A 57,671-nucleotide genomic window follows, 5' to 3' on the forward strand; every position below is an offset into this window, starting at 1 on the left:
CCCGGAAAGACAACAGCGTCTGAGGGCCGATCCAGCACCTCGCCAGGCTGCTGCAGGCGCCAGGCGGTGATCCGCTGCAGGCAGCCCCATAGGGCCGAGGCGGCATCTCCTCACCGTTCGACGGGTTGCGACAGAGCATGTTTGACCTGCCGAGTCCGCTCGTCGGTAAGGACTTCGACCCGGTCGTTCGCCAGTGCCTCCATGGTCTGCTCCGCAACATCATCCGCACTGATCTTCGGTGCGTCCGTGAAGGAACTGAGATCCGTTTCCACGAAACCGGCGTGGACACCGATCACGAGAGTTCCCTGCTCGCGCAGGCCTTCCCGCAGCGCGCCCGTCAAGGACCACTGGGCTGCCTTGGAGGCCGCATACCCGGGATAGTCCGGCCGGGACACCCAGGAGGCGGTCGACAGCATGTTGATCAGTGCGCCGCCGCCATTACGCGCCAGGACCGGCGCGAAGGCACGGGACACGGCCCAGGTGCCGAAGTAGTTGACCTCCATCGCCTCGCGCGCGCCGGCGAAGGAGCCAGTCCACAGCTTAGTGTCGAAACCTCCGACGCCCGCGTTGTTGATCACGATGGTGACGTCATCGGCGGCCGCGGCCGCCGCGGCGATCTCTTCCATCACGGTGACGTCCAAACGCAGCGGAGTCAGATCCTTGTCGCCCACGCTCGCCGGATCGCGGACACCGGCGTAGACCGTCACTGATCCCCGCGCGATGAGCGCGCGGGCGAACGCGTAGCCGATGCCACGATTGGCCCCGGTAACCAGGGCAGTCGATCCTCTGATCTCCATCGCCCTTCCTTCCCACTGCCGCCTGCCGATCAGCGAGGGACGCCCCTGCGATGGGAGGCTCTGTCGTCGCGCACGCAGGTTGCCCACGCGAGAAGTCCTCACCACCACCAGCGTGCATCGGGCGCCGCAGCGACGCACGCGAGACGGCTCCCGGTTGCAGGACCCTTATCCACTGTCAGCGACCGGCCCTCACAGAGCGACCTCCGCCGAGATGACGTACGAGGGCTTCCTGGAACACCGGCACGAGGCGCTGACCTGGTCGAACGGTGGGGGCTTCATGCGGCAGCCCTGGCACGCAGTGGCCGCACCGCCGACGCACCGGCGGGCCGCTTCCTACCCATGGCCTTGGTCCCGGCCGTCTTCGAAGACGAACAGTGGCTTGGTGCCGTGTGCGGGTGCCTCGGCGAGCGCAACGGCTTCTTTGAAGGCTTCGAGCGCGGTGACGACAAGGACGTGGCCCCGCACATCGGAGCCGCCACGAAGGTGGTGGACGCGCTCGGCCGACGGATGATCCCGGGGCTCAACGACGCCCATCTGCACGTCATTCGGGGCGGGCTCAACTACGTGCTGGAACTGCGCTGGGACGGTGTTCGCACGCTGCGCCGGGGCCTGGCCATGCTGCGGGAACAGGCCGCGCGCACCCCCAAGGGCCAGTGGGTGCGGGTGGTGGGAGGCTGGTCGGCCGAGCAGTTCGCCGAGCGAAGACTGCCGAGCGTCGCGGAGCTGAATGCCGCCGCTCCCGACACCCCGGTTTTCGTCCTGCACCTGTACCAGTCCGCCGTCCTCAACCGGGCTGCGGTGAAGGCGGCCGGATTCGGCAAGGACACGCCCGATCCGCAAGGCGGACAGATCGTCCGCGGCCGGGACGGGGAGCCGACGGGCCTGCTGCTCGCGGCGCCCAGCGCCCTCGTCCTCTACTCGACCCTGGCCAAGGCGCCGGTGCTGGAGGGCCAGGAAACGCCCCTGTACTCGCTCGACGGTATGAGCTCAGCCGAGCGCGGGCCGCATGCCTCGATCGGGAGGGCCCGGTCCAAATCATCCTCACCGCGGCGGAAGCGTCGTACCTGCCACCGTCTGCGGTCGGATCTCGGTGCAGGGCCTCCTTGAATACTTCGTTCGCCGCCGGTGGACTGACTTCGCGGGGCGAAGCCGCGAGGCCCGTCAGTACGCGGCCGGACGTCTCGAACCAGCCAACGACGGGCTCGCAGGCGCCCAGGATCGCGGCGCGGGCGGCGGATCGGTCACCCCTGGGCTGGTAACCCGCGCGCGACCACAGGTCGACTATGGCGTCTCCGGTGAGCCGCAGGGCGGAGGCCGTGTTGGCCAAGCGGCTCACCTCGGGCAGCACGAGCCGCTTGGTACCGCGCTCGGCCACGTATCCCCGGAACTGTTCGTCGACGGCGGCACCACCCAGTTCTAGCTGCAGGACTGGATCGAATCCCTCACCGACCCCAGCACGATCAAGGCTCACGCCGAGCTGCTGTGCGACACCGCGGTCGCCGCCGACGAGGACCTGGTCGGTACCTTGGCGGCGGGGCCACGACGGCCGTGCGGCAGGCGGCGGTTGTGGGCCCACCGGGTCTCCTCCGGCCGGCGGCAGAGCCCGAGACGGCCGCCGTCGCGCGCGGCCCTGGAGAGGCGAGCGGACCTCGACAGTCGTGACGGCAGGCCCGGGCCAGCGGAGCACGACAGCCAGCCGGACTGGCGCCGAGGTCGGACGGCCGTCAGGCGCCCCACGACCAGCTAAGTCGTCAGCGGCAAACTGGCACAGAACGTGTCGACTTTCCGGCTCTCGCGTGCATGCGGGTGTCTGTCGCCCGCCGAACGGTCGAACCGATGCTCCGCACGGCTCGACGGGGCGCACGGTGGGCTCGCGATGGCTGCGCGGTTCCTACTCGCCCCCTGCTGGCAGAGCTCCGACGGCTGCGGTGTAGCCGGGTGGTGCCCCGCCGCCGTGCACGGCGGCGGGGCACCACCCTCACGGGGCGGGGCAAGGCTTACACGGAGGGGTCTCCGGGTGTCCCGGGTCCTCCGGGCGGGTCGGCCGCCGGGCCGGCGGGGTCCGGGTGGAGGTAGAAGACCTCGCCGGGGAACGGCGGGGCACTGGGCTGGTTGTGGCGCTGAACGAGGGTGGCGCCGTCCGATTTCGAGTTGTGGTCGACACTGGCGTACAGGCGGGTGGAGTTGTTGCGCAGCTCGGTCTCGTTCGGCCGGAACGGGTTGGGGTGCACCAGGGTCCAGTTCTGGGTGTCCGCCTGCCGGCCGCCGGGGGCGGGGAGCCGTCCGGGCCGTGGCAGGTCCAGATGTTGAGGGCGTCGCCGGCCCGGGACTTCTGGCCCTCGTCGACGTCCAGGCACTTCTGGCTGCTGTAGCTGATCAGGCGGTACAGCGGGCCCCTGCCGATTCCGACGCTGTTCCGCTCCAGGCCCACAGTCGGTTGGTGGCGCCGGTGGTGTGGTACTGGATGACGTGCGTCCCGTCGCCCAGGCTCTCGTGGAAGACGTCCAGGTTCAGGCCGCTGAGGCCCGAGGTCACGGTGAGGTCCCGCGGCCCGGCTCCGGCCTGCAGCGAGCCGAAGTAGGGCCAGTGGTCGCTGCCGCGGTTGGCCTCGACGGTGGCCTGCCATGTCTGCGTGTCGACGTTGGAGAACATGTAGTCCAGTTCGCCCTCGCTTCGCTGGGTGGCCTGCTCGCTGTTGTAGATGCGGGTTCCGGCCGGGAGCCTGCCGTTCTGCTCGCCGGGATCACGGTTGAAGTCCCCCAGCGCCACCCAGCGGGCGATGCGGCGTGTGGCCGCCGCGGCGGCGAACCTGCGCACCAGGGGCGGCCCGTCGGCGTCCCGTCCCCCGCCATTGCGATTGCCGGCCGAGGCGTGCACGCTGGCGAACAGGACGTGGTCGGCGCTGCGGACCACGCCGAGCCGTCGCGGTTGGTGCCGCCGATCTGCACCACCTGGTCGGCGCGGAAGGTGGTGACCATTCCGACGTTCCGCGATGCCTGGGGAACGATGTAGAGGTAGCGGTTTTCGTCGCGGCCGATTCGCCACGAATAGACCTCGACGATGCCGATCGAGCGCAGCTGCCGGACTCCCCGGGGCGGCACGCTGGGAACTTCCTGGAGTGCTACCACGCTGCTGGTCCGGGCGATCGCGGCCACACCGGCCCAGCGGTCGCGCCCGTTCTCCATGTTCCAGGTGACCAGTCGGTGGCTGTCCGGGCTCGCCGTCTGTGCTGTGCCGCCTCCTTTCCACCACCAGCAGGCCGCCGAGCGTCAGCGCGGTGGCGACGACGGCTGCAGCACGGTGCAGCCGCCTGCCGCGCGCCCGGGCCGTAGGCGCTTCAGGTGGTCGCTTGGCCGGCCATCGGCGCAGTGACGTAAGGAACCGCATGATTGGGCGTGTCCGACGGGTCCCGTGACGGGTCTGGAGGTGGATCCGCTAGTGAGAACGAGGAGGGAGAACAAGCTCAGCGCGTGAGCACGACCCCCACCGCGACGCCGAGGAAGATCATGCTTCCGGCGAACAGGCCGACGATCCGAGACAGGCGGTGCTTCCGGGTGAATACCCTTGCGCATGCCGGCCTTTCGGGAAGGTAGACGACCGGCACATGGGCTCCGAGGGCCAGCCCCAGCCCCAGCCCCGTCGCGACGGGCCGGAACCTGACGGCCCGGCCCTGGCGGTCGGTGAACTCGATGACGGGCGTCGAACAATCGTCCGCCGGCTCATGCTCCTGGTCCACCACCACCCCCTCGGCATGCAGCCCGTAGCAGCTCAGCCGCATCTGCAGCCGCGCCTCCCGCGCACCGGCCCACAGACTCACCAGGCCCGCCAATACGGCCAGCCCGATAGCGATCGTTTCACCCGTCATCCGTGCCCTGCTCTCCCTCGCGCAGCGCCCGCCCGGCACGGGCCGCGCATCAGGAGGACGCGGCACGCAGCCCGATGGTTCACGAAGGTGCGCGGGCACACCGGCTCCTCGGGCTTCCGTGGCCGTGGCGGGGGGGCGACGAAGGGCCGCCCCGCTCCCTGAAGCCGAGGTCATCACCGGAGCCACTCTCTGCGGACGCTGGGGCGGTCGTGTGTCTTCTTGCCGTTGGGGCGGTGGGTGGCGCGGTACTGGGCCAAGGACATGCAGTGGTGTCCGGTGACCTCGCCGAGCTCGCCGACCCCCTGGGTGGTCAGCCAGTTGAGCCACCGGACCAGTTGCAGCAGTTCGTCGTAGAGGCTGTTGACGACGCGGACCGTCCGGTTGGCGTACGGCAGCGTTCGAACGGCTTGCTGCCCGGGGGCCATCTGGGCGGCGATGTACTCCTTGGCCACCGTCTTCCACCGCTCATTGATGATCCCCGAGAAGTCCAGGCGCCGTGCGCACTTCGCCACGTAGGCGGGGATCCCGATGACCTGGGTGAAGACCCAGACGTCGTCCTCGAATACCGAGCGGGCCGCCCAGATGGGGAGAATGAAGCCGGCCAGACGGCAAATGTCGGCCCCGGCGAAGGGCGAGGTGCGGTTTTGGACGGCGGGACCTCGGTCAAGGGTGTGGTATTCACAGGGTGCTCTCCTCGGGCAGGAGCAGTATCTCGGCGTCGGTGTCGGTGACCTGGGCGGCAGCCGCAGCGAGCTGCGTGGGGTCGTACTTGGTCAGGACTTCCTCGATGCGCTGGGCGTAGTGACCGAAGACGGGCATGAACTGCGCGGCGGGCATCTGCTGCCACTACCGGGCGAAGAACGCCTTCATGCGCAGGAGGTTCGCCGCGTGCCGCGGCGTGAAGAGGGCGAGTGGACACAGCAGGCACACCCAGGGGCGGGCCGGTTCACGGCTTTCTCTTCGGGCCGTGCAATCCCGCGGTCGGATCGGCGCAGGACGCCACGAACACATCGCGCTGGCCACCCACGAGTTCAGTGATCGCCCGATCGTCCAACTCCAGTTCGCTGACCGGCCGCGGGAACTGACGGGCCAGGTCGGCGACCTGCTCGTCCGACACAGCATGGGCGATTGCCCCCTCCGGAGCAGATCACCCTGGGCCTGCTCGACGATGTCTTCCAGCGCGCTCTGCTGGGCCTCGGTCATCGAGGACAGGTAGTGGTCGCCTTCCACTCCCGGGGTGTGGTTGGGGTCGATCGTCGAGCGCCGGTTGCCGATCCAGGCAGAGCGGTCCCGGCGGGACTCGAACGTCGTGCGGATCCGGTGACGGTGCACCATGACCGGCGCCCCGTTGGCGTCGACCACCCCCGAGTCTCGGGACCAGTCGACGGCAGTGGACTTGTAGGGGCGCCGTACCTCCACGGCCCGAGGCCCTCGTCGCCCGCGCGACGCGAGGTGTGGGCGAGCCACAGCCACGTTGCGCAGCCGCGGTGGGCAGTGCGACCTCGCCAGTTCGGCATATTCAAGCCACCGTTCCAACAGCCGCACAGCCTTGCTCGGCAGCGTGATGCTCTCCTCGGGCGTACGGCCCTTGATATAGCGGACCAGCACCGCACTGTCGTCCGCCCAGTCAAGGCCGTCGATGCCCAGATCGGCGATGCCGTCCGGCACGATGTCGCTGTACACGCCGAACAGCACCCGGTAGGCGATCACGACGCGAGGGCTGGGGAAGAGCGCTTCGCGTGCTTCCACGAAGAAGCGCTGATGGCCACGGCCGGTCCGATAGCGCATCTGCTCGTACGACAAACCGGCGCGCTCGCCCAGCTTTCGTGTCGTCGCGGGCCCGTGGTGAACCATCAGCCAGAAGATGTTCTCTCGCGTCCAGCCGTGTACGTACGGGTCCTGGCCGGCCTCTGCCGTTTCTCTGGCCGCCCGGTACGCAGCCCATGACGCCTTGGCGATCGTTCGGGCTGCACGGGTCAGCCCGGACCAGGCGATTTCGTCGTACGGCGGCAGTGGCTCACTGTTCGGGTGCCGGTTGTAAAGACGCAGCACCGTGCGCACGCACGCGTGCACGAACTCGGCGTGGTCGTGAATGGAATTCCCCGGCCGCCACTGCGCCGGGTAGGAACGGCAGTGCCAGGGAAGATCGGGCGCGCTCGCGCGATATCCGCGTGCAGCGAGCAACGGCAGAAGGTGCCGGTAGATCCGAGAGCCTGTGGCCCCCGGGTGAATGCACACGATCGGGACGCCTTCGCCGGCCTCGTCGAAGTAGGTGCGTGCACCGTTGACCGCGGACATAGCGGCCCGTGATCGGTTCGAAGATCGTCATCACTCAGCTCCTTGCCGGTCACATGCAGGGATTTTTCGTCCGCATGGCAGGGGCTCACTGTTAGCATTAAGGCAACTGAGATCTGGGTAAAGCAAACTGGGATCTTAGCGCGCTGCCCGCGGGCGGCGACGGGCCGGTATCCGGCTGACAGCGCCGCTGAGTCCGAGGCCAATACGGGGTTGGGTGAGGGATTCTGGCTGGTGAGGCCGATGGTCTTCGATACTCTGCACTGGAGTGAGGACGGGGCGGAGTGCAGGGACTGCTTCGTCGAATCCGACGGGGTTGTCCGTTTGCCTTACGGCCTTGCCAGTGTTGAGACCGTGACTCACTGGGCTGAGCTGCCCACCCTTCCAGGCGGGATGACGCACCTGGTTCTCGGGGAAGGCGCGCAGTCAGTTCTCCAGAATGCGTGGGGCGCTCGTTCCCTCACCTGACCGACGGCGCGCTCCGACGGCTGGCGCGAGTTCCTCGTTCTCTCGATGGGCCCGGGCCGTGGGCATCAGGCCGTCCAACGCGGCCCGGATCCGCACGAGTTCGTCGATGTGCTCGGAGAGTAGGTCGGGCTCCTGCGTCATCCGCTGCACACAGTCGCATGTGTCAAAGTCCCGACATGGAATCGTCGGCGCGTGTGTCACCGAGGAGGCTGTGCCGTCACCAAGTCGAGCATCCTACGCGGGACGGATCAGGCGGTTCCTTGGAATGCCTTTGCGGAGGATGGGCAACTACAATGCACATATGTGCCCATCAGGGGCTTGAACGAGGGCGGAGGCACTGCTGGCCGCCTCGCAGTCCGAGCGTAGCGCGACGGTCTTCAGCGCCCCGCGCAGGACACCGTGCTCTTCTCGGATTTCCCAGGGAGCGTTCCCATGGCTGGTCAAACCGCGTCAATCGTCCTTGAGCCCGAGGCACAACAACTCGCCGACGCGACGTCGCATCATCCGTTCCTGTATGAGCTGGATCCGACCGCAGCACGCAAGGTGCTCGACGACCTCCAGGCCGCGCCAGTCGACAAACTGCCGGTCGACGAGGAGTGGGTTTCGGTTCCGGCAGCGGTGGGCGATGTACGGGTACGCATCGTCAAGCCGCAGGGTGCCACTGGAACGCTGCCCGTCGTGTTGTACATGCACGGCGGTGGCTGGGTGCTGGGCAATGCCGGTACTCACGACCGCCTGGTACGCGAGTTGGCGGTCGGCGCCCGTGCGGCAGTGGCCTTCGTGGAGTACACGCCGTCGCCCGAAGCGCACTACCCCGTGGCCATCGAGCAGGGCTACGCCACCGAGCAGTGGATCGTCCGCGAGGGGGCGTCCAGGGGGCTTGATGCGCAGCGCATGGCAGTGGCCGGGGAATCGGTTGGCGGGAACATGACCGCCGCGCTCGCCCTCATGGCCAAGGAGCGCGGTGACGTCAAGTTCGTACAGCAGTCAATGTATTACCCGGTGACGGATGCAGCCATGGACACCGGTTCCTACGACCAATTCGCCACCGGCTACTACCTGAGCCGCAAGCTGATGGAATGGTTCTGGGACGCCTACACGAACGACCCGAAGCAACGCGCGGAGATCACCGCGTCTCCCAACCACGCCACCATCGAGCAGCTCTCCGGCCTGCCGCCCGCCCTGCTGCTCGTCGACGAGGCCGACGTCCTGCGTGATGAGGGCGAGGCGTATGCCGCCAAGCTCAGAGCAGCCGACGTTCCGGTGACCACGGTGCGCTACGACGGCACGGTGCACGACTTCATGATGCTCAACTCGCTGAGTCAGTCCAAAGCCGCCCGCGGAGCCATCGACCAGGCAACGGCGTTCCTGCGCAACGCCCTCGGAACCGCCCAGGTCTAGAGGGCATGCGAAAGGCAAGGCAGCCATGAGTCGCGTGCGTAAGTGACAGGCCGGGATCTACGTGTTGGGGACGGGGACGGGGACGGGGCGGGCGGTGAGGCGGTTTGCGGTACGGGCTGCACACGCTGTTGGAGGTCTGGAAGGTCTGGGCAAGTGAGCCGGTGGTGGCCCTGGCGGATGGCGGGGCTTCCGGGCAGTTGGACTCATTGCTGCCCATGAGTGAGCCTCCGCCAACTTGAAGGCACAGGTCAAAGGGCTGGCGTGACGGTCTCCCGAGGTTCTCACGCTGGTCGGAGGCGGCAGTCTCCGGAGTAGATCGTCTGTCAGCGGTTGACTTCAAGATTCGTCAGGACCAGCAGGACGAGCAGGGCGCGCAGGAGGTGGGTGGCGCGGGTGGTCTCCGTGCTCACTCGCAAGTCCAGTGCGTCGCGCAGTAGTTCCGGTCAGGAACCCGAGCTGCCGCAGCATCGTCATCCTTCCGCCATCCCGACGGCGGCATCTGCCTCGGCGGCGCTCTCCCAGCCCTTCTGCTTGAGTACAAACGCGGCGACGAGGGCGGCGACCACCAAGGAAGGCGGCGGAGATGTGGAACGCCGTCTGGACCGCGCGGTCACCGGGCCCGACGGCGGCTACCGTCTCGACGTGCCGGGCCCCGGCTCGTACGTCCTGATCACCTCGGCCGGAGGTTCCGCCGACGCCAGTAGCGGCAGCGGTTCTCCTGTCCGGGACCGGTCTCGATGTTCTGCCCGTTCTGTTCTTCAGGGCCGGTGACCCGGCACCGCCGGTCTCAGGACCAGGCGATCTCGCCATGGCGGTCGATGAAGCGTCCGGTGCCGGCACCGGGCCCCTCGGTGGCGAGGGCGACGATCGCGTCCGTGCCCTCGGTGACGGTCTGGGAGCCGCTGTGACCGTTTATGTCGGTCGCGGTGTAGCCGGGGTCGGCGGCGTTGACGCGAATGCCCTTGAGCCCTTTGGCGTACTGCGTGGTCAACATCGTCAGCGCCGCCTTCGAGGAGGCGTACAGCGGCACGACGACGTGCGACTCGGACCGGCCGGGGTCGTGGGTGAAGGCGAGGGAGCCCATGCCGCTGCTGACGTTGATGATCAGGGGGTCGTCCGAACGGCGCAGCAGCGGCAGGAACGCGGTGGTGGTGCGGACCACGCCGATGACGTTGACGTCGAGGACGGCGCGGGCGTCCGCGGCGGTGAGGTCGCCGGGATCACCGAAGGGACCCTGGACCCCCGCGTTGTTGATCAGGACATCGATCCTGCCCTCGTGCTCGGCGACGTCCGCGGCGGCGGCGGCCACGGACGCGTCGTCGGTCACGTCGACGGGGACGAAGCGTGCGCCCAGCGCGGCGGCTGCCTCCTCACCCCGCTCACGGTCGCGGGCTCCCAGGACAACGGTGTGACCGCACGCGATGAGGCGGCGGGCGGTCTCGCGGCCGATGCCCTTGTTGGCTCCGGTGATGAAAGTGATCGTCATGCCTTCGATAGTTGCCTGGACGAGGGAGCCGGACCAGGGACGCTTCGACGGTGGGAAGACCAGTACCACCCTCGCGCCCCCGCATGTGATCGGGGACGCGGGAGGATGGAGGGCATGACGACGACACCCCCCGGAGCTGGACTGGGCGCGATGATCCGCACGTGGCGGAACCGGCTGCCCCCGTCAGCCGCTGGGCTGCCGGTCGTCCGCAAGCGCCGGGCTGTCGGGCTGCGGCGCGAGGAACTGGCCGACCTGGCCGGAGTGTCGGTCGACTACGTCGTGCGCCTGGAGCAGGGGCGGGCCACGACACCCTCGGCGTCGGTGGTGGCGTCCCTGGCGCGCGCTCTCCAACTGTCCACCGCCGAGCGGGACCACCTCTACCGGCTGGCCCAGATCGTGCCGCCGGCGGACGGCACGATCTGCGACCATCTCCCGCCCGGTATGCAACGGGTACTCGTCCGCCTCGGAGACGTACCGGTGGCCGTGTTCGCGGCGGACTGGCAACTGGTGTGGTGGAACCACGGGTGGGCCGCCCTGCTGGGAGACCCCTTGGCCTCGCCGCCGCGGATGCGCAACTTCGCCCGCGACAGGTTCCCGGTGGACGTCGATCACACCCCCCTCGCGCTGTGGCCGGTCACCGAGACGGACCCCGACACCGCCGACGCCGCCCTCGTATCCGATCTGCGCCGCGCCACCGGCCGCTTCCCCCGGGACAGCCGCCTGGCCGCGCTGGTCCGCGACCTGAACGCAGGCAACGAGAGGTTCGCCGAGCTGTGGGCGACGGGAGAGGTGACCGCGAACCGCGAGGTCCACAAGAGGGTCGATCACCCGTCGGTGGGCCCGGTCACGGTGGACTGCGATGTCCTGACCGACGGCGACACGGAGCTCAAGATTGTCATCATGACCGCCGCGCCGGGCAGTGAGGACGAGACCAAACTCCAGCTCACCACCGTCGTCGGCCCACCGGCCGGCACGCGCAACTGATCCGCCCCGCCCATCGGCCGACCGACGGCTCACGGTTTTCGTGACGCACCACACCGTTGGACACGCACCGACGGGTGATCAGGACGGCCCGCTGGCGGACTGCCCGGACGGCGCCCTCGTTCCGCCTGGCCACGAACCGCGGTGCCCTGTTGACATCACCCTCGCCGCGCTGGGTGGTCGGTGGACGCCGCTGGTAGTCCGCGAGTTTCTACGCCGCGGTCAGACCACATACTCCGAACTGTCCGCCGCCCTGCCCGCTCTCTCGGACAGGCCGACCCAGTTGACCAGTGCGGGCGTCATCGAGCGTCACCGCACCCCGGGCTGGCCTCCGCGCGTCCGCTACATTCTGACCAGCCAGGGCCGGGCGCTGGAACCAGTGGCGCGCAGCATGTGGGAGCGAGGCACAGCGCGACGGGACGCCCTTGACCAAACGCCAGACCCGTAGAACACGGCCTGAACCTCGTCAGCTCCCCGGTTCTTGCTCGCTGCGGCTGGACGGCCTTCTACGATCCGGTGCATGGATCCTGAGCTGCTGGAACGGATCACCACGCGGCGCGCGGAACTGGACGAACTCGAAGAACAGCTGGCCAAGCAGTTGGCGGAGGTACGGGCCGAGCGGAACGAACTCGCCGTCGCCGAACGCGTCCTTGAACGGGTGAGCGAACAGCATGCCGAAGAGCGGGCATCGGTCACGCCGGCGCCCGGGCAGGTGGGCGGACGAGCGGTGATGCTGATCCCGCACCGCACGTCAGGCGTGGAGGAGAGCACACTCCCGCCGGACTACCAGCGCCGTCTGCCGCTGTCCACGAGCACCGTCAACCACCTCGCCGATCTACTGCGACGCCACCTGAAGGCGATACGGTCCAGGTGGCGGATCCTGCCGCCCGGGAGGATCACGGTGATCGTCTTGGCCGTGCTGCGCCACGACCAGCGCCTGGCCGACATGGCCGGCGGCAACAATGTGTCCGAGTCCACCGTCCGCCGCTGGCGCGACGAGTGATCGCCCTCCTCGCCGCGCAGGCTCCGCGCCTGGACCGCGCCCTGAAGAAGGTGGCCAAGCAGGGCGGGGAGGTAGTCCTGATCGACGGCACCCTCATCCCCACCCGACGCCGCACAGGAAAGGCCGACCGGCGCAACGACTCCGGCAAATCCCGCCATCACGGCCTGCACTTCCTCGCCGTGACCGACGAGAGGGGCCGGCTGATCTGGATATCCGCCGCCCGGCCCGGCCGCACCCACGACATCACGGCCGCCCGCCACGACCACATTCTGGCCCACCTGCGCGCCGCCGGTCTCGGCGCATTGACGGACCTCGGCTTCTGCGGCCTCGACAACGACGTACGCGACCCCGTGATCGTCACCGGCTTCACAGCCACCCGCGCTCACAAGCTCACCCCCGGCCAGAAGACCGCCAACCGCGTCCTCGCCACCGGACGCACACCGGTCGAACGCGGATTCGCCCACCTCAAGAACTGGCGGACCCTCACCAAACTCCGCACCGACCCCGCCCGCGCCACCCACCTCCTGCGCGCCCTGCTCGTTCTGACGAACCTCGAAGTCAACCGATGACGGATGATCTACTCCGCAGACCGTCGCCCACGACCAGCGTGAGCACCCCGAGAACCGGTCACACCAGCTCTTTGACCTCTGATTTCAAGTTGGCGGAGGCTCAGTGAGGAACATCGGCGACAATCCACTGCCGGTGCTGCTTGACCGACCACAGCCCCCGCTTCCGCGCCCTCGTCCTGGCCCGGCGAGCTGCGCGTCCGGGGTGGGTGCCCACGGCGCGCATTGGACGCCTCGTCGCGGGCCACGGAAATCGCCGGTGCCGGGCTGGCGTCGCCCCATGATGCTGACCGTGCCTCGACACTCTCCGACTTCGGCAGCACAGTCGTCACCGCGATACTCCTGGTCGGGGTCCCCGCGGTGAACGACATCGGAGGCGCCGGGGCCGGTTTCACGGTGGTCGCCGCGGGCTGCGGGGCGGCGTACGCCCTTGGTACGTGGCCTGGCGGCTGCTCTTCCGTCGAAGGGCGGCCCGTAGCGGGCGGCTGAGCCATGGGAGCCTGTGGGGTGTTTTCCAACGGGTGGTGCCCCAGGCGCCGCCCCGCCGTCAGGGGGCGGGCGACGCCCGGTCGTCGAGCGGCCGACATCCGAGGTGTGCGTCAACTTCGGTAGAACCCCGGCTGGCTCCTCTGCGGTCGGGCCGGATCTCGAAGGGGGTGCCGTCGTCGTCGCGCCAGATGTCGCCCCGGTGGCCGTTGCGGTCGGAAATGGCCTCCAGGGGGAGGGCGACCCGGCCGGCCGCGGCCTCCTCCGGGGTCACGGAGGCCGGCAGGAAGTGCAGGGTGTGCCCGGCGTCGCGGTCGGTGACGCGGATCTCGCCGGCCGGTGTCCCGTCCCAGCGCAGCTCGAGGAGGGGGCCCAGGTGGGGGAGGACGGCGGTGTCCGGGGTGGGCACGTCGTACGAGAGCAGCATGCCGTCGGCGGTGGCCAGGACGAGTCCCCGCTCATCGGCCTCCAGGCGCTGGTCCAGGGTGGAGGCCCAGGAAGCGCCGAACCACCGACCGCAGCGGTAGGACGACAGGTGGGTGCGCTCGACGACGAGGTCGAGCAGGCCGGGTAGGCGTACGTCGGTCTCGGTGAGGATCATCTCGCCCGACACGAGATCGATGGGGTCGCCGCCCTTGCAGCGGCCACCCGCGGGCTTGGACGATCCCACCCTGTCCCGGTTCGCCCCGTCCCGCAGCGATGAGGGGCCGGAGGAGTTCGGCCCACCGGATCCGGGGCCCTTCGAGGAGCCTTTTGGGCCCCCACCCTCCGGTCCGGCCGACGGGTGGGGTGACGAGGAGGGCGCGGAACGAGGGGCCTTGGGCATGTCACCGTGCCGGCCCTTGAGGATGTCGTCCATGGCCGACGTGTGTTTGGCGTCGGTTTCAGCGTGGTTCTTCGCCACCTGCCGCAGGCGGTCGCCAGTGTCGTGGTAGAGGTTCTTGACAGCCTTCCCCGCGTCCTCGTCCAGCGTCTTGCCGAGCCGCACCGCACCGTCCTCCAATGCTTTGACGATACGATTCGTCACGCGAAGCTCACCCCGCTCAGCTTGTTCGTGAAGTCCGTGGCATGCGCCTCCATCGTCTCGGCGTGCTGGGCCAACGCCTGGGAACGCGAATGCAGTTCCTCGGGGTGGACGGAGAAGCTCTCTCCTGCGCCGCCGCCGGTGGGGACACCGAGTGCCTTGGCGGTGCCCTCGTAGACGAGTCCGCTCACCGCCTTGCCGACCACGTCGACGAGCGGGGTGATGGCGGCCTCGAAAACCTGGGCCGACGACGTACTGCTCCAACTGCTGCTCCAGGTAGCTCGTCGCCTTGCGGGCCGCCGCGATGATGCCGGCCTCCGCAACCTCGGCGAGGCCGAAGGTGAAGGCCGCGGCGGCCTGGTCCGCGACGAACGTCACGGCGAGCGCGACCAGTTCGGCGATGGCCGCCGCCTTCATGGCCACGATGACACCGGCCGCGGCGTCCAGGGCGGTCGCCACCGTGTGACAGCGGTCACCAACTCGTTCATGTGGCTGGACGACATCTGGCCCCACTTGGCCATGAGAGCGTCGTAGGAAGCACCCTGATAGATCTCGGACAACTGCTTCACCGACGAGGTGGCGTCCTGGTGGCACTGCTGGACGTTGTTGGCGAAGTCCCTTACGTGGCAACCGAATTCGCTGACCTTGTCCTCGTTGACATTCGGCCAGTGGACGCCGATGAAGTCGAGAAACGACACCACCGCGTCGGGCAGTTCCAGTGCCACTGGTCCCCCCAGATGAGATCTCGTCAGACCCGTTGTCGCAACGTATCGCCGCCGGATAAGGGTCGGGCAATCTGACGGTCAGTTTTGTCCCAGATGCCGCTGCGGAGTTCGGTGCCGAGAACCCCCGACCGATCGGCGACGGCTCGACGAGACGCGGGGACACAGTAAGCTTGCCGGCCAGCGACCCGATGACGGCCACAACCTGGCGTTCACGACACGTGTCGGCCCCGGTGTTCAGCTCACCTCTTCGACGTCGACGAGGAGCTGAGCCACCAACTCTTCCTCGCCGACACTCCCTGGTCAGGGCCTTCCACCGGCGCGTTGTCCAGCCCGTTCTGCCGGGCCGCCAGGGCATGGTCCCGCCCTGGCGACGCGCGGTGGTCGACGGCCTCGCCATGGCCTTCCCTCACCGCGGATCGACGATGAGCTGCGGACCTCGTGGGCGGAGGGTGGCTGAGGTGGCGCTCTCCCGGACGGGGGTGGGGGTGGCCGGCGTGAGCCGCCAGCGGGCCAGGACGACCGCGGCGATGAGGAGAATCTCGGCCCAGGCGAAGGATTGGCCGACGCACTTGTGTTGGCCCGCACCGAAGGGGAGGAACAGCTTGCGTGACGTGTGATCCCCGGGCCGTTGCCACCGACCGGGGTCGAAGCGCAGGGGGTCGGGGTGGAGCCGCGGGGATCGGTGCAGGGCGGCCGGGCTGAAGAGGATCTCCGTCCCCGGGGGCAGCCGCGCTTCGGCGCAATCGAGAGGAGCCACCGTCCGGCGCATGAGGATCCAGTTGGGGGTGTGGAGCCGGAGGGTCTCGCTGAGCGCGTGCCCTGTACGTTCCAGGCGTGGCAAGTCGCTCCAGGACACAGAGCCGTCGGCGGCGATGGCGCGCACTTCCTCGCTCAACTCGTCCTGTAGTTCCCGGTGCCGGGCGAGTTCGTGGAACAGCCAGGACAGCGTGGTGGCGACCGTCTCGGTGCCGGCCAGGAGCAGCGAGACCGCCTCGTCCCGCACCTGGGCCGGTTCCATGGCGAGGCCCGTCTCCTCGTCCCGGGCGGTCAGCAGCAGGTTCAGCACCGTGCTGTCCGGGTTCCGGCAGGGGAGGGCCTGCGCGACGACGTCATCCACCACGGTGCGCAGCTCCCGGACCGCCGAGTCGAAGCGCCGGTTGCTCGGAAGGGGCAGCTTCTCCAGCAGGGGGGAGGGGTAGAGCGCGCGTTGGACGAATCCCGTGAGGACCACGGGTACGGCCTGGTCGATCCGGTGTTTCTGGGCATCGTTCAGGCGGGTGGCGAACAGCGCTTCCATCACGATGTCCCGGGTGAGCGCGTGCATCTGCGTGGTGATCGGTACCGGTCGCCCGGGCTTCCAACGGGACACCGCCGAGGCTGCCTGACGGGTGGTCAGCGCCGCGTATCGGCGGATGCTGTCGCTGTGGAAGGCCGGTTGCACCAGGCGCCGCTGGCGGAGGTGGAACGCGCCCTCGGAGAGGAACAGCCCGTTTCCCAGCAGCCCGCGGGCCTTGTCGAAGACGAAGCCCTTTTCGGTCTTCGCGGCGTCTTCGACGAGCAGCCGGTGGACGAGTTCGGGCGTGGTGAACACGTGAACCGGTCGCCGCCACAGGTGGATCCGCACCACGGGGCCGTAGTCGGCCAGCGACTGCAGGAAGGGTACGGGGTGGGTCAGCAGCGGAATCAGGTGTCCGAGCAGGGGCAGCCGGCCGGTGGCACACGGCACTCCGTCGCGGAAGACTTCGGCTCGGGTCATCGGCGGCTCGTCGTCGCTGCCGGCGCGTCGAATCGCGAGCTGTGGCGGGACCACTCGATGTGCCCCCGCAGCCACAGGCCGAGACTGCGCGCGTACGCCGAGGTCGCGGCGCTGCCGTCGGCACGGACGGCGTGGCTCAGCTCGATGAAGGCGCTCATCTCGGCGTCGCGCATGGCGACGGCCAGCTTCCGGGCCTCGGCGGGTGAGCAGCGATGGTGGCAGGCGAGGACCTCGACCAGGTTGTGGCGGCCCTGGCCGGCGGCCTTCTCCTTGGCATGGGAGTACAGGTCGTTGTCCCAGCTCACCAGGTTCGCGGTGAGGTCCCTGAGCGTGCGCAGCGCGGGGCCGTCCGCCTCCGCCGGCGGCGGTTCGTGGCCCGCCGCGACGTCGACGAGGGCGAGACAGGTGTACGTCGCCCCGGTGTGTCGGCGCATGGCCACGTACTCGGCCAGCCCCGGTACCACTCCCGCCTCGCGGTTCGCGGCCTCCCACACCTGGGCGAAAAGGTAGTCGCGGACCGTGCACTCCCACCGGAAGAGCTGCGACGGCGACGCCTGTGCACCTACCCGGTCCCGGATCTCCCGCAGGGCCACCGCGTAGGCACGAGACGGTCCGTCCATCTCGGCCACGGGCGTCTCGGCGTCGAGCGCCCGTGCCAGCAGGGCAGTCGTCCGTGCCAACGGGCCAGGCCGGCTGCCGCGTTCCCGGTCCTCGCAGTACCCGTCGTCGAACGCGAAGAGCCAGACGTACCAGTCTGACAGCAGCCGCAGCATTTCGGCGGCCACCTCGGGATTGGTCCGTGCGGCCAGGTGGCCGCTGCGTTGACGCCGAATCCGCTCGGCCTGGTGCGGTTGCCTTTCCAGCAGCCGGTGTCGTGCCAGCCAGGCCAGGCTCTGCTGGTCGGCCTGCTCGGAGTGTCGGTTTATCAAGGAGGGGAAGGGACACCACAAATCGTCCGTGGCTCTGCCCGGTTGCCCGTCGAGAAGATTGCCCACTGGTCTGCCAGCCTCGCCTGGGTGGGTGAAGCCGGGTTCCGTCCCATGCGACGACCGTGCGGGACGGGCCGGCTTGTACGAGCTGACGAGGCTAGTCAGCCCGCGACGGCGCAGTGGACTCTGCGCGCATGCACTGTTGACTCGTGGCGCACCGCCACCCCCGGGGCATGTCCTGGCCGAATCGAGCGGTTCTGGGACCGTGCGCGGGCCCAACCGAAGACGCGTTGGCCGTCCCTGCCCGGGAGGAGTACGGCGCTTCCACTGTTGCGCCGGGTGGATCTGACGGGCGGTAGCCTTGGTCGGTTGGGATTGAGCAGACTGGACGACCCGGGGGCGCGAGTGGCGGAAGACAGGCGGGTTCCGGTCCTGGTGGGGCGGCAGCGGGAGACGGAGCTGCTGACCGCGGCCCTGGTGCAGGCCGAGGACGGCGCGAGCGGGTCCACGGTACTGCTGCGCGGCGAGGCGGGCGTAGGCAAGAGCACGCTGCTGGCCTGGACGGAGCGCGTGGCGCGCGACCGCGGATTCACCGTGCTGCGCGCGGTCGGCGTGGAGGCCGAGACGGACCTCTCGTTCGGGGCCCTCCACCAGGCATTCTGGTCGTTGCTCCAGCGGTCCGTCGCCCTGTCCGCCCACCAGCGGGACACCCTGGAGAGTGCGCTCGGCGTCCGGTCTGGCGCCCCGAGCGGGTTCGCCGTCGGCGCTGCTGCCCTGGTACTGCTGGACGAGGCGGTGCGGACCGCCCCCGTGCTGCTGCTCCTGGACGACCTGCACTGGATCGATTCGTCGAGCGCGGCCGTATTCGCCTTCCTCCAACGGCGCTGTGTCGAGCTGCCGTTGGTGATCGTCGGTGCCGCTCGCGCGGATGGCCCGGCCACTCGGACGTGGTCGGCCGAGACCGTCGACGTGCGGGCCCTGACCCGGGCGGACGCGGCCCAGCTGTTGGGCAGCTGCTACCCCGAACTGGCGGCGCCCGCCCGGGACCGGGTCCTGACGGAGGCGGCCGGCAACCCCCTGGCGCTGGTGGAGTTGCCGCGCCAACTGGCCGTCGCCCAGCAACGGGGGGCCGCTCCGCTGCCGGAACGGCTGCCGCTGGGGCGGAAACTGGAGCGGATGTTCGCCGAACGGCTGGGAGCCGTGACACCGGAGATCGGCCGCCTGCTCCTGCTGGGCGCACTGGCCACCGGACCGGAGTTCAGCAGCGGCGTGTGGCCGCGGGCCGCCGCGGACGAGCACATGAACGAGACCTTGGAACGGATCGAGGCGGATGGTCTGGCCCGGCTCGACCCGACCGGACAGCTGGTGTTCCGCCACCCCTTGGTCCGCACCGCCGTGGTCTCCGCAGTCTCCGATACCGCGCGCCGAGAGGCTCATCGCGCACTCGCCGAAGCCCTCGCGCCGGACGATCCCCGGCGGCTGGTCCACGAGGCGTCCGCCGCGCTGCTACCGGACGAGGACCTTGCCCGCCGCCTGCAGGAGGCCGGCCGCGACCTCGCCCGCCGCGGCGGTGACGCGGAGGGCGCACTCCTGCTCGAACGTGCCGCCGTCCTCAGCCCCAGTTCGTGCGACCGCGCCCGCCGGCTCACCTGGGCCGCGGTGATGGCGGCTCGCGGCGGGCAACTGCGCCACACCGCGGCCCTGGTGGAGGAACTGCGGGCCAGCACGGTTCCACAGGACGTCGCCCCGCTGTTCGCGTACGCGGTGGTCTACGCCGACCAGAGCCACCACGTCGACTTCGAGTCCTCCGCCGCACTGCTGCCCGGGGCCCTCGACACGCTGACGGCACCGGATGCGGACGACTTCGGCGGGCTGGCCGAACAGATCTACTTCAAACTGCTGCTGGCCGCCACCTACACCGGCGCCCCCTGGGCATGGCGAGCCCTGGAACGGCACCGGGAGAACGTCTCCGAGGCGGGGCGGCTGTGCCTGCGGGCCTGGACCGAACCGGGCCCGGACGTGGCCGCCACCCTGCGCGCGGTGGCCGGGAACATGACCGAGGAGCAGGAGGCCGGTGCGGCCTGGCTCCTGCTGTGGACCGCCTCGGCGCTCGACTGCCCAGAGGGCAACCTGTGGCAGCGCTTCACCGGGTTGCACGGCTACGCCACCCAGGGCTCGGTCGCGAAGGCCAAGTGCCAACAGGACTACCTGCTCGGACACTGGGACCAGGCACCCGTATGCCTGCGCGAAGCCGAGATCGCGGACGAACTCGGCTACCACTGCAACGCCCTGATATTCCGCCAGTCCTATGCCCACTTCCTCGCCGGCCGGGGCGACGAGGCCGGACTGCGGGAGATCGACCAGGCCATCAGGCCGGCCGCCACGCGTGCCCGTATGCGGTACGTCCTCGACCGCCTGACCCACCTGCGCGGCCTGGCCGCGCTCGCCCACCGGCGCTACGAGGAGGCGTACACGCACTTCTGCGAGATCACCCCGCCCGGGCGGCTGTCCAGCGGCCTGCCCTGGCACCACGCACTGGTCTTCGACCTGGTGACGGCCGCGGTGCACACCGGCCGGCACGAGGACGCGCGGGCGCACCTCGCGGCGGGACGGACGGCGCGCTCCGCGGAGATCTCCGGCCGCCACGCCTTCCTGTTCGCGGCCGCCACCGCCCTGGCCGCCGAGGACGACGAAGCCGACGCCGCCTACCGTGCCGCGTACGCCGTGCCGGACGCCGAGCAGTGGGCTTTCGACCTCGCCCGGCTGCGTCTCGCCCACGGTTCGTGGCTGCGCCGACGCCACCGGCCAGGAGCCCGCGAGGTGTTGAGCGTGGCCCACCACGTGTTCCGCCGCCTCCAGGCCGCCCCCTGGGCCCACCGGTGCGAGGAGGAGCTGAGGGCCTCGGGCCACTGTGTGGCCCTGCCGCCGGGCGGGTCAGCCACGGAGTCGCCTGGCCTCACCGGCCAGGAGCTGCGCATCGCCCAGCTGGCCGCGACCGGTCTGACCAACAAGGAGATCGGCCGGCAGCTCCAGTTGTCGCCCCGCACCGTCGCAGCCCACCTCTACAAGATCTTCCCGAAGCTCGGCATCACCTCGCGGGCCGCGCTCGCCTACGCCCTCGACAGCGGCTGACCTGCTGGAACACCTGGCCGACGGGTCCTTCCCGAGCCGCGCCGCGCATCGTCCCGAACACGGCAGTCAGATGACCTAACGGGCCGCCGCGCCCGCGGTCCAGGCTGAGACCGCGCAGGACTTCGGCGGAAAGGGCGGTCAGATGGGCTTGCGGGTGACGACCGCGGCGGTCGCGGACGGCGACAAGGCGGCGTACTGGAGCGGGGCGGTGTCGCGGTCGCTGGTTCCGGTGGAGGTGCTCCCGCTCCCCGGGCGGCCGTTCGACGGGTTCCTGGTGTCCCACCGGCTCGGGTACGTGCGGATCTCCACGTTGGAGGCGGACGCCGCCCGGCTCTCGCGTACGGCGGCGCTGATCGCGCGGGCCCCGCGGAGCGAGCCGCAGGTCGGGGTCGGCGTGCAGGTGTCGGGCCGGGCGGTCCTGGAGCAGGACGGGCGCCGCGCGGAGGTGCGGCCGGGCGGGCTCGTCCTGTACGACACGGCGCGCCCGTACGCCGTCGTCTACCCGGAGCGCTTCCGCACCCACCTGTTCCACCTGCCGCGCCGACTGCTGGGGGTGCCGGAGCGCGACCTGCGGCAGGCGTCGGCGACGGCCGTCGGCCCCGGCGAGGATTGCGGACCGGTGCTCCTGCCGTTCCTCGGCATCCTCGCCGCCTCCGCGCACTCCTACCCCGCCCCGGTCGGCGACCGGCTGGCCGGCAGCGTCGCCGACCTGCTCAGCGCACTCGTCGCCCAACTGGCCCTTGCCCGGGCCGCGGAGGAGCCGGACATCCCGAGCGCCCATCTGGTCCGCAGGGTGCGGGAGTACGTCGACCGTCACCTGGGCGACCCGGAGCTGTCGCCCGAGAGGATCGCGCATGCCCACCACATCTCCGTTCGGTACCTGCACCGGCTCTTCGAGGGCGAGGGAGTGACGGTGCGCCGGCTCGTCCAGCAGCGCCGTCTGGAGGCGTGCGCCCGCGAGCTGGTGCGGCGCGGCCGCACCGCGCCGACGGTGTCGGCCGTCGCCCAGCGGTGGGGCTTTGTCAATCCGGCGCACTTCAGCCGGAGCTTCCGTGCCGCGTACGGCGTCTCGCCGCGCGAATGGCGCGCGCTCCGGAACGACGATGCTGGCTGACGTAGCGTCAACCTACCTGCTGTCGGAAGGAGTTCGTGCACGGTCGGGCCATCGCGGCCGTCACCCCGGCAGTACGGTCGCGCGAGACGGCCGTACCACTGGGAGGCACGCTCGACGTCCGCCCGGTGCACACCGGTTGTCCCGGCCAGGGCGCCCATGGCGCCGCAGTGCGCACCGACCGAAGCCAGGAGCGAGAGTTGTCCGACACCACCCCCCTGCATGACCGGCGACCGGTGCTCGACCGGGTGCTCCAGGAGTTCCTGGACACCCGAGTCGGCCGGTCCGCGACGGAACCATCGGACCTCTCTTTCCTCACGTCGGACGGCGTTCCGAACGACGGGCCCGCCGGCGGCCCGGACGACCCCTACGGCACCACGGCGGAGTGGCTCGTCCTGCCCTGCGGACCGACCGGGCGGGTGCGCGTCCAGGTGACCAGACCCGTCGGCGCCGCCGGGCCGAGCCCCGTGGTGCTGTTCCTGCCGGGTCTGGGCTGGTCGCTCGGCGACGCGGCCTCCTACGGTCGGCTGGTGCGGGAGTTCGCCCTGGGCACCGACGCAGCCGTGGTGTACGTGGACTACGCCCGGGCGCCGGCGGCACGCTACCCGGTGGCCGTCGAGCAGTGCCACGCCGTGGCCCGGTGGATCCAGGCGCACGGCCACGAGATCGGACTGGAGGGGCGGCGGATGGCCGCCGTCGGCGACTCCGCCGGGGCCAACCTCGTGGCGGCGCTGACGCTGCTGGCCCGGCAGCGCGGCGACGTACGGCTGGTCCACCAGGTGCTGCTGTGCCCGGTGACCGACGCGGACTTCGACACCCCGTCCTACCGCCGGTTCGCGACCGGGTACTTCCTGCACCGCGACCACATGCGCCGGTTCTGGGACGACTACCTGCCCGAAACTCGGCGGCGGAGCGAGGCCACCGCCGCGCCCCTGCGTGCTTCCCCGGACCAACTCGTCGGGCTGCCCCCGGCGCTCGTGATCACCGCCGAGGCTGACGTGCTGCGGGACGAGGGCGAGGCGTACGCGGCCAGGCTCCGGGGGGCGGGGGTGCCAGTGGTGGCGATGCGCTACCAGGGTGCCGTGCACGGCTTCCTCCTGCTCGGCGCGCTCTGCCCCACCGGCACTGCCCGTGCCGCGCTGATCCAGGCCGTCGACACCGTCCACGTGGCCCTGCACAGCCGTTCCTGGTGATCCACTCCCCCCCCGTCGTCCCGGGGGAGGGGAGTCCCGGGTCCACCCGCCCGATACCGCGCGGCCGGACCGGCCGGTCCGGTCAACAGCCTTCTGAGGAGCACCGATGTCCGTCGTCCTCGACACCGCCGGGGTGCCGTCGGCCGACCGCGCCGAGTACTGGCACGAGGCCGTCTCCCACACCTTCATCCCGTTGGACGTGGTCCTGCTCGAAAGCGCCCCCGCCTCCGCGAGCATCACCAGCCACCGCCTGGGTGCCCTGCAGGTCTCGCTGGTACAGGCGGGCCCGCAGCGGGTCGAGCGCAGCGCGGCGCTGATCGCCCGGGGCGGGGAGGACCACCTCACACTGGCGCTCCAGCACCGGGGAACCGCCCGGCTGGTTCAGGACCGCCGTCAGGTGGAGCTGCGACCGGGCACCTTCGCGATCTCCGACGCCGGGCGGCCGTTCGCCAAGGAGCTGCCGGACCCCTTCGTCTTCACGGCCTTCCACTGGCCGCGGTCGGCCGCGGGCGTCTCCGAGGAGGACCTGCGCGTGCTGACCGCGACGGCCTTCGACGCCGCCGACGGCACCGCCCGGCTGGTGGCCGCATACCTGGAGTGCCTCTCCCGGTCGGCCGACTCGACGGCGCCGCACTTGGCATCCTGGCTCGCCACCACGGCGCTCGACCTGCTCGCGGTGCTCGCCCACGAGCGCCGCGGCCGGTCCGTTCCGGAGGCGCCCGAAGTGGCCCTCGCCACGCTGGCCCGGGTGAAGGACCACATCCTGCGCCATCTGGGGGACCCGGACCTCTCGCCGGAGCGGATCGCGGCCGCCCACCACGTGTCGGTGCGGTACCTGCACAAGCTCTTCCGCTTCGAGGGAGTGACGGTGGCCCGCTGGATCCAGCGCCAACGGCTGGACATGTGCCGCCGCGACCTCGCCCGCCCGACGGCGGGCCGGGCGACCGTGGCGGCGGTCGCGGGCCGCTGGGGTTTCGTGAGCGCCAGTCATTTCAGCCGGGCGTTCCGGGCCGCTTACGGGGTCTCCCCGCGCGAGTGGCAGGCTCGTGCCGGCGCGAGCCTGTCGCCGGGCACCGTGCGGCCGCCGCTGCCGGTTTACGAACCGGGGAAGGCCGTCTGCCCGGACGGATACGGCGTCGCGGTGTGAGCCGCGGCGGTGGGCCGCCGGGCGCGACGCCGCGTGACGGCTCACCAGCGGTGTTGCCCTGACGAGCCGACGCACCGTCCGCCCCACCGGACCGGGGAGCCGACCTTCGAGTACGTGAAGCTGGTGGCCCTGGACACGCCCGGGGCCAACCTGTTCGCGGGCGTGCCGGGTGACGAGCGGACGCGGCGGAGCCTGCCGCTACTGCGGGGCGTGCGGGGTCCGGGCGCCAGCGGCCGCCCGAGGCCGTGGTGGAGGCGATCGACGAGGTGATGGCGACGTTGGTCTTGCGCCGCGCCGCCCGGTCTTCTGCGCGCTTGGCCTCCTCAAGACCGGCACGCCGGGAGGCCGCCGTCATGGTGGCCTCCATGCGGCGCCACTCTGTCAATCGGCCCGACCTGGGGCGGACGTCCGATCCCGGGTCGGTTGCGGCGGCCTCGGTGATCTGGTCCCGCAGCGCCTGCACCGCCGAGACCAGATCGATCTGAGCACCGATGTCCGCATGGTCGCGCGAGTCCGGCATGGGTGGTCAACTCTCCTGTCTGGCTGGATGATTTCGCGGTCCGTGATGCGGCACGGATTCGCCCGCGCGCAGGCGAAGCCGTGGCTGGGCACCGCCTGACCCTGGCCGCGTAGTCGACCCGCGCCGCGCACTCCGCCCGCTGGCTCCCGACGGAATTCCGAACCGACCACCGACTGGGGCCCCGGGAACAAAGGAGCGTCGTAGCTGCTCTCGGAGCGGCGCAGCTGACGCGCGGCGCCGCGTTCCCCGCGCTCCGGGAACGCCCCGCGCACATCCTGTGGGAATGTCGCCTGACCTGCAAGAACAGGCCGATCTCGGGCGGTGGGGGGTCGGCGCGCCCCGGCCGCGCATCCGGTTTGCGAGCCGCTGCGAAGGAGCTGATCCTGAAGGAGAGGTATGCCAACCGATCGTGTGGACCGAGCGCGAGGGCTGCGGAGCGTGCGGCCGCCGGAGCCGGAGCCTGAGCAGGAAGCGGGTTCCAGATGAGGCTTGTCGTCGATCTCAACCGGTGCCAGGGCTTCGCGCAGTGCGTCTTCCTCGCCCCGGACGTGTTCGCCCTGCACGGCGAGGAAGCGCTGTTGTTCTCCCCCCGCTTCGACGAGGAACAACGCGACCGGGTGGAGAAGGCCGCGGCGGCCTGCCCGGTGCAGGCCATCCTCGTCGACTACTCCGACGAGCCGACGCGGGGCGTGACGGGGGGTGTGGAGCGCCATGACGGCTGATACGGAGGTCGAGGCCCTGCGGCGCCAGGGCCGCATCGTCGTCGGCGCCTCGCTGGCCGGTCTGCGTGCGGCGGAGACCCTGCGTGACCAGGGGTTCACCGGATCGCTCACCATGATCGGTGACGAGTCGTACGAACCCTACGACCGGCCGCCGCTGTCCAAGCAGGCGCTGCTCGGACGGGCGCGGCCCGAGGACACCGCACTGCCGCGGAGGTGCGACATCGACGCCGCATGGCGCCTGGGCGTCGCCGCCGAGGGACTGGACCGGGACGCCAAACAGGTACGCCTGGCGAACGGCGACACCGTTCCCTACGACCGCCTGCTGATCACCACCGGGACCCGGGCCAGAGCCTGGATCCACCCGGAAGAGGCCGCGCTGGACGGGGTGTTCGTACTCCGCACCCGCGACGACTCAACCCATCTGCACCGCAAGCTGACCTCCGGGGTCTCCCGAGTGCTGGTGATCGGCGCCGGCTTCACGGGCTCCGAAGTCGCTTCTGTCTGCCGGGAATTGGGTCTTGAGGTCACGGTTGCCGAACGCGGCCCGGCACCCCTGGTCGGTGCGCTCGGCGGGGTGATCGGCGCGGCAGCGGACCGGCTGCAACGCGGCAAGGGCGTCGATCTGCGCTGCGGGGTCAGCGTCACCGCCCTGGAGGGCGACTACGGAGGACGGCTCAGGCGCGCCCATCTGTCCGACGGCACGGCGATCGACGCGGAGGTCGCGGTCATCTCGCTCGGCGCCGTCCGGAACACGGAGTGGCTCGCCGGCTCGGGAGTGGCCGCGGGGCCCCGGGGCGTCGCGTGCGACGCCGGGTGCCGGGCGTTCGACGTCAACGGCATCGTCACCGACGACATCTACGCCGCCGGTGACGTCGCCCGCAGCCCGCACCCGTTGTTCGACTACCAGTTCCTGTCGCTGGAGCACTGGGGCAACGCGGTCGAACAGGCAGAGATCGCCGCCCACAACATGATCTGTGCGGGGACGAAGCGCATTCCGCACCTGTGGGTGCCGATGTTCTGGTCCTCCCAGTTCGGTATCAACATCAAGTCCGTGGGTGTGCCCCCGCTGGGCGACCAACTGGTCGTCACCCAGGGGTCGCTCACCGAGGAGCGGTTCGTCGCCGTGTACGGCTACCGCGGTCGGGTCATCGCCGCGGCGACCTTCGACGGAGCCAAGTGGCTGGGGTTCCACCAGGAGCAGATCGCCGCCGGCGCACCGTTCCCACCGGAGTACCGCACGGTCGACCGTCGCACCGAGACGTTGCAGCCGGTCGACCCGGACTTCCCCGACCCCCACCTGCCCACGCACGGGCCCACCGTCACGCTGTCGGGCCACTCACCGAGCGAGCGGCGCGTGCAGTTCGTTCCGTCGCGTGCCTGACCACCGGCCCTGTGCCGCCCGGAGCCCCCAGGAGACACCATGACGCTCGGCACCCTCCCCGCGCAGATCACCGACTACGTCAACCGAGCCGATCCGTACCCGCTCTACGCGGAACTGCGCAGGACTCCGGTCAGGCGGGAAGACGACGGAACGTACCTGGTCAGCACCTACTACGAGGTGCGGAGCCTGGCCAACGACCCACGGCTGAGCAACGACACCAGCCACCGCTCGCCCGGCTACGCCCGCACCGGGCAACCGAATGAGGAGACCGGTCTGCCGCCCAGCTTCATCTTCACCGACCCACCCCTGCACGACCGGCTGCGCGACACCATCAACCGGCCGTTCGGTCCCCCGCACAGCCCCAGGTTCCTCGACGACCTGCGCGGAGACCTGGCCAAGGTCGTCACCGAACTGCTCGACGCCTTCGAGGGCAAGGACGAGGTGGACATCGTCGAGGACTTCTCCTACCCCCTGCCCGTCACCGCCATCTGCAAGGTCCTCGGCGTGCCGCGCGAGGACGAACCGCGCTTCCACGGCTGGGCCGACGCCCTGGCGTCGTCACTCGACCCCCAAGCCGGCGAGGACGGCCTGGAGAAGGCCCAGCGGGCACGCCAGGAATTGGGCAGCTACCTGACCGACCTGATCGAGACCAAACGCCGCCACCCCGGCCCCGGGATGCTCAGCGCGCTCGCCCCCGAGATGGCCCCGGCGGACCTGGAGGCCACCGCGGTGCTGCTCCTGGTCGCCGGCCACGAGACCACCGTCAACGCGATCACCAACACGACGCTGACCCTGCTGCGCCATCCCGACGTCCTCGCACGGTTCCAGAGGGAACCGGCCCTGGCCGTCCCGCTCATCGAGGAAGTGCTGCGGTACGAGCCCCCGGTCCAGTTCGTGCCGTGGACCACCGCACTGGCCGACATCGACGTCGCCGACACCACGATCCCCGAGGGCTCGCCGGTCTGGCTCATGCTGGCCGCGGCCAACCGCGACCCGAAACGCTTCCCGGACCCCGACCGGTTCGATCCCGACCGCAAGGACAACGAACACCTGGGTTTCTACACCGGCATCCACTACTGCTTCGGCGCCCCGCTCGCCCGTATGGAACTCCATGTGGCCGTGCCCGAACTGTTCCGCCGGGTGACGTTCTCCAGGCTGCTGGAGGACCCGCCGCCCTACCGCGCCAACGCGGTGCTGCGCGGCCCCCGTCACCTCCCCGTGGCGATCGAGGGACTCACGACCTGAGCGTAGGAGGGCCACGGTGGTGACGAGCCGTGTTGATCCCTCTGAAGCACCGGCCAGCGCCGGTTCGGAACCCGTCTGGTAGTGGGCGGGCCAGCTAGTCACGGGGCGCCCGGCTTCGCGTCGCGGAGGGCAAGTGGAGTCGTGGGGAGGCCGTCCGGTCACTCCATGCTTGTGAGGGTGGTGCCGAGGGCGGTGAGGCCGGCGGTCAGTTCCTTCAGTGTGATGTCGGTGATCAGGTGGTGGTTGATGATCAGGCCGGGCATGAGGGCGAAGATCACCGGTGCCGCTGCCGCCGGGTCTGCGTCGGGGTGCAGCTGGCCCTCGGCCTTTCAGCGTTCTCCCTCGGCTTGACGCTGCAGTTCGGTGGCTCGTCCGGCTACGGCTTCATGAGCATCGAACAGCGCCGCCAAGCCATCCGCGAGCTGACCGAGACCGGCAGCCACTTCGGCGGGCCCTTCTACATCGGACCGGACGGCAAGCGGCAATGGGGGCTGACCACCATCTGGCAGCACGTGTTCGGAGACAGCCTGAAGTATCCCCGACCTCGCTACGGATTCCCGATTGTCGCCGACCCCAAGTGCTTCAACTGGCTTCCCGTAGAGGGAGCCGAGCCGGGCGTGGAACACAAATTCCTCGGCGCGCTCTCCGAGCGCGGGGTGTGGGTGGAGATGCTGCGACTGCAGGCCGGGACCACCTGGTCCTCCACCGACCCCAAGGCCCGACGGATCACCACTGTCCTCGCCGGCAGCGGTGAGTGCGACCGCGAGCAGATCTCTTACCTGTCGACGATCCAGGCCGACGCGGGAGAGACCCTCGGCCTGACCGCCGGCGGAGCCCCTGGAACTCCTCCTGATCGGCATGGCGCCGATCGTGCTGCCCGCGACCGAGTCGGACCAGTACGACCTCGAGGAGTTCCCCGAGGAGGACCGCGAACCAGCCGGCCAGCAAGCGGACTGAGACCACGCCCGAACGTGATCGTACGGCTGGGGTGCAGGCTTGCCCTTCACACGAAGCAGGCCGACAGAGGACCGTCGGCCTGCTCGAACTTCCGGCACTGCGCCATCGCGGCAGGGACACTCAGTGTGATGTCTGGGCTGGTCATCGTTGTCCCCATGGCGGCCGGTGACTGACGAGGCGCGCTGCATGGCCGTGTTTGAGAACTGGGTGACCTGCCTGCTTGGCCGTCCGGGGAAGTCGCGGGCGGCCAACCAGATGGTGAGGTCGCAGGCGACGTCGTTGATGCTGGTCGCCTCGGTGACCTCGTGCTCGCTGCGGGTGGTGTCGCGACAGACGGTCGCGTTTGTCAAACCGGGTGGCGACCGCCCGATTGCGCTTGAGCCGGTTGCTCCCGCATTCGACCGCGTACCAGGACGATCAGCGAGCCGTTTCATGCCCCGCCCACATAGCGTTGTATATGCCATATTGCGTAGTAATCCCGGGCGAAAGGCACGTCATGAAGATCGCAGTCATCGGCGGTACCGGACTGATCGGTTCGCAGGTCGTCAAGAACCTGAACGCCGCCGGACACGAGGCCGTACCGCACTCGAAGTCCAACGGAGTCGACATCATCGGCGGCCAGGGACTGGACGAGGCGGTGGCGGGAACCGACGCCGTCGTCAACCTGACCAATTCCCCGACCTTCGACGAAGCCTCGCTCGCCTTCTTCCAGACCTCGATGGACAACCTCCTGGCCGCGGCCCGGAAGGGCGGCGTCGGCCACCTCGTCATCCTCTCGATCGTCGGCACGGACCAGGTGCCGGAGCTGGACTACTACCGTGCCAAGGCGCTCCAGGAGAAGATCCTCGCGGCCGGGCCGATCCCCTACTCGATCGTGCGGGCCACGCAGTTCATGGACTTCATGGACGCAGTCCTGTCCTGGACCGCCGACGCCGACACCGTCCGGCTGCCCGCCACGCCCATCCAGCCCATCGCTTCCAAGGACGTGGCCGACGCGGTGGCGGAGGTCACCGCCGGAGCTCCGCTGAACGGCATCCGCAACATCGCAGGACCCGAGGTCTTCACCCTGGACGAGCTGGGCCGGATCACCCTGTCCCACAAGGGCGACAGCCGTACCGTCGTCACCGACCCCACCGCCGGCATGTTCGCCGTCGTCAAGGGCGACGTCCTCACCGACAAGAACGCCCACCTCGCCCCCACCCACTACGCCGACTGGCTCTCCTGACATCCCCGCCTCCTAAGCGTCCATGGAGCAGTCGAGGGCGGTAGATGATTGAGGGAGGTAGCTGATCGTGGATGTCTATGAGGCGGTCACGAGCCGACGGGCGGTGCGAGGGTTCACCGACCGGCCTGTCCCGCGACGGGTGCTGGAGCGGGTGCTGTCGGCTGCGGCCTGGGCGCCGTCCGGATCGAACCTCCAGCCGTGGCGCTCCTACGTGGTGACCGGTGGGCCGCTGGCCGAGCTCAAGAAGCGCGCCGGCGAGCGGGTGGCCGCATGCGACCCCTGGGACGAGCGGGAGTACGAGATGTACCCGCCCGCACTGAAGTCTCCGTACCACGAGCGCCGATCCGCCTTCGGCCACGAACGCTACAGCGCACTCGGTATCGAGCGCGAGGACTGGGAGGCGCGCCAGCGGGCCGCTGCGGCGAACTGGGACTGTTTCGGTGCGCCCGCCGCCCTGTTCTGCTACATCGACCGCGACATGGGCCGGCCTCAGTGGTCCGACGTCGGCATGTATCTGCAGACGGTCATGCTGCTGCTGCGCGCCGAAGGGCTGGACAGTTGCCCGCAGATGGCGTGGTCGGTGTACCGCAGGACTGTCGCGGAGATCCTGTCACCCCCGGACGAGCTCATCCTCTTCTGCGGCATGTCGATCGGCTTCGAGGACCGCACAGTGGGCTACGTCCGTACGGGCCGGGCGCCGCTCGACGAGACCGTCACGTTCGTCGGGGGATAGAGCTCGTAGCCGCCTTCATCCTGGACGGCGACGGAGGTGAACCAGGCCGGGCCGTCATCGTCGGGTTGGATGACGACGAAGGTGTTGTCCGTGTCGTTGAGGTCGTCGATCAGCATGAACAGGGCGGCCTCGGAGGGGGCACCGATGTGATCGCCGTTCTCACTGTCGGCGCAGTAGTACCAAGCCCCCATCGGATCTGTCTCCCCTCGACCTGCTGACTGGTCGCCGACGGCCAGCACGGCATGCAGTTGTGACGTAAGGGCTGGATCACAGCGAGCGGTCCGCGCTTCCAGCAAGCTCAGCACCATCTGCCGCAGCGCGGGCCTGCGGGCGAGCAGGCACTGCTTCGGACGCCGAGCGCGGTCAAACGCCCGTTCCTGCGCAGCGATCGCCCGGTAGACGTCGCGCCCACCGTTGGTGTTGACTTCACGGCTGATCGTCGACACCGCGCGCCCCGGGAGGCCGGCGATGGCCCGGTAGGACGCTCGGTGACGACCCGGCAATGGAGATCAGCCACGAGACGATCTACCGGTCGGTCTACACCACCCGCTGGAAAGTGATACCCCGCGAGCTGTGCAAGCGTCTGCGGACTGGCCGCCCGATCCGGAAGAACAAGCGTCACACGGTGAAAGGACAATGGCGCTCACAGATCACCGATGCCCGACCGATCGAGGACCGGCCCCAAGCGGCGCAGGACCGCAGCGAGTTCGGCCATCTGGAAGGCGATCTGGTGATCGGCTCGAACAACAGCCAGGTCGCCACGCTGGTCGACCGGAAGTCACGCTTCCTCACGGTCGTGAAACTCGCCAGCCGCCACACCACCGTGGTCGTTCCCGCTCTGACAGAGACCTACGAGCGCATGGACCCCCGACTACGCAACTCGCTGACCTGGGATCGCGGCATGGAACTGGCAGCCCACAAGAGGTTCACCGCCGACACCGGTGTCGACGTGTTCTTTGCAGCCCCGCGTAGCCCCTGGCAACGGGGCACCAACGAGAACACCAACAAGCTGCTCCGGCAGTACCTGCCCAAAGGAACAAACCTGTCGACGTTCAGCCAGGACGACCTTGATGCCATCGCGACAAAGCTCAACAACCGTCCACGCAAGTGCTTGGGGTTCCGCACACCAGCCGAGAGTGTTGCCTTGACCGGTTGAATCTAAGGTCGCTTTTTTCAGGATCTCGATCGTCTGCTGCTGTTCGCGGACCTCCTTGCGCAGCCGCTTGAGCTCCTCGCGCTCGGCGCTGGTCAGCTCACCGGACTCGCCCTCGCCCCGGTCCGCCTTCGCCCGGCGGTACCAGCCGCGCAGGGACTCGGAACTGATGCCGAGTTCCCGGGCAACCGCGGTGACCGTCTTGCCCGAGGAATCGACGAGCGCGATCGCGTCCCGCTTGAACTCCTCGGTGTACCGCTTCGTGTACTTGCTTCCCACCTGGTGCTACTTCCTCTGGAACCTCAAGATCCCAGTCTCCAGGTGTCCACTATCAAGGGGAAGCTTCAAGCCAATCGTGACCCCATCACCCACGCATTGACATGGTCGGCCTGGAGAAGACAACACCAAGCCGTCGCCCGCCACTGCCACTACCGCAGAAGAACCAGCTCAGGGCACGAACCGCTGCTGGAGTACTAGTCTGTGCGTCGGTTGATGGTCTGGGAATGGACCCAACAGGGCTTGTCGTCTTCGCCCTGTGGCCGGCCCGGCGGGTGTGCTGCACCGTCGGGCATGGCTCGGGTGCGCCACCGTTCAAAGAGATCTGCTGGTCGGCGGAGTTCGTGCCGCCTGGCGGGCCCGAGGAACCAGGAGATCAGCGTCGGCCGACGGCGTGAGCAGGGCGTTGTGCGCAGGGCCGGGTGGATCGGGGCGGAGTCGGCCCGGCAGACCGCGACGCCGTTGCGGTCGGGATCGGACAGCAGCAGCGGCGGTGGTCGGGGGCGGTCGCCTACCACTGGACGCCGGCGCCCTGGCCACCCGGTCCCGGGCCCGGTCGGGCTCAGGCGAGGATCAGTTGCCACTGCTGGTTGGCGGCACCGGTGCTGGTTTCCTGCTCAAGGCCGGCGAGGTCAGCCGTCGAGGAACCGACGACGCCGACCAGTTTCTGGCTTCGGGCGTTCACCAGGTTGACGTATCCGTCGCCGACGTCCTTCAGCGTCCACTGCTGGTTGGTCGCCCCAGTAGGGGTCCACTGGATGATTGCGGTGCCGTCCGACGTCGAGCCGCCGAGCACGTCCATCGCCAGGCCGGAGGCGCCGTTGACGAGCGTGAAGACACCTGGCCCGGCGGGTTGCAGCGTCCACGACTGGTTGGACCCGCCATCGGGCGAGTACTGGATCAGCCGTGTCCCGGCGGCGCCCGAGGCCGCGGGGTCGTCGATGGCCTTGCCGCTGCCGCGGTTGACCAGTACGAACCTGTCGAACGTCGCCGACTGTCCGGGCGGGAGGGTCACCCGCCTGCTCCACGCGGCCGATGCCACCGTGGTGGTGGCACTGGCCGGGCCGATGTTGTGCAGGGTGAACGAGGTCACCTGCCCCGCACTCCAGTCGAGGTCGACGGTGAATCCGCCGCGGACGCCGACTCCGCTGACACTGCCGGAAGCCGACCAGGCCGCCGGCAGCGCCGGGAGTAACTGAAGCCGACCGGGCCGACAGTAGACCAGCATCTCGATCACGGCGACGGGCAGGCCCATGTTGGCGTCGATCTGGAAGACCTGCCCGCCGTAGATGTCGAAGAAGTTCCCCGCGGTCCCGGTCGAGCCGTTCACCGAGGGAGTGAGGCCGTTGACGAAGCACTGGTAGGCATTCGCCGGGTTCTTCAGTCGCGACCAGCAGATCGAGCGCCAGGCAACACCCCAGCCGTAGCTGGTCATGCCGCGCGCGGTCAGCAGGTCTGTGACACCGGTGAGCAGCTCCGCCGGGCTCTGGTCGGCGGTGATCCGGTCCCCCGGGAACAGCCCGGCCAGCGGCGACAAATGGCGGTGGGTGATGTCGGAGGTGTCCAGGTCCTGCGGTGTCATCCACTCCTCCAGCCACCCGGTCAGGTTGCTGACCTGCGGCAGGTAGAGCCGACTCCGCAGCCCGCCGATGGTCGCGGCATAGGCCGCGTCCTGGCCGAGGGCGGCGGCCGCGGCCTGGTAGTTCCGGAACAGCTGCCAGACCAGCTCCTGCGCATAGGCGATGCCGATCGCGTTCGTCGGGCCATGCTCGGGTGACCAGTCCGCGTCGTCGACCAGCACGGTGTGGCTCACTCCGGCCGCATCCGTGTAGCTGGTCGTGATCAGCCGAGCCTCCCAGAACTGGCATGCGCCCTTGAGCAGCGGGTAGATCTTCGTGAGGTAGGCGGAGTCCTGCGAGTACTCGTAGTGGGCGTACAGCTCGTTGCACAGCCAGGCGTTTCCTGCCGGGTGCCACCACCAGCCGAGGCCGCCGTAGATGTTGGCGGAGATCGCGACGGTCCAACCTGCGATCCGGCCCGAGGAGTTGCGGAACCCGTTGGTGGAGGAGTTGAACAGTGCCCGAGTGTGCTCCTCCCACTGCGGTAGCTGGTTGACGCAGTAATCGGCAAAGGCCTGGTAGCAGGACGGCAGACCGGCCCGGTCCGGGAGCCAGTAGACCATCTGGACGTTGATGTCGGTGTGGTAATCGCTCATCCAGTCGGGCGAGTTGTCCAGCTGCCACGGTCCCTGGAGGTTGATCGGCAGGCTGGTGCGGGAGCCGCTGATCATCAGATACCGGCCGAACTGCACGTAGGCGGCGTGCAGTTCCGGGTCCGGTGCTGCGCCGGAGGCGTGCGCTGCGGTCAGTCGCCGGTCGGTCGGCAGAGCTCGCTGCGCGGCGGTCGAGCGGCCGAGGTCGAGCGTCATCGCCTGCTGCAGCGGCTGGTAGTCGGTCAGGTGGTTGCCGAGCAGTGCGGACGCGCCGAGGCCGACGGCTCGGGATGCCTGGTTCGCTGCCACCTTTGCCGGCGCGATGGTCGGGTCCATGAACCCCGCTGCTGTGGGGGAGTAGTCCGTGCCGCCGCTGACGACGAGCAGGACGTCGGTGCAGTTGGTGAAGGTCACCGCCGTACCAGAGGCGCTGACCGCGCCACCGGTGCCGGTCGCCTGGACCAGTGCCGCGTAGGCAAGGCCGTTGGCGAGCGTGCCGGTGAACGACGCCCCGGCCGATCCGGGGTTCGCGGTGGTGCGTTCGGCGTGGGTTCCGTTCAGACTGAGGGTACCGGTGTAGCTGCCGCCGCCGCTCTGGCTCAGATGGATGACGATCACGTCGTCCGGATGACTCGCCCAGACGGCACGGCGGTAGCTGACACCGCCGGCCTGGTAGGACACCGATGCCAGGCCGTTGCTCAGGTCCAGCTGCCGCCGGTAGCCGCTGACGGCGGAGCCCGAGTGGGCGGGAATGCTCAAGTACGCCTTGGCGAGCAGTTGCTGCGTGCCGAAGTCGGCGGCGGCATAGGGGAACTGCCCGCCGGAGTCGAGGGAGGCGTTGGCCGTGCCCTCCCAGAAGGTCACGTCGGTCACGTGGTAGGCCTCGTACCCGGGATCGCCGGTGAGCAGGGCTCCGATCCGACCGTTGCCGACCGGCAGGCCCGTTGCCATCAGCGCGGACTCGGTGCCCGGCGAGGTGTACCAGAGCACTGTCGCCTGGTCGGCCGGCACCAGACCCGCCGCCCTCGCGGTGGACGGGGTTGCCGCTGCGGCACGTGCGGTGAACGGCGGCAGTGCCGGCACTGCCAGCAGTGCCCCGAGGGTGGCTGCGCCGCGCAGCAGTGATCTGCGCGAGAAATGGGCTTCCGACACCAGAGCCTCCAACGAGAGATCGAGCAGGCGCTCACGACCCACGGCTGTGTGTCCAGTGGCAAGTTGACAGGGAGACATGTTCGAACGTGTCAAACATGGAGCCAAAATGAGCAACAGTCAACAACTCTGAACAGAATCGCGCGCAATGCTGCCCGGGGCCCGGAATCGGCTGCATGGCCGTGGCTCGATTCAGGGTGCGCCGTACAACGTGGGCGTCGTACCGCGCGGACCACGCTCGAACAGCTCGACTCCCAGCACGGTTTCCAGCTCGCGCAGCCCGCGCGTGAGGACCGGCTGCGTCACGTGCAGGTGCTCCGCCGCCTTGAGGAGGCTGCCCTGCTCGGCGATGCGGTGATCGGAACGAGATGACGCAGCTTGAGGCGTACGTTGGGCAGATCGTCGGGGTGCATGAACGCCCCTCTCCAGCAGCTATGCCTGATCGGGCATACCGATGAGCGGAATAGGCATTATTCAGGCATGGCTCAGCTCGCCAAGATACTCGTACGAGAAGGCGCTGCGGGACGGCGGAAGCTTGGAGGCCATCGGTATGAGCGACGTGCGGCCCGCACAAGCGGGCCCGCGGCGCTGGGCGCACTACGTCAGCGGATGGTTCAGTGATCGGAACGGTTCTTGAAGCGGACGCCGGAACGGCTGACCGTGCGGTGCGGGCCGCGCGGTCGGCCCTCGACGGGCCGTGGGGCAGCAGCACGGTGGAGGAGCGCGCTTCCTCCGTCCACCGGGCTGAGCGGCAGCCGCCCTTGCGGTTGGGAGCGGTCCGCCCCTCGCTCCGCCAGCGTTGGGCCCTCAACGCCACGAGGTCTGCGTCGCCAGCACGCCGTCGCGTTCGACCTTGCGGCCGCCGACGTAGAAGGCCGCTGGAGATACCGTGCCCCGATTGTCCGAATTCTCGTTGAGGCAGGTCCTCCAGCGGCTGAAAAAGCACACACACGGGCGGCAGCGCTGCGTGGTGCTCACCCTGTGGGCCGCCTCCTACGCGCGCAGTGTGGACCAGTCCGTTCCCTTGGGCCGCCAGTACTGCAGGTTGATGCCCTTGGTTCCCTGGAGTTCGATGGTGGCGTACTCGTTGTCGGAGAACACCCAGTAATGGGTGCTGGTGGAGGTTTCTGACCCAGGCACCTTCATCACGGAGTCGATGACGCTCCGCCCTTTGGGGGAGGGCCAGTAGTCGATGATGCTGCGCCAGTCCTGGACCTGAGTGCCGGCGGTTCCCTCGAGTTTGGTGTTGGCGTCTGCGGCGCCAGCGCGACCAGTGCAGAACCGTGGGCTCGACACCCTCGGGGCGGCCCGTCAGTGGCCGGGAGGGGTCTCGGTCCAGACACAGACTGCGGGGATGTCTCCCGGGTTGCTGTAGCGATGCGGTACGGAGGAGTTGAAGCTGACGCAGTCACCGGGCGTGAGGTGGTAGTGCACGCCGGCGATCCAGTAGTCGAGTTCGCCGCTCAGGAGGAGTCCGACTTCTTCGCCTCCGTGAGTGTGGGGGTTGTCGCCCGAGGAAGCACCTGGCGCGACCTCCAGCAGCATCATTTCGAGTTGGCCGCCGTGTTTGGGGTTGAGGAGGGTGTAGGTCACTCCGGGCACTCCCGCCCGAGTGAGTTCGACTCGCTGGTCGGGCCGGGTGAGCGCCGAGGGTTCCCGGTCGAGTTCGCGGAACAGTCGGCTGAGTGTGGTGCCGAGGGCGTCGACGATGGTGCGCAACGTGTTGATCGTCGGGCTGTTCACATCACGCTCGACGTTGCTGAGGTAGCTGCGGGACAACCCCGTCTTGTCGGCCAACTTCTCCAGCGTGAGGCCGCGCGCCAGGCGCTCACGGCGCAGGTGCTGGCCGATCCCGTTATTTTCCGAGGTCCCCGGCGCTGCGGGCACGGGTTCTTCGGTCGACACCGACCCCTCCTCCAGTAAATGCGTCACTGCGTCCATCATAGTGGTTGGAGGGGATGTCCTGAATGGTTTACGCTCCGTCGTGTATATGCGACGCACGTGTGTGTCGGTGACTACTCCTGGCTTTGGAGATCGGATGGATCGCGACATGACTACAGACAAGGGCCGGGCCCGACTGCCGGAACTGCGCCTGGACCGTGGCACGCTGGAGCACAATGTCCAGGTCATGGCTGCCTGGTGCCGCAACCATCGTGTTGAGCTGGCTCCGCACATCAAGACCACCATGACGCGCCCGGTCGTCGAACGGCAGCTGTCCGCCGGGGCATGGGGCGTCACGGTCGCCACCGTGGCCCAAGCCGCCATCGCCCTGGAATGGGGGGCGCGGCGCGTCATCGTGGCGAACCAGGTGATCCACCCCACTGATCTTGAAATCGTCCGGCAATGGCTGGATGAGGTGTCGGATCTTGAGCTTTACTGCTTCGTCGACTCCACAACCGGCATCGACCTCGCCCGTGAAGCCCTGGCAGGGGCCGCCAGCCCGCTGCGGATCCTCATCGACATCGGCACCGAAGGAGGCCGCACCGGCGTGCGGGACCCAGCTGCCGCCGGTGGGCTCGCCCGAGACGTCCATGCCTCACCGGAACTACTCCTCGCCGGCGTCGCCGGCTACGAGGGAATCCGCAGCAACCTGCGGGATGCCGCCACCCTCGCGGCCGTCGACGAGCACTGCCGGACGGCGATCAAGGTGTTTCGCAGCCTCACCTCACTGTTCGAGATCACGCAGCCGGTCTTCAGCATGGGCGGCTCCGCCTTCCCCGACCGTGTCGTACGCGCCGTGGCTGCTTACTTTCAACGTCCCGACGCCCTGCGGATGGTGCCCGTGCTCCGCTCCGGCTGCTACGTCACCCACGACCACGGCACCTACGAGCACGTCTCGCCCGTGCCCGACCTGAAGCCAGCGCTCACCGTCCGGGCGGTCGTACTCTCCACCCCGGAACCGCAGCGTGCCGTCATCGGCGCCGGGAGGCGTGAACTGCCCTACGACGCGGGCCTGCCCGTCCTCCTTCGCGCCCACGACGCACTCGGCGCGCCACGGCCGTCCGCCGCAGCAACGGCGTCCCAGATCTACGACCACCACCTCGTCCTCACCCAGGCACACGGGCTGCAGGTCGGAGACCAGGTCGACCTCGGCATCTCCCACCCCTGCTCAGCTTTCGACCGCTGGCCCGGCATCACCGTCGTCGACGGCGACGACCGCACCGACGAGGTGTGGCACCCGCAATTCCACTGATCATCAAGTCCACCCGCCCCACTCCGGCATTCGCCGCCAGGATCCATGCTCCGGGCATGATCTGTTTGAAGACGGACCCTAGCTAGCCGCCGTGCAGTACGTCTTCCAAGACGCCCGGGCCGCCTTCGACGACCACCGTCCCGTCATCGACCAGATCGCCCGCACCGCGGTATGCCTGCGCGGCACCGCCCCGACGACGGCCCGCGCGGAGGCCCTGGCCACCCTCACCCGACTCGGCGCACCGTCTGCCCGCCCGGCTCTCCGGCGGCGAACTCCACCGCGCGGCCCTCGCCCGCGCCCTGCTCGCCCGCCCCCGGATCCTGGTCTGCGACGAGGTCACCTCCGGCCTGGACACGGTCTCCCGCCGCAGCCTCCTCGACCTCCTCGCCGGACTGGTTCGCGACCGCGGCGAGATGTCCCTGGCACTTATCACCCACGACCTGGACACCGCCCGCCTGGCCCACCACATCGCCGTACTGGACGCCGGCGAACTCGCCGAACAGGGCCCCGCCGAGCGGCTCCTGACCGCGCCGCGGCACCCGTTCACCGTCTCCCTCATGCAGACGGTGGCCGCGCCGGACACTGCGCGCTGAGATCAACGAAGCGGGGAGGCCGTCAGCAGGTCGGTCCGGCGATGTCCTGCGTGCCGAGCACAGTGAGCAGGTCGAGGAGGTCGGTGCTGTCGGTGCCGACCGCGGGGGGTGAACCAGAGCAGCCGCTGCCGGCCCTCCTCGCTATCTGCTCCGAGGGCTGGGATCCGGCGCCGCGTTCCAGTTCGTTGTAGTAGTCCACCGATGCACCGGCGAGCTGGGCGACCCCCACCGCCGGCGGCCGTGCAGAGCGCCGTCGATACCGGTGGGTCACACGGCATCGGCCGAGCGGTCTCCCGCCGGCGCGCCCAGGACGGCCTTGCCGTGGTGGTGAATCACGCCCGGGACGCGGCGGGTGCCGAGGAAAAGGTGGCGGTGATCACGGCCACCGGCGGGCGGGCCATCTCCGCGCAGGCGGACGTGGCGGACGAGCACGCGGCCGCCGCATGTTCGATCGGGTGCGGCCGGCGCAGGCGCAGCCGGTGATCTTCGCGAGGTAGCGCAGGTGGCCGCGCTCGGCGGGGTCGAGGCTGAGGGCGTCCGCGAGCGCGTGGACCACGGCAGGGGAGGCGGTACGGGGCCCGCGACACCACCGCGGGCCCCGTATGCCTGGGCAAGGCAGGGGAGGCATCGGTCACGCCCGCACGGGCGTCGGCCTGGAACTGCCGGGACTACTTGACGAGTTTACCGATGGCGTTGGCCTCCTGGACCTGGCTGGACAGGAAGTCCCACGACAGGTTGATGTAGCCGCCGTCGCCCCAGTTGCTGCCCCAGGAGTTCTCGACGCGGACGCCCTGGTTGTTGTAGCCGACGATGGTGATCTCGTGGCCGCCCAGGACCGGGTCCTCGGCGCCGCCGGGCTGGTACGAGTAGTCGGCCGCCGTCTGCTGGGTGATGTCCTGGAAGCTCTGGTGCACAGGGAGGGAGATGGCGACCGGTTCGCCGTCGGCGAGGGCCTGCTTCACGTCGGCCTGGATCTGGTTGCCGGTGTGCAGCTGGGTGTGGCCCGACAGCTTCCAGTGCGCGGCATTCTGGCGCTCGGCGTCGGTCGGCTGGGTGGTGAAGTCGAAGTCGCCCTGGGTGTAGTCCGACTTCGAGTCGACTCCCTGCGACTCCGCGATGCTGAACGTGTCGTCCGGGGTGCTGCCCTGGTCGTTGCCCTTGGCTATCTGGGCGTAGGTGTACATGGGGGCCTGCGGGCCGCCGGAGATGCCCTGCTGCTTCTCCTGGATGCTGTAGCCGGAGTAGTCGATGGCCCATGACACGCAGGAGCCGACCCTGCCTTGATTGCCCGGGGTGATCGCGTACTGGCTCAGGTCCACGCTGTCCGGGACGCCCCCGGGCGCGCCGCCCTCGTGCGGTGAGAGAGCCGCGAGACGGGAGACGACCGAGGCGTGCGTCGAGAGTGCGCTCGCCTTGCCGCCGGACGGCAGCTTGGCGCCGAGTGCGAAGTGGTGGTGTGCGTCGCCATGGGAGGCGAACGTGCCTGAGGCCGAGGCGATGCCGGCGGACAGGGCGGCGACGGCGCCGGCGGCGGCCATGGCGATGGCGGCGCGGGTTTTCGTGTGCGTCTTCTTCTTGTGCGAGGGGGGCATGTGGGGGGTGTCTCCTCAGGGGCGGACGTTCTGTGACCCGGTGCGGGTCACGGGCCGCCGACCGGGGCCGGCCGGCGGAGCTTGACTGGGCGGGGAGCCTGGACGCGCTTGGGATCCGGTGGTGCCGGGCGCCGGAGTGCGCAGCCGGGGAGGCCGGGGTTCGTACGAAACCGTTGGGATGCGTGTCGCACCGCGCGGTGGCTGAGGCGGACCCGCCGGAACTGCTGACCTGCGGTACCGAGCAGATACTCAACAGTCTTGCCCAGAAGGGAAGTTCAGAAGGTGATCCAGTCGGTGGTACGCATTACGGCTGCGGCGCAGTGGTCCGGGGTGCCTGGCTATCGCGCGGGTCGGCAGGTTCGCGGGACGGCGCCAGGGGTGACCGTGGCCAGGGGCCGGGGTGCGGCGGTGGGTGTGCCGGGGCGGCGCGGTGGGGATCCAGGCGAGGTCCGCAACGGAGTCTCCTTGCGTATGGCAGCAGCCCGTGCTCGACGGCCGCCGGGGGCGGTCGTGGTGCTTGGGCGGCTCCCATGGGTGTGGGGGGAAGGAGCCTGCAAATGACGGACTGCCGATCATGGAGAGTCCGGCGGTGATGCCGGTGGAACTTCTGTTCGGCAGGCCGATTGGGGCAGGAAGTTATGCGGCTCACGCGTCGGGTGTCAATGGCCGAAAGCCTTCAGGGGGCGGGTAGTTGGTGCATGTACGACGCGAATGTCCCGAAGATGTCAAGTGTGTTGGTGTGAGCTAGTGAGGTAGGGGGTGTTCGCCGCCCGTCGGCGGGGCGGTGCTGGCGGCGTGCGGGGTGGTGCCGGCCGTGGGTTCGCTTCCGTGACCAGCGGGGACGCGGTTGGGGGTGTCCGGTTGGGCAGGGGCGACGCCGCCGTCGGAAGCGGGCGGGATCGAGGGGCGGAACCGGCCCGCTGGACAGCATGCCCGGAGCTGGCTGCGCTGCCTTCTTTTCCCTTCCCTTTTCTCATTCATGGGGTTGGGAAGGTGCATGCAGGATGCCGATGCGGCGCTCGACACCAAGGTCTGCTCCAGGCGCTTGACTTACATCGGGAGCGGACGCGCCGGGATGTACCGCCTGTTGGGCGCGAGCGACGTCGACGCCATTGGCCAGCCCGGACGCGGACGGCCACGACGTGCGGTATGTCCTCGAACAGGACACGATTCTCACCGCGGAACCGCCCCTCGACGGTCCCGACGGTCCACTGTTGTCAGGCTGCGCTGCAGGGCAGCCCCAGGTCGGGTCTTGTGGCACCTCCTGAGAGACGTCGGCCAGGTTGGCTCCTGTGCTGCTCTGCCTGTGGCGCCTGAACGCCAGCTGTGACTGCGGTGTCGGCGTTGAGCTTGGTGTGCACGGGCGCCACGATGGGGTCGCCACGGCCCGCCTCGTAGCCGAGGTTCGGCAGGGGGAAGCGGCCGTCTCCCTCAGTGATGGTGTAGAGCGTCTTCATGGCCTGGAGCCCGGAATGGGTACGAACACATGCAGTTGGCGCCCATGGTGCGGGCCAGCCGGCGCACCGTCTGGGCGTTGGACAACTCGCTGGGCCGGGCCGTGACCGTCAGCATGAGCGAGCTGAGCCGGCCGTCGGGTTCGTCCTCCGACGGCACGGCCAGCATCTCGTACATCTACTGATGGACGAGGACGGCGTGGGCGATCTCCTCGTCTTTGGCGCGCCGTGTCGGTTCGGTGAGCTCTGCGATCAGCTTGTCGGTGTTGGCCTCCGCAGAGACGGTCAGGTCGATGTCCTGGAAGCCCTCAGGGACCAAGAGCTCAGCGGTAGATCGATCGTGGCAGTGGCCACGGTGGTACTCCTCTCAGGAAACGGATACGACCAGCCCTGTCCCGGGCCCCGCCGCATCGATGAACGGGGCCGTCTCGGCCGTTGAACGCCGGCCGGGACAGCCGACCGGCAGCAGAGTCCGTGGGCGTACGGGCAGGTGGGAAGGCCACGGCGGGTGCCCCGCCACCCGTTCACAGCCGACGGCGGGACTGCCGTTCGGGAGGGGCGGCGGTCTGCCCGGCAGCGCTCCCGCGCCGGTCGGGAGCGCTGTGGCGGTGGGCTCTACGGCTGGGCCATCTCGATGGAGCGGAGGCTGCGCAGCGTACGGCCACCGGCTACGTGCTGGGACGGGTAGAGCACCTGGATGTTCACGGTGAGAGGTGCGCCGGGCTCGATGGTGTGGCCGTCGTCCGGCGTGGTGATGACGACGGACCCGTCGGTGCCGTCCTTGACCACGTCGTACCACCGGGTGAGGGCATCAGTGGCGGCAAGGCGATCGGTCTTGCCGCGGTCGACGGCGCGTTCCGGGGAAGCGGCGATCCACTCGCGGGCGACCAGGGCCGCTTGGGGAGTGGTTGGCAGAGCGTCGGGCGCGTTGCCGAGTCCCGCGTCTCCGGTGGCTCATCAGGCATTCACGATGACATGTCCGGACTGCGGCGCCCATCACCAAGGAATCTACACACAAGCATCACGGGAGGCTCGGATGGTCTACGCGTCGAAACCGTGGTGTGCCGTTAGCGTTACTCGCCGCTCGATCCCGCGTGCGAATTTTGGTCAGGTCGTCGGCGCCCCTGGCGGCGCAGTCAGCACAGAAAGATCCCTGATGGACTACTGCTCGTCGTGCAGTCGGACTCTCAACGGGGCACTGGTGTGCCCCGGGTGCGGCGATTACGCCCCGGACATAGCCCCGCCTACCCACCGCCGACACGCAGCGGTGGCCGCCCCCGCAGCGTGGGACGCCTGGCATGCAGCGGGCTCCGAGGCTCCTGGGCGCAACCAGGGCTCGGGGGCTCACTACTCCGATGCCGCCCCCATCGCCGACGGCGCATCGGGGGGCGAGCTGCCGGACGCGTCGGAGGCCGGTTCGTTCGGCGGCCCCGACGTCACGGCCTCGACCGGTCAGGGACGAGCGGCCCGGCGGCGCCAGCTCGAACGTTGGAAGAAGCATCGGCGCCGGGCTGCGGCCGCGACCGCCGTTGCCCTGGTCGGCGGCGGCCTGACCGTCTCTCTGCTACAGAACAAGCCTTCCGCCGGCCACACCCAGGCGGCCACGACACCGGATCCGGAGCGCGGGTCCGATTCCGGAACCACGACGCTCGCCTCCGTACCGGGGGCGGATCCGGGCACCCCGGCCGCACAGCACCCCGGCACCCGCCCGCCTGCGACGGCCGACCGCGATCGGAACACCACTGCGACGCCTCCCTCCGCCGCGACGTTCCGGCATCCGGATTCCCTTGCCGTGCCCCACCCGGCCGCGGCGCCGCTCACGACGTCGCACGGCACGCCCACGCCAGCCGAACGACCGCACGTCGACCATGCCGCCGCGGCAGCACCGGCACCCACCGCGCCCGCACCCACCGCCCCCGCGGCCACCTCGACCTCCGGCGCGGGCAGTACCTCCCTGACGCGCCCCGCACCGGCCGCTTCGACACCGCCAACCGCCCAGCCGGCGTCCCCGACGAACATCTGCCTGCTGGGAATCGTCTGCGTCGGCTCCTGACCGACGCCGCAGAACCGGGAACTGGGTCCGGGGCACGCCTGCTCGACCACACCGATCCCGGCATCGGGAACGGCCGTTGTCACTCCTCGATGCCTGGGAGGGGAAGGACGATCGTGACGAACCGTTGGTGGAGCAGCATCGGCTCTTCGTCGGTGAGCACGTCCGGCGTTGGTGACGCCTGGTCGTTGAGCGATGTGTGATGGAACTTGCGGAGCGGTTGGCGTCGGCTGAGTTGCCGGAGTTGCTTCGGCGGGTGCTGCCGCCGCCGACGGACGTGACGCGTCCGCAGGTCGGGGACCGGTGCACCGAGCCGGCACAGCGCGCCAGCGAGCGGCCGACCGGACGAAGCACGCCGTTGTGCTGCGGCTCTTTCGAGTCGGACCAGGTCCAGTGGGCGGGCCGTTGCGATGGATTCCGGTGGCCCGGGACGTTTCGCCGTGCCGTGAGCAGCCAGGTCACCGGAGACAACGCTGGTGAAGCTTGGCGAATTGTGGTCGCCCATATCCACTCCGACCTGTTGCCGTGCGCCGTGCTTGGATCGTCGTCGATGTGCAGAAGGACTTCTGCGAGGGCGGCACCGTTCCGGTGAAGGGCGGCGCGGACCGGGCCACCGGACTGCGGACTGTTGCAGGCCGCGGTGGACGCGTCTGAAACCCCTACGAACCGGGGGGAGTCGAGCAGCGCCTGGATCCGGCAGCAGAAGTGGTCGGGCTTCTTCTCCGCTGGCCTGTGCAGCGCCGCTGAGCGAGACGTTTTTGGAGGATGAGCGCCCTGCGGGGGGACGAAGCCGGAGGAGGCGCATTTCGTCCAGGTCGGGCGCGACGTCACCATGAGCCAGGAGTACATCGACCAGGGCAAACTGATCCTCAAGATCGGCATGGCCGCGGTGTGCCCCGCGGAATTCATCATCCGGCAGTCCAGGCAAGACACGGCTGCGGTCGCCTGACCGACCCAGGTCTGTGCTGGTCTGGTGCAGTGCCCGCCGGTTCAGGGCGGGCACCGGCAAGCCTGGTCTCAGCTGTATGACCCCACGATGCTTCCACGGGGCATTGAACCGCTCGCCGATCGCGTCTCGGCGGTGTAGGCCGAACAGTGACGGACCAGAGCCAGAAGCTCGTCGCGCAGGATGTCGACGGCGGTTTAGGTAAGGGAAGCAGGGTTCGGTGAGCGTCGCCGTCCTTACTACGGGTGCCTGTCGGCTGTCGTGGACGGGTCAGGCGGCTTGGGGCGCGGTTCGGCTCGTCGTGTTCACGGGTGGGCAGCCGTTTTGGTGATCAGCTGGGAACTCGATGGGCGTTCGCCCCGACTACTGGAGCGGGTGGCGGAGGTTCGTCCGCCGCTGCCGAGTGGATCTTGGAGGGTTTCAATGCGTTCTCGTGTGTGGGGCGGTGCGGCGGTCGTCGTTCTCGGCGGCCTGTTGGTGGCGGGCTGTGGGAGTGGAGCGAAGGGCGCGTCGGACGGGGGCAGTGGGAATGCCGGGAAGGCCGGCTCCGGTGACTACCCGGTGTCCGTCACCGATTGCATGGGTGAAGAGACCACCTTCTCCGAGGCCCCGAAGAAGATCGTTACCAGCAACGCCTCCAGCCTGGAGCTGCTGCTCCGCCTCGGAGCCGGCGACAAGGTGATCGGTACGGGCTTCCCGCCGGGCAAGGGGGCCCTGCCCGGCGCGCTGGACGCGCAGGCGCAGAAGGTCAGCGTGCTCGGCAAGGGCGTGATCCCGAAGGAGAAGCTCCTCGGCTCCGGTGCCGACCTGTACATCGACACGTTCGCGGCCATGGGCGGGATGGGCGGGGGAGGGATGGGCGGGGGAGGGATGGGCGATGTGCCGACCGAGGAGGAGTTCAAGGCGGCCGGGATCAAGCACATCTACCTGAAGTCCACCGCCTGCGCCGCGCGGAGCAAGAGCCCGGTGACGGACCTGTCGGCGGTCGAAGCCGACATCACCTCGCTCGGCGCGGTCACCGGCACGAGCGCCAAGGCGAAGGCACTCGTCGCGGGGATGAAGGCGAAGGTGGACGCCGTCCGGAAGGTGGTCGGCGGTACGCCGGAGGGCAAGCGGCCGACGTACTTCTTCTTCGACTACGAGGCCGGTACCAAGCAGCCCACCGTCATCTGCAACCGCCAGGTTGCCAACGCGGTGATCACCCTGGCCGGCGCCCGCAACGTCTTCGCCGCCTGCGACGGTGACCGCAAGCAGGTCGGTTGGGAGGACGTGATCGCCAAGAACCCGGACTGGATCCAGCTCGGGGTACGCAACCGGGGCAGCGCGGCGGCGAACAAGAAGGCGTTCGACGAGGCGCAGCAGTGGCTGGAGACCAATCCGGCCACCAAGGGCATGAAGGCGGTCCAGGAGGGCCACCTCCTGCGCATCGGATCCGAGCAGACCACCATCGCCGGGGTCGAGAACGCCGACACGGTCGAGACGATCGCCAAGACCCTCTACCCGGGCAAGGTCGGTTAGTCGTGCTCTCTACGTTTTCCGCGTCTCGCCGCAAAGCCATGGACGGGAGTCGGGACGACGGGAGTCGGGACGATGCGAGCCGGGGCGTGCGGAGTCTGCCCGCCGGACCGCTGGCGCTGGTCCTCGGCGTGGCACTCCTTGCTGCCCTGACGGTCGCGGTGGCCTGGGGTTCCACGTCCATCCCGCCCGGCGAGGTGTGGAGCGTGGTGGGGCGGCGGCTGGTCGGTGAGGGCCCGCGGCCTGGCACGGACGACCTGATCGTGTGGCAACTGCGGGTCCCGCGGGCGCTGCTGGCCGCGCTGGTGGGGGCCGGGCTCGGCCTCGTCGGTACGGCGGTGCAGGCGCTGGTGCGCAACCCGCTGGCCGACCCGTACATGCTGGGCATCTGCAACGGGGCGTCGCTCGGTGCGGTCGCCGCAATCGTCCTCGGCCTTGGCGTGGGCGGGGCGCTGGGCCTGGCCCTGTCCGGCGCGGCCTTCGCCGGCGCTCTGGCCGCGTTCACCCTGGTGTGGGTCATCGCCCGGCGGGGCGGGGGATTCGCGCCGTTGCGGCTGGTGCTGGCCGGGGTGGCGATCGGCCAGTTCCTGTCCGGCTTCACCAGCTATCTGGTGTTGCAGGCCGGGGATGAGCAGCAGACGCGCAGTGTGCTGTTCTGGCTCATGGGCAGCCTGAGCGGTGCGAGCTGGCCGCTGCTGGCGGTGCCCGCGGTCGTGGTTCCGGCCGGCCTGCTGTGGCTTCAGGCGCGCGCCCGGGCGCTGAACGCCCTGCTGATGGGCGACGAGACGGCGGCGGGGCTCGGCGTCAACGTCACCCGGCTGCGCCGGGAGCTGTTCGCGGTGACCAGTGTGGTGACCGGCGTCCTGGTGGCGGTGTCCGGTGCGATCGCCTTCGTCGGTCTGATGGTGCCGCATGCCTGCCGCCTGGTCGTCGGCGGCGACCACCGCCGGCTGCTGCCGCTCTCGGCGCTGTTCGGTGCGCTGCTGCTGGTGGTGGTCGACCTCGTCTGCCGTACGGCGATGGACTCGCAGGAGTTGCCGGTCGGCGTGGTCACCTCGCTCATCGGTGCGCCGGCCCTGTTGTATCTGCTGGACCGGCGCCTTTGGAGTGGCAGTTGAGAATCGAGATCGAGGACCTGGACGTCGCCTACGCCGGGCGCACGGTCGTGGCAGGGGCCCATCTGGTGGCGGCCGAGGGCGAGATCACCGGTCTGGTCGGGCCGAACGGCAGCGGCAAGTCCACGCTCCTGCGCACCGTCTACCGGCACCTGAAGCCCACCGCGGGCCGGGTGCTGCTGGCGGGCACCGACCTGCGCGAGCTGTCCGCAGTCCAGTCGGCGCGGCATGTCGCCGCGCTGCCGCAGGAACGGGGCAGCGACTTCGAGCTGACCGTGGGCGAGGTGGTCGCGATGGGGCGCACGCCGTACAAGCGGGCCTTCGCGGGCGATGACGCCGTCGACCGGGAGATCATCGCCCGGGCCCTCGCCGACGTCGGGATGGAGGCGGCGGCCGGGCGCCGGTTCACGACCCTGTCCGGCGGTGAGCGCCAACGCGTCCTGCTGGCCCGCGCGTTCGCCCAGAACCCGGACGTCCTGATCCTGGACGAGCCGACCAACCACCTCGACATCCGCCACCAGGTCGAACTGCTCGCCCTGCTGCGCGCCCAGCGCCGTACGACACTGGTGTCGCTGCACGACCTCAACGCGGCCGCCGCCGTCTGCGACCGGCTGCACGTCCTGCACGCCGGAGCCGTGATCGCCTCCGGGCCGCCCCGCGAGGTCCTCACTCCCGGCCTGCTGGCCGAGGTGTTCGGGGTGCGGGCGGCCGTGGTCGACCACCCCCTCACCGGTGACCCCCTGATCGCTTTCGACCACCGGGCGCCGGCCGGCACGGAGACGGCCACGGCGGTGGAGGTAAGCACCGTACGCACCGGCGGTTGAACGCGGCCGGGCAGGACGGCGATTGCGCCTCGCCGATGGCGTCCTGCCCGGCCTGCGGTTCCGGTTGCTCAGGCGGCGACCGGGTCGGCGACGCCGTAACCGGCCTCGACGATGGCCGCGCGCAGCCGCTCGTCGTCGAGGTCCGTGCCGTGCACCGTGACGGCGTTCGCGGCGAGGTCGACCACGACCTCGTGCACGCCCGGCACCTCGGAGACTTCTTCCTTGATGCTTGCCGCACAGTGCTCACAGCTCATGCCGGTGACGGTGTACTGCTTCTGGGCCATGGGAGAACTCCTGGGTGTCTGTGGGCTTCCGGTTGCATACCGATCCGCGGGTGCGGACGGCGAGGGCGACGCCCTCACCTAGGAGTCGGCCGGGTGGAGCATGGCGTTCCACGGATAGGCGGGGGAGTGCGGCCGTTCCGCTCGCCGATCCCGACGCCGCCAACGGAACCCGACCCGTCGTGCTGGTCAGCCCGGAAAACCAGCCTGCCGGTCATTTTCTTGAGCGGAGCCGGGAACTCACCTTCGATTCCTCACGACTCCTCAGACGGGACTGCTGTCAGGCAGTCCGCTCTTGAGGATGAGGGGTGGAAGGGTGACACATCACGGTCCCGGTGCGGAACCGCCCGGTCGCATACCCGCCGGCGAGGACCGCTGGTCCCTGGTCGCCGTGTCGGGTGTGCTGGCGTTCGTGGCGATGCTCGACATGAACATCGTCAACGTGGCCCTGGCGGACATCGCCGACGGTCTGCACGTCTCCACCGCGACCGCCCAGTGGGCCGTGCTGGGCTACCAACTCCCCGTTGTGGCCTTGCTGTTGCCGGTCGGGCGATGGCTTGACGGGGTGGGGCTGCGCTCCGCTGTGCTGACCGCGACCTGCGGGTTCGGTCTGTGCAGTGCCCTGGCCGCCGCCGCGCCTTGGGCGGCTTGGCTGATCGCCGCCCGCCTCGCGCAGGGTGCGTTCGCGGCGGTGCTCTTCGTACTGATGCCGGTACTGGCGGTCCGTTCCGTACGTCCGGAGAAGCGTGGGCGGGCGATGAGTGTGCCCGCCACCCTGGGGCCGCTGGGCGCGGTGGCCGGACCGGCCGTGGGCGGGCTGCTGTTGGACCACTTGGGCTGGCACACGGTTTTCCTGGTCAAGATCCCCTTCTGTGTGCTCGCCCTGGTCGTGGCCTGGAAGGTCATGCCGCGGGACGGCGGGCTGCGCCGGCCCGACCGGCGGTCGGTGGCGGACGCGCTGCTGGTGGCCTCGGGCGTGGCGGTCCTGCTGCTGGCGTTGACCCTGGCGTCGGACCGCCCGGCGTGGCTGGTGCTCGCGCTCGCGGCGGTCCCGGCGCTCTGGTGGTGGCTGCGCGGTCCGGGGGGTCGGCCGGTGGCCGGTGTACTGCGGGCCACGGGGTTGTTCCGGGCCCACGGCGCGGTGCTGTCCCTCGCGGCCGGATTCGCCGCCATGCACTACGTGGTCGCTCTGCACTTGCAGCGTGACGACGGTGTCAGCGCCACCACGACCGGGCTGATCGTCCTCGCTTTCCCTCTCGGGATGGGCCTGGCCGGGCAGATCGGCGGACGCCTCGCCGACAGGTACGGTCCCCGGCCGGTCGCGGTCACCGGTGCCGCCGTCACCGCCACCGGCCTCCTTCTGCTGGTCCCGCTGGGCGACGGCTGGTCACCGCTGGACGTGGCCTGGCGGCTGGCGCTGGCCGGCGTCGGCATGGGCCTGAACGGCGGCCCTACCCAGGCCCTGGTCATGGGCGCCGCACCACGGGACCGGACCGCGACGGTCGGGTCCACGATGCAGCTCGCCCGCACTCTCGGCTTCACTCTCGGCCCCGCCCTGGCCACCGCCGCCTGGGGGCTGGCCGGCCCCGGCGAGGGCGTACGAGCCGGGCTCGCGCTGGCGGCCACGGCCGCCTGTCTCGCGGTGCCCCTGATCGCCCTGCCCGGCAGAAGAAGACTCGCGCCCGTGCCCGAGAAGACGACCGGCGCGGCGCCCGCCGCCCGTAACTGACCCAGGAGTCACGCGTATGTGCGGAATCACCGGCTGGGCGTCCTTTCACCGCGACGCCCGCACCCAGGCCCCGGTCATCGAGGCCATGACCGCCACCCTCACCCCGCGCGGCCCGGACGCCGGCGGCGTCTGGCTCGGCGAGCGCGCCGCGCTCGGCCACCGCCGCCTGGCCGTCATCGACCTGGCCGGCGGCGTGCAGCCGATGACAGACCGGCGCGACCGGCCGACCCTCGTCCTCAGCTACAGCGGCGAGGTCTACAACCACCACGCGCTGCGGGCCGAACTCCGCGGCCGGGGCCACCACTTCCGTACCCGCAGCGACACCGAGGTGGTACTGCGCGCCTACGCCGAGTGGGGCGAGGCCGTCGCCGACCACCTGGAGGGCATGTTCGCCTTCGCCGTCTGGGACGAGCGTGCGCAGCGGCTGCTGCTGGTACGCGACCGCCTCGGCGTCAAACCGCTGTTCTGGGCCGCCGTCGACGGCGGCCTGGCCTTTGCCTCCGAGCCCAAGGCCCTGTTCGCCCACCCGGAGATCCGGCCCCGGGTGGACGCCGACGGGCTGCGGGAGGCGTACAGCCTGCTCTTCAACACCGGGCCGACGGTGTGGTCCGGGGTGCGGGAGGTGGAGCCCGGCGGTCTGCTCGTCCTGGACCGGGACGGCATCCGCGAACGCCGCTACTGGCAGCTGGAGGCCGACGTCCACGGCGACGACCGGGACACCGCCGTCGAGCGGGTCCGTGCGCTGGTCGGCTCGGCCGCCCGCAGTCAGCTGGAGGCCGACGTCCCGGTGTGCAGCCTGCTGTCCGGCGGCATCGACTCCACCGTCCTGACCGCGCTGCTCGCCGACGAACTCCGGCTGCGCGAGGGCCCGGCCGCCCGCATCCGCTCCTACGCCGTCGACTACAGCGACCAGGTCGAGCAGTTCACCGGCGACGTGCTGCGCACCGGCCACGACACCCCGTACGCCACCGAGGCCGGCGCCTTCATCGGCACCGACCACAGCACGGTCGTCCTCGACCCGCACGCCCTGCTCGACCCCGAGCACCGGAAGGCGGTCGTTGTGGCTCGGGACTCGCCGATCGGCGTCGGCGACATGGACACCTCGCTGTACCTGCTGTTCGGCGAGATCCGCAAACACTCCACCGTGGCACTCTCCGGTGAGGCGGCGGACGAGGTGTTCGGCGGCTACCCCTGGTTCCACAGTCCGAAGGCGCTGGCCGCGGACACCTTCCCATGGCTGCTCGTCAACGGCGACGACGCCGCGATGCCGCTCAACCCCGAACTCGACCTGAACATAGGGGAGTTCCGCCAGGACACGTATCGCAGCGCGCTGGCCGCCGTACCGCATCGGGACGGCGAAACCCCCGCCGAGCGCCGGCAGCGCGAGATGCAGCACTTGTCCCTGACCCGCTGGCTGCGCCAACTCCTTCACCGCAAGGACCGGTTGAGCATGGCCCAGGGCTTGGAGGTGCGCGTCCCCTACTGCGACCACCGCCTCGTCGAGTACGCCTTCGCCACGCCCTGGGCGCAACTGAGCTTCGACGGCCGGGAGAAGAGCCTGCTGCGCGCCGCCGGCGCCGGGCTCGCGCCCGACTCCGTACTGCACCGGCCCAAGAACCACTACCCGGCCACCCACCACCCCGACTACAACCGCGGCCTCCAGGACCTGGCCCGCGACGCCCTGTCCAGCGACCAGGTCCGTGCCCTGGCCGACGAGTCCCGCCTCAAGCCCGCTCTCGACACCCCGCCCGACCTGCTGGTGTGGGGCCACCGCCTCCGCCTCGAACGTGTCGTGGACCTGGCCCTGTGGCTGGACCACCACCGACCCGAACTCGCCCTCTGAGGAGCCCTCGTATGACCATCCAAGAGCCACCCCTGCCGGCCGTGGAGCCGAAGCCGCGGCCCGAGCCCCTGCCCGACCCGGTCCCGCTGACGGGCTGCCCCTACAAGAGCAACCCCTACCCGCTCTACGAGCGGATGCGCGAGGCCGGCCCCGTCCACCGCGTGCTCTTCCCCAGCGGCGTACAAGCCTGGCTCGTCACCGGCTACGACGCAGCCCACGCCGCCCTCAATGACGATCGCCTGGGCAAGAACCACGACCGCGGCAACGACCGCTGGCGCGCCCGCGCCTCGATCATGCCCGAACCCCAGCACTCCCAGCTCCAGGCCCACCTCCTCCACCAGGATCCGCCCAAGCACACCCGCATGCGGCGCTTCGTCACCGACGCCTTCACCCCCCGCCGCATCGAGCGCCTGCGCCCCCGCTTCCAGGAGCTGGCCGACGCCCTCATCGACGCACTCCCCGAAGCCGGCCCCGCCGACCTCGTCGCCGGCTTCGCCGCACACTTCCCCTTCCAGGTCCTGGCCGAAGTCATCGGCCTGCCACAGGAGTTGGCTGACCGCTTCGACCGCGACTGGGGCAAGGTCGTCCAGCCCGTCGGCCCCACCGACCCCGGCCGCCCGCTGTACGAGGCCCGGCTGCACGGCCTGCAGAGCTACATAGCCCAGGTCGTCGCCCACAAGCGCGAACACTGGGACGACGACCTCCTCAGCCGCCTCGTCGTGGCCCGCGACCGCCGCGAACTGTCGCAGGAGGAGCTGGACTCCATGATCTTCCAGCTCCTCGTCGCCGGCCAGGAACCGGTCACCAACCAGATCACCACCGCACTGGTCGCCCTCTTCCGCCACCCCGGCCAACTCGCCCGCCTGCGCGACGAACCCGACCTGCTGCCCCGCGCCGTCGAGGAACTCCTCCGCTACGACAGCGCCTTCGAACTGACCACCTGGCGCTTCCTCGACAAGGACGAAGACCTGCACGGCACCCAAGTCCCGGGCGGCGACTCCGTGATCGTCTCCCTGTGTGCCGCCAACCGCGACCCGCGCCGCTTCCCCGACCCCGACACCCTCGACCTCGACCGCACCCCCAACCCGCACCTCGCCTTCGGCCACGGCATCCACTTCTGCCCCGGCGCGGCCCTCGCCCGCGCCGAACTCCAGATCGCCCTGGGCGCCCTGCTCGCCCGGCTCCCCGGCCTCCACCTCGCCATCAGGGACGAGGACATCGAGTGGATCCCGGCCGTCCTCGGCCGCGGCACCAACCACCTGCCCACCGGCTACGACCGGCGCCTCTGACGCGCCTCTGACGCCAGTTCCGGCTGACCGGGTCCGGCCACACCGCCCGACCCGGACCCGCCTGATCACCACCTCATTCGCCTGACAGCGCCTGGCCGCCCCCTCGCCACGGCGCCATGCCGTCATGCCCGCACACTTCCCGCTCTCTGCTTCCCGGAGGAACGACATGCCGCCGACAACCGCGCCGGACGCTCTCCCCACGAGACTCGGCCTCGCGATCCTGAACCTGCTCCTGCCATACCACCGAACGACCGACCAAGGCCCCGCCTCCGCCGAGAGGTTTCCGCACCAACTGCGCCAGGTCGCCGACTTCGTACGCGACGACGCCCCCGTCACGTTCACCCTGCCCGGCTTCCCCTGCAAATCCCCCAACCCCGCCAAAGTCCTCGGCCACCTCCCCGACCAGGGCGAACGCCTCTCCCTCGGCTTCCTCAACGCCCTGTGCACCGAGATCGAGCGGATCTACCCGCCCGGCGCCCGCATGGCCATCTGCTCCGACGGCCACGCCTTCGGCGACCTCATCCGCGTCCCCGACGAGCACATCGACGCCTACGCCGACGAACTCCGGACCCTCATACATGACATGGGCCTGACCAGACTCTCCGTATTCGACCTGCGCGACGTATTCGGCAACCTCCCGCACGACACCAAACGCGCCCACCTCCACAAGAGCTACGCCCCCACGCTGGACGCCCTGCGCGCCGAGGTCCGCACTGACGACAACACCCTCGCCCTCTACCGGGGCATCACCCGCTTCCTCGTCGAGGACACCGCCGACCACGCAGGCACCCGCTCCGCCCTCCAGCGTGAGTGCCGGCAACGCGCGTACGGCGTCATCCAGCGCAGCCGCGCCTGGGGCGACCTGATCGCCGACCACCACCCCCGCTCCGTACGCCTGTCCATCCACCCCCAGCCCATCGGCGCCCGCAAGTTCGGCATCCGCCTGCTGGACGCGCCCGACGCCTGGACCACCCCCTGGCACTCGGCGGCCCTTCGCCGCATCGACGGCACCTGGACCCTCATGCCCCGGGCACAGGCCGCCGAGCTGGGCCGCCTGATCGAGTGCGACGGCCGACCCAGCCACTTCGAGCAGGACTGAACAGGACTGAACATGACTGGCAGGACTGACATGACTGACATGACTGATCGGGCTGGCTGAACCATGACGCGATACGCCTGGAGCCTGGGCGTGGGACCCGTACGCCCCAGGCCCGCCCGCCGACGAGACCGGCCGATGGGCGTCGACGATCAAGCTGACGCCGAGCGCTCAGGCGCACCATCAGCGGTATTCGGCCACCCCGCGTCCGAAAGCGTCCGGGCTCCTTGTCATGATGTCGGCGCCATGCCTGTCTCCGCCGCTGTGCGATGTGTCCGGGCCGCGGTGTTCGCCGCGGTCTGCGTCGTGCTGTCCGCGGCAGGGCATGCGGTGATGTCCGGCCCGGCGATACCGGGGTGGGCGCTGGCGGCAGCCGCGGTAGCGGTGTTCGTGTGCGCCGGGCTGGCCGCCGGCCGTGAGCGGTCCCTGCCGGTCATCGCCGGCGGGGTGCTCGCCTGTCAGGGCGGACTGCACGTGTTCTTCTCCTGGGCGCAGGGGATCGTGACACCCGCCCAAGTGCCTGGCAAGGCCGCGGCCTGGGCCGATCTGCTGCTGTGTGGCCACCCGGGCCCGGCGGGATCGACACCCTTCCTCGACCGGCCGATGCGGCAGGTCGTGCGGGCTGCGGGCATGGACTGGGGCAGTCCGCCCGTGAGCCGGCCCGCCGGGGGCCCGGCTCGCGGCGGTTCCCCGGCCGGCGCCATGCACTCCATGCCCGCCATGCACCCCATGATCGGCATGCACTCCATGGCGGGCATGCGCACCATGACCGCCATGCACCACGCCGACGTCGGCATGCTGGCGGCGCACCTCCTGGCGGGCCTGGTGTGTGCCTGGTGGCTGCACCGCGGGGAACGTGCGCTGTTCGCGCTGCTCGCGGCTCTGGCCGCCGCCCGCTGCTCACCGCCGCGGGCTCGGCCTTCGCGCACGTGACGGTCCACCCCGACAGCTACCCGAAGGGCGCCACCGACGGCACCCTCGCCTTCCGGGTCCCGAACGAGGAGGACAACGCCGACACCACTCAGGTCCAGGTCTTGTTGCCCACCGACCATCCCATCCCCTCGGTGCTCGTCACTCCTGAGCACGGCTGGACGGCGCAGGTGAAGACCACCAAGCCGAAGAACCCGATCAAGACGGACGACGGCACCATCAACGAAGGCGTCTCGGAGATCACCTGGACCAAGGGCAGGATCGAGCCCGGCCAGTACCGGGACTTCAGCGTCGCCTTCGGCCAACTTCCCGACATCACTGTCCAGTTGGCCTTCAAGACGCTCCAGACCTACTCCGACGGCAAGGACGTGCGCTGGATCGAGGTGCCGGAGTCCGGTCAGGCGGAGCCGGAGAACCCGGCGCCGGTACTGAAACTCACCAAGGCCGCAGACGAAGCCGCTTCCTCCGCCTCCGCGGCTCCCAAGGCTTCCAGTGCCGCCGCGAGCGACGCGACCACCCGGAACCTGGGCATCGCGGGCCTGATCGCGGGAGTCCTGGGCATCGGCACGGCCGCCGTCGCCCTCTACCGCAGCCGCCTCCCCCGCCCGCAGCGCCCGTAGCCAACCGGGACGCCGGGCACGCTCTGGTGGGGCGGACGCAGTGCTGCCACCGCCCTACCAGGGCTTCCACGAGAGACCACTCGGGCTTGGAGATGCACCTCGCCCTCACCCTCCCAAGTCGGCGAGGCGGCTGGCACGATGTCCAACGTGACTGCCGGGTCGGTTTTACGCGCCGTGCGCGCCGCGATCTTCGCGGTGGTGTGCGTGACGACCGCGGGTTTGGGGCATGCGCTGATGTCTGAGCAGCCCTTGCCCTGGTGGGCTCTGACCGCCGCAATCGGCACTACGGGCTGGGCGGCCTGGTGGCTGGCGGGGCGGGAGCGCGGCGCGTTCGCCGTGACCGGTTCCACCGTGGTGACCCAGCTCGGTCTGCACTCCCTGTTCAGCTTGGCGCAGGCGTGCCGGGCCGGTACGACCGTCGCGCTCGCGCCCGAAAGGCAAGGGGTGGCGAGGCTGTCGCGCGGTGCGTCGAGCGCCGCTCCTGCGTCCGAGCCGCAGGCGTCGGCGGCCCGGATACTGCACCAGGCCGGCCTCGACCCGGGGACCGTCCATGCGTCCCCACCGACGCCGATGGACGCCATATCCGGGATGAGCGGCATGGCGGGCACAGCCGACATGCCTGCGACCTCCGCCGCGCACATGGGTCATCTGGCCACCATGCAC

53 protein-coding genes and 6 pseudogenes (1 of these 59 running past the window's edge) are annotated in these 57,671 nt (G+C 70.0%); 34 read left to right on the forward strand and 25 right to left on the reverse strand.

Annotated features, from left to right (window positions below):
* Positions 1-110: 110 nt before the first annotated feature.
* Positions 111-797, reverse strand: coding sequence for an SDR family oxidoreductase (locus tag CG747_RS37240; protein ID WP_100606331.1), 687 nt, complete (start codon positions 795-797; stop codon positions 111-113).
* A 438-nt stretch (positions 798-1,235) separates the two neighbouring features.
* On the opposite strand from CG747_RS37240, the pseudogene CG747_RS37245 reads away from it, so the two are divergent.
* Positions 1,236-1,754, forward strand: a pseudogene (locus CG747_RS37245) (amidohydrolase family protein); the annotation flags it as partial.
* Between the two features lie 1,040 nt (positions 1,755-2,794).
* Here CG747_RS37245 and CG747_RS37250 read toward each other — a convergent pair.
* The 6 genes from CG747_RS37250 to CG747_RS37270 form a co-directional block, all read right to left on the reverse strand.
* Entirely contained in the window at positions 2,795-3,028 is a 234-nt protein-coding gene (locus CG747_RS37250) for a hypothetical protein (protein WP_100606332.1), read from the reverse strand.
* A gap of 145 nt (positions 3,029-3,173) precedes the next feature.
* A complete protein-coding gene (locus CG747_RS37255) occupies positions 3,174-3,710 on the reverse strand; it encodes a hypothetical protein (protein WP_100606333.1) in 537 nt (178 codons plus the stop codon).
* A gap of 550 nt (positions 3,711-4,260) precedes the next feature.
* Positions 4,261-4,662, reverse strand: coding sequence for a DUF3592 domain-containing protein (locus CG747_RS37260; RefSeq protein WP_180985863.1), 402 nt, complete (start codon positions 4,660-4,662; stop codon positions 4,261-4,263).
* Between the two features lie 173 nt (positions 4,663-4,835).
* Positions 4,836-5,174, reverse strand: a complete 339-nt coding sequence (locus CG747_RS37265) for a hypothetical protein (RefSeq protein ID WP_100606335.1) — start codon at positions 5,172-5,174, stop codon at positions 4,836-4,838.
* A gap of 166 nt (positions 5,175-5,340) precedes the next feature.
* Positions 5,341-5,499 carry a hypothetical protein gene (locus CG747_RS48410; RefSeq protein ID WP_180985864.1) on the reverse strand — a complete coding sequence of 53 codons (159 nt, stop codon included), beginning with the start codon at positions 5,497-5,499 and terminating at the stop codon, positions 5,341-5,343.
* A 9-nt stretch (positions 5,500-5,508) separates the two neighbouring features.
* Positions 5,509-6,960 carry an alpha/beta fold hydrolase gene (locus CG747_RS37270; RefSeq protein WP_100606336.1) on the reverse strand — a complete coding sequence of 484 codons (1,452 nt, stop codon included), beginning with the start codon at positions 6,958-6,960 and terminating at the stop codon, positions 5,509-5,511.
* A gap of 42 nt (positions 6,961-7,002) precedes the next feature.
* On the opposite strand from CG747_RS37270, the gene CG747_RS50085 reads away from it, so the two are divergent.
* Entirely contained in the window at positions 7,003-7,425 is a 423-nt protein-coding gene (locus tag CG747_RS50085) for an AQJ64_40280 family protein (protein WP_308303832.1), read from the forward strand.
* A gap of 432 nt (positions 7,426-7,857) precedes the next feature.
* Positions 7,858-8,826, forward strand: coding sequence for an alpha/beta hydrolase (locus CG747_RS37280; protein ID WP_100606337.1), 969 nt, complete (start codon positions 7,858-7,860; stop codon positions 8,824-8,826).
* Positions 8,827-9,613: 787 nt separating this feature from the next.
* Here the strand turns inward: CG747_RS37280 and CG747_RS37285 are convergent.
* Positions 9,614-10,312 carry an SDR family NAD(P)-dependent oxidoreductase gene (locus CG747_RS37285; RefSeq protein ID WP_100606338.1) on the reverse strand — a complete coding sequence of 233 codons (699 nt, stop codon included), beginning with the start codon at positions 10,310-10,312 and terminating at the stop codon, positions 9,614-9,616.
* 105 nt (positions 10,313-10,417) lie between these two features.
* Between CG747_RS37285 and CG747_RS37290 the strand changes: the two genes are divergently transcribed.
* The 4 genes from CG747_RS37290 to CG747_RS48890 all read left to right on the forward strand — a co-directional run bounded on the left by CG747_RS37290 (position 10,418) and on the right by CG747_RS48890 (position 12,865).
* Positions 10,418-11,296 carry a helix-turn-helix transcriptional regulator gene (locus CG747_RS37290; RefSeq protein ID WP_180985865.1) on the forward strand — a complete coding sequence of 293 codons (879 nt, stop codon included), beginning with the start codon at positions 10,418-10,420 and terminating at the stop codon, positions 11,294-11,296.
* 40 nt (positions 11,297-11,336) lie between these two features.
* Positions 11,337-11,741 carry a helix-turn-helix domain-containing protein gene (locus CG747_RS37295; RefSeq protein WP_100606339.1) on the forward strand — a complete coding sequence of 135 codons (405 nt, stop codon included), beginning with the start codon at positions 11,337-11,339 and terminating at the stop codon, positions 11,739-11,741.
* Between the two features lie 72 nt (positions 11,742-11,813).
* Positions 11,814-12,296 carry a hypothetical protein gene (locus tag CG747_RS50090; RefSeq protein ID WP_257980989.1) on the forward strand — a complete coding sequence of 161 codons (483 nt, stop codon included), beginning with the start codon at positions 11,814-11,816 and terminating at the stop codon, positions 12,294-12,296.
* A complete protein-coding gene (locus tag CG747_RS48890) occupies positions 12,293-12,865 on the forward strand; it encodes a transposase family protein (RefSeq protein ID WP_257980990.1) in 573 nt (190 codons plus the stop codon). The genes CG747_RS50090 and CG747_RS48890 overlap by 4 nt, the downstream gene beginning before the upstream one ends.
* A gap of 544 nt (positions 12,866-13,409) precedes the next feature.
* On the opposite strand, the gene CG747_RS37305 is transcribed toward CG747_RS48890, so the two are convergent.
* From CG747_RS37305 to CG747_RS37320, 5 genes are all read right to left on the reverse strand, one after another.
* Complete coding sequence (locus CG747_RS37305) at positions 13,410-14,375, reverse strand: DUF6531 domain-containing protein (RefSeq protein ID WP_146022219.1); 966 nt, start codon at positions 14,373-14,375, stop codon at positions 13,410-13,412.
* The gene (locus CG747_RS50095; protein ID WP_257980991.1) at positions 14,372-14,578 is read right to left on the reverse strand and encodes a hypothetical protein; all 207 of its coding nucleotides are present in this window, start codon (positions 14,576-14,578) and stop codon (positions 14,372-14,374) included. The genes CG747_RS37305 and CG747_RS50095 overlap by 4 nt, the downstream gene beginning before the upstream one ends.
* Positions 14,579-14,785: 207 nt before the next feature.
* Positions 14,786-15,097, reverse strand: coding sequence for a hypothetical protein (locus CG747_RS50100; RefSeq protein WP_257980992.1), 312 nt, complete (start codon positions 15,095-15,097; stop codon positions 14,786-14,788).
* 406 nt (positions 15,098-15,503) lie between these two features.
* Positions 15,504-16,853, reverse strand: a complete 1,350-nt coding sequence (locus tag CG747_RS37315; RefSeq protein WP_100606341.1) for a cytochrome P450 — start codon at positions 16,851-16,853, stop codon at positions 15,504-15,506.
* On the reverse strand, positions 16,850-17,782 hold the full coding sequence (locus CG747_RS37320; protein WP_100606342.1) for a terpene synthase family protein: 933 nt from the start codon (positions 17,780-17,782) through the stop codon (positions 16,850-16,852). Before CG747_RS37320 ends, CG747_RS37315 begins: the two co-directional genes overlap by 4 nt.
* 369 nt (positions 17,783-18,151) lie before the next feature.
* Here CG747_RS37320 and CG747_RS37325 point away from each other — a divergent pair, with 369 nt between their 5' ends.
* From CG747_RS37325 to CG747_RS37375, 10 genes are all read left to right on the forward strand, one after another.
* Positions 18,152-20,914, forward strand: a complete 2,763-nt coding sequence (locus CG747_RS37325) for an AAA family ATPase (protein ID WP_257980993.1) — start codon at positions 18,152-18,154, stop codon at positions 20,912-20,914.
* A gap of 142 nt (positions 20,915-21,056) precedes the next feature.
* The gene (locus CG747_RS37330; RefSeq protein ID WP_100606344.1) at positions 21,057-22,028 is read left to right on the forward strand and encodes a helix-turn-helix domain-containing protein; all 972 of its coding nucleotides are present in this window, start codon (positions 21,057-21,059) and stop codon (positions 22,026-22,028) included.
* A 197-nt stretch (positions 22,029-22,225) separates the two neighbouring features.
* A complete protein-coding gene (locus CG747_RS37335; RefSeq protein WP_100606345.1) occupies positions 22,226-23,218 on the forward strand; it encodes an alpha/beta hydrolase in 993 nt (330 codons plus the stop codon).
* A gap of 106 nt (positions 23,219-23,324) precedes the next feature.
* Positions 23,325-24,365: a helix-turn-helix domain-containing protein gene (locus CG747_RS37340; RefSeq protein ID WP_100606346.1), complete on the forward strand. Its 1,041-nt coding sequence runs from the start codon at positions 23,325-23,327 to the stop codon at positions 24,363-24,365.
* A 1,002-nt stretch (positions 24,366-25,367) separates the two neighbouring features.
* A complete protein-coding gene (locus tag CG747_RS37350) occupies positions 25,368-25,607 on the forward strand; it encodes a ferredoxin (protein WP_100606348.1) in 240 nt (79 codons plus the stop codon).
* On the forward strand, positions 25,597-26,988 hold the full coding sequence (locus tag CG747_RS37355; RefSeq protein WP_100606349.1) for an NAD(P)/FAD-dependent oxidoreductase: 1,392 nt from the start codon (positions 25,597-25,599) through the stop codon (positions 26,986-26,988). Before CG747_RS37350 ends, CG747_RS37355 begins: the two co-directional genes overlap by 11 nt.
* Before the next feature lie 39 nt (positions 26,989-27,027).
* Entirely contained in the window at positions 27,028-28,233 is a 1,206-nt protein-coding gene (locus tag CG747_RS37360) for a cytochrome P450 (protein ID WP_100606350.1), read from the forward strand.
* 308 nt (positions 28,234-28,541) lie between these two features.
* Entirely contained in the window at positions 28,542-29,363 is an 822-nt protein-coding gene (locus CG747_RS48420) for a hypothetical protein (protein ID WP_180985866.1), read from the forward strand.
* 323 nt (positions 29,364-29,686) lie between these two features.
* The gene (locus tag CG747_RS37370) at positions 29,687-30,415 is read left to right on the forward strand and encodes an SDR family oxidoreductase (protein ID WP_100606352.1); all 729 of its coding nucleotides are present in this window, start codon (positions 29,687-29,689) and stop codon (positions 30,413-30,415) included.
* Positions 30,416-30,482: 67 nt separating this feature from the next.
* Positions 30,483-31,148, forward strand: coding sequence for a nitroreductase (locus CG747_RS37375; protein WP_100606353.1), 666 nt, complete (start codon positions 30,483-30,485; stop codon positions 31,146-31,148).
* Here the strand turns inward: CG747_RS37375 and CG747_RS37380 are convergent.
* Positions 31,148-31,339, reverse strand: a pseudogene (locus CG747_RS37380) (hypothetical protein); the annotation flags it as partial. The gene CG747_RS37375 and the pseudogene CG747_RS37380 overlap by 1 nt on opposite strands.
* Positions 31,340-31,650: 311 nt before the next feature.
* On the opposite strand from CG747_RS37380, the gene CG747_RS37385 reads away from it, so the two are divergent.
* Positions 31,651-32,304: an IS30 family transposase gene (locus tag CG747_RS37385; RefSeq protein WP_219621595.1), complete on the forward strand. Its 654-nt coding sequence runs from the start codon at positions 31,651-31,653 to the stop codon at positions 32,302-32,304.
* Between the two features lie 60 nt (positions 32,305-32,364).
* On the opposite strand, the pseudogene CG747_RS51120 reads toward CG747_RS37385, so the two are convergent.
* From CG747_RS51120 to CG747_RS47580, 6 genes and pseudogenes are all read right to left on the reverse strand, one after another.
* Positions 32,365-32,580: pseudogene (locus tag CG747_RS51120) on the reverse strand (transposase); the annotation flags it as partial.
* 559 nt (positions 32,581-33,139) lie between these two features.
* On the reverse strand, positions 33,140-35,941 hold the full coding sequence (locus CG747_RS37395) for a glycoside hydrolase N-terminal domain-containing protein (RefSeq protein ID WP_219621596.1): 2,802 nt from the start codon (positions 35,939-35,941) through the stop codon (positions 33,140-33,142).
* 189 nt (positions 35,942-36,130) lie between these two features.
* A complete protein-coding gene (locus tag CG747_RS50110) occupies positions 36,131-36,244 on the reverse strand; it encodes a LysR family transcriptional regulator (RefSeq protein ID WP_257980994.1) in 114 nt (37 codons plus the stop codon).
* 501 nt (positions 36,245-36,745) lie between these two features.
* Positions 36,746-36,916, reverse strand: coding sequence for a hypothetical protein (locus tag CG747_RS50115; protein ID WP_180985867.1), 171 nt, complete (start codon positions 36,914-36,916; stop codon positions 36,746-36,748).
* A 15-nt stretch (positions 36,917-36,931) separates the two neighbouring features.
* Positions 36,932-37,078 carry a hypothetical protein gene (locus tag CG747_RS48430; protein ID WP_180985868.1) on the reverse strand — a complete coding sequence of 49 codons (147 nt, stop codon included), beginning with the start codon at positions 37,076-37,078 and terminating at the stop codon, positions 36,932-36,934.
* A 171-nt stretch (positions 37,079-37,249) separates the two neighbouring features.
* Entirely contained in the window at positions 37,250-37,843 is a 594-nt protein-coding gene (locus CG747_RS47580) for a cupin domain-containing protein (protein WP_180985869.1), read from the reverse strand.
* Positions 37,844-37,988: 145 nt separating this feature from the next.
* Here CG747_RS47580 and CG747_RS37420 point away from each other — a divergent pair, with 145 nt between their 5' ends.
* Positions 37,989-39,131, forward strand: a complete 1,143-nt coding sequence (locus tag CG747_RS37420) for an alanine racemase (RefSeq protein ID WP_100606357.1) — start codon at positions 37,989-37,991, stop codon at positions 39,129-39,131.
* Positions 39,132-39,213: 82 nt separating this feature from the next.
* Positions 39,214-39,724, forward strand: a pseudogene (locus tag CG747_RS37425) (ATP-binding cassette domain-containing protein); the annotation flags it as partial.
* Positions 39,725-39,866: 142 nt separating this feature from the next.
* Here the strand turns inward: CG747_RS37425 and CG747_RS37435 are convergent.
* Positions 39,867-39,995: pseudogene (locus tag CG747_RS37435) on the reverse strand (transcriptional regulator); the annotation flags it as partial.
* Here CG747_RS37435 and CG747_RS37440 point away from each other — a divergent pair.
* Complete coding sequence (locus CG747_RS37440; protein WP_374701864.1) at positions 39,965-40,207, forward strand: SDR family NAD(P)-dependent oxidoreductase; 243 nt, start codon at positions 39,965-39,967, stop codon at positions 40,205-40,207. The pseudogene CG747_RS37435 and the gene CG747_RS37440 sit on opposite strands and share 31 nt — an antisense overlap.
* Before the next feature lie 185 nt (positions 40,208-40,392).
* Here the strand turns inward: CG747_RS37440 and CG747_RS37450 are convergent, their stop codons facing one another.
* Positions 40,393-41,316, reverse strand: coding sequence for a C1 family peptidase (locus CG747_RS37450; protein ID WP_100606358.1), 924 nt, complete (start codon positions 41,314-41,316; stop codon positions 40,393-40,395).
* Positions 41,317-42,802: 1,486 nt separating this feature from the next.
* Between CG747_RS37450 and CG747_RS48435 the strand changes: the two genes are divergently transcribed.
* Positions 42,803-42,955, forward strand: coding sequence for a hypothetical protein (locus CG747_RS48435; protein WP_180985870.1), 153 nt, complete (start codon positions 42,803-42,805; stop codon positions 42,953-42,955).
* On the opposite strand, the gene CG747_RS48440 is transcribed toward CG747_RS48435, so the two are convergent.
* Both CG747_RS48440 and CG747_RS48445 read right to left on the reverse strand, forming a co-directional pair.
* Positions 42,949-43,089, reverse strand: coding sequence for a hypothetical protein (locus CG747_RS48440; protein WP_180985871.1), 141 nt, complete (start codon positions 43,087-43,089; stop codon positions 42,949-42,951). The genes CG747_RS48435 and CG747_RS48440 overlap by 7 nt on opposite strands.
* A gap of 296 nt (positions 43,090-43,385) precedes the next feature.
* Entirely contained in the window at positions 43,386-43,559 is a 174-nt protein-coding gene (locus CG747_RS48445; protein WP_180985872.1) for a hypothetical protein, read from the reverse strand.
* A gap of 478 nt (positions 43,560-44,037) precedes the next feature.
* Here CG747_RS48445 and CG747_RS37455 point away from each other — a divergent pair, with 478 nt between their 5' ends.
* The 5 genes and pseudogenes from CG747_RS37455 (at position 44,038) to CG747_RS37475 (ending at position 49,220) form a co-directional block, all read left to right on the forward strand.
* Positions 44,038-44,823, forward strand: coding sequence for a hypothetical protein (locus CG747_RS37455; RefSeq protein WP_100606359.1), 786 nt, complete (start codon positions 44,038-44,040; stop codon positions 44,821-44,823).
* Between the two features lie 522 nt (positions 44,824-45,345).
* Positions 45,346-45,459 (forward strand): annotated as a pseudogene (locus tag CG747_RS37460) (nicotinamidase); the annotation flags it as partial.
* A gap of 730 nt (positions 45,460-46,189) precedes the next feature.
* Positions 46,190-47,284 carry an ABC transporter substrate-binding protein gene (locus tag CG747_RS37465; RefSeq protein WP_100606360.1) on the forward strand — a complete coding sequence of 365 codons (1,095 nt, stop codon included), beginning with the start codon at positions 46,190-46,192 and terminating at the stop codon, positions 47,282-47,284.
* 38 nt (positions 47,285-47,322) lie between these two features.
* On the forward strand, positions 47,323-48,399 hold the full coding sequence (locus CG747_RS37470) for an iron ABC transporter permease (RefSeq protein WP_100606361.1): 1,077 nt from the start codon (positions 47,323-47,325) through the stop codon (positions 48,397-48,399).
* Positions 48,396-49,220, forward strand: coding sequence for an ABC transporter ATP-binding protein (locus CG747_RS37475; protein ID WP_100606362.1), 825 nt, complete (start codon positions 48,396-48,398; stop codon positions 49,218-49,220). Before CG747_RS37470 ends, CG747_RS37475 begins: the two co-directional genes overlap by 4 nt.
* 68 nt (positions 49,221-49,288) lie before the next feature.
* On the opposite strand, the gene CG747_RS37480 is transcribed toward CG747_RS37475, so the two are convergent.
* Positions 49,289-49,504, reverse strand: coding sequence for a heavy-metal-associated domain-containing protein (locus tag CG747_RS37480; protein WP_100606363.1), 216 nt, complete (start codon positions 49,502-49,504; stop codon positions 49,289-49,291).
* 313 nt (positions 49,505-49,817) lie between these two features.
* Here CG747_RS37480 and CG747_RS37485 point away from each other — a divergent pair, with 313 nt between their 5' ends.
* From CG747_RS37485 to CG747_RS37515, 7 genes are all read left to right on the forward strand, one after another.
* Positions 49,818-51,230, forward strand: coding sequence for an MFS transporter (locus CG747_RS37485; RefSeq protein ID WP_100606364.1), 1,413 nt, complete (start codon positions 49,818-49,820; stop codon positions 51,228-51,230).
* A gap of 16 nt (positions 51,231-51,246) precedes the next feature.
* Complete coding sequence (gene asnB / locus CG747_RS37490) at positions 51,247-53,073, forward strand: asparagine synthase (glutamine-hydrolyzing) (protein WP_100606365.1); 1,827 nt, start codon at positions 51,247-51,249, stop codon at positions 53,071-53,073.
* 11 nt (positions 53,074-53,084) lie between these two features.
* A complete protein-coding gene (locus CG747_RS37495; RefSeq protein ID WP_100606366.1) occupies positions 53,085-54,362 on the forward strand; it encodes a cytochrome P450 in 1,278 nt (425 codons plus the stop codon).
* 166 nt (positions 54,363-54,528) lie between these two features.
* Entirely contained in the window at positions 54,529-55,461 is a 933-nt protein-coding gene (locus tag CG747_RS37500) for an L-tyrosine/L-tryptophan isonitrile synthase family protein (protein WP_100606367.1), read from the forward strand.
* A 243-nt stretch (positions 55,462-55,704) separates the two neighbouring features.
* On the forward strand, positions 55,705-56,391 hold the full coding sequence (locus CG747_RS37505) for a hypothetical protein (protein ID WP_146022222.1): 687 nt from the start codon (positions 55,705-55,707) through the stop codon (positions 56,389-56,391).
* A complete protein-coding gene (locus CG747_RS37510) occupies positions 56,295-57,008 on the forward strand; it encodes a YcnI family protein (protein WP_374701865.1) in 714 nt (237 codons plus the stop codon). Before CG747_RS37505 ends, CG747_RS37510 begins: the two co-directional genes overlap by 97 nt.
* A 147-nt stretch (positions 57,009-57,155) precedes the next feature.
* Positions 57,156-57,671: the 5' portion of a PE-PGRS family protein gene (locus tag CG747_RS37515; RefSeq protein WP_146022223.1), read on the forward strand. It continues 321 nt past the right edge of the window; the window shows 516 of its 837 coding nt (coding positions 1-516); the start codon lies at positions 57,156-57,158; its stop codon lies beyond the right edge, outside the window.

This window comes from Streptomyces sp. CB02959 (assembly GCF_002803155.1).
In the GTDB taxonomy this organism is placed as follows: Bacteria; Actinomycetota; Actinomycetes; order Streptomycetales; family Streptomycetaceae; genus Streptomyces.

Excerpts from the sequence above, each read along its gene's own strand:
- CG747_RS37290 (WP_180985865.1), top strand. The coding sequence starts at position 10,418 with ATGGAGGGCATGACGACGACACCCCCCGGAGCTGGACTGGGCGCGATG.
- CG747_RS37480 (WP_100606363.1), bottom strand. The coding sequence starts at position 49,504 with ATGGCCCAGAAGCAGTACACCGTCACCGGCATGAGCTGTGAGCACTGT.
- CG747_RS37355 (WP_100606349.1), top strand. The coding sequence starts at position 25,597 with ATGACGGCTGATACGGAGGTCGAGGCCCTGCGGCGCCAGGGCCGCATC.
- CG747_RS50090 (WP_257980989.1), top strand. The coding sequence starts at position 11,814 with ATGGATCCTGAGCTGCTGGAACGGATCACCACGCGGCGCGCGGAACTG.
- CG747_RS37340 (WP_100606346.1), top strand. The coding sequence starts at position 23,325 with ATGTCCGTCGTCCTCGACACCGCCGGGGTGCCGTCGGCCGACCGCGCC.
- CG747_RS37470 (WP_100606361.1), top strand. The coding sequence starts at position 47,323 with ATGGACGGGAGTCGGGACGACGGGAGTCGGGACGATGCGAGCCGGGGC.
- CG747_RS37465 (WP_100606360.1), top strand. The coding sequence starts at position 46,190 with ATGCGTTCTCGTGTGTGGGGCGGTGCGGCGGTCGTCGTTCTCGGCGGC.
- CG747_RS37370 (WP_100606352.1), top strand. The coding sequence starts at position 29,687 with ATGAAGATCGCAGTCATCGGCGGTACCGGACTGATCGGTTCGCAGGTC.
- CG747_RS37315 (WP_100606341.1), bottom strand. The coding sequence starts at position 16,853 with ATGACCCGAGCCGAAGTCTTCCGCGACGGAGTGCCGTGTGCCACCGGC.
- CG747_RS37240 (WP_100606331.1), bottom strand. The coding sequence starts at position 797 with ATGGAGATCAGAGGATCGACTGCCCTGGTTACCGGGGCCAATCGTGGC.
- CG747_RS37450 (WP_100606358.1), bottom strand. The coding sequence starts at position 41,316 with ATGCCCCCCTCGCACAAGAAGAAGACGCACACGAAAACCCGCGCCGCC.
- CG747_RS37285 (WP_100606338.1), bottom strand. The coding sequence starts at position 10,312 with ATGACGATCACTTTCATCACCGGAGCCAACAAGGGCATCGGCCGCGAG.
- CG747_RS37360 (WP_100606350.1), top strand. The coding sequence starts at position 27,028 with ATGACGCTCGGCACCCTCCCCGCGCAGATCACCGACTACGTCAACCGA.
- CG747_RS37495 (WP_100606366.1), top strand. The coding sequence starts at position 53,085 with ATGACCATCCAAGAGCCACCCCTGCCGGCCGTGGAGCCGAAGCCGCGG.
- CG747_RS37420 (WP_100606357.1), top strand. The coding sequence starts at position 37,989 with ATGACTACAGACAAGGGCCGGGCCCGACTGCCGGAACTGCGCCTGGAC.
- CG747_RS37350 (WP_100606348.1), top strand. The coding sequence starts at position 25,368 with ATGAGGCTTGTCGTCGATCTCAACCGGTGCCAGGGCTTCGCGCAGTGC.
- CG747_RS37330 (WP_100606344.1), top strand. The coding sequence starts at position 21,057 with ATGGGCTTGCGGGTGACGACCGCGGCGGTCGCGGACGGCGACAAGGCG.
- CG747_RS37260 (WP_180985863.1), bottom strand. The coding sequence starts at position 4,662 with ATGACGGGTGAAACGATCGCTATCGGGCTGGCCGTATTGGCGGGCCTG.
- CG747_RS37270 (WP_100606336.1), bottom strand. The coding sequence starts at position 6,960 with ATGTCCGCGGTCAACGGTGCACGCACCTACTTCGACGAGGCCGGCGAA.
- CG747_RS48410 (WP_180985864.1), bottom strand. The coding sequence starts at position 5,499 with ATGCCCGCCGCGCAGTTCATGCCCGTCTTCGGTCACTACGCCCAGCGC.
- CG747_RS37280 (WP_100606337.1), top strand. The coding sequence starts at position 7,858 with ATGGCTGGTCAAACCGCGTCAATCGTCCTTGAGCCCGAGGCACAACAA.
- CG747_RS48435 (WP_180985870.1), top strand. The coding sequence starts at position 42,803 with ATGCAGTTGGCGCCCATGGTGCGGGCCAGCCGGCGCACCGTCTGGGCG.
- CG747_RS37385 (WP_219621595.1), top strand. The coding sequence starts at position 31,651 with ATGGAGATCAGCCACGAGACGATCTACCGGTCGGTCTACACCACCCGC.
- CG747_RS37500 (WP_100606367.1), top strand. The coding sequence starts at position 54,529 with ATGCCGCCGACAACCGCGCCGGACGCTCTCCCCACGAGACTCGGCCTC.
- CG747_RS37505 (WP_146022222.1), top strand. The coding sequence starts at position 55,705 with ATGCCTGTCTCCGCCGCTGTGCGATGTGTCCGGGCCGCGGTGTTCGCC.
- asnB (WP_100606365.1), top strand. The coding sequence starts at position 51,247 with ATGTGCGGAATCACCGGCTGGGCGTCCTTTCACCGCGACGCCCGCACC.